This is a genomic window from Ruminococcus hominis (genome assembly GCF_014287355.1).
Taxonomy (GTDB): Bacteria; Bacillota; Clostridia; order Lachnospirales; family Lachnospiraceae; genus Schaedlerella; species Schaedlerella hominis.
Genome location: NZ_JACOPE010000001.1, coordinates 1,038,086 through 1,095,756 on the forward strand (window position 1 = coordinate 1,038,086; position 57,671 = coordinate 1,095,756).

General features: G+C 37.8%; 51 protein-coding genes, 2 tRNA genes and 1 pseudogene (2 of these 54 running past the window's edge). 49 read left to right on the top strand and 5 right to left on the bottom strand.

Annotation, left to right across the window (positions count from 1 at the left end; genetic code table 11):
- Positions 1-447, top strand: partial view of a PD-(D/E)XK nuclease family transposase gene (locus H8S40_RS04520; protein WP_243238182.1) — the 3' portion only. Its footprint begins 261 nt before the window's first position; only the last 447 of its 708 coding nucleotides appear in the window; the start codon falls outside the window, past its left edge; it ends in the stop codon at positions 445-447.
- A gap of 69 nt (positions 448-516) precedes the next feature.
- Positions 517-741, top strand: a complete 225-nt coding sequence (locus H8S40_RS16075) for a hypothetical protein (RefSeq protein ID WP_243238184.1) — start codon at positions 517-519, stop codon at positions 739-741.
- 159 nt (positions 742-900) lie between these two features.
- Here H8S40_RS16075 and H8S40_RS04525 read toward each other — a convergent pair whose 3' ends face one another.
- Both H8S40_RS04525 and H8S40_RS04530 read right to left on the bottom strand, forming a co-directional pair.
- Positions 901-2,007: an NAD-dependent epimerase/dehydratase family protein gene (locus tag H8S40_RS04525; RefSeq protein ID WP_186864677.1), complete on the bottom strand. Its 1,107-nt coding sequence runs from the start codon at positions 2,005-2,007 to the stop codon at positions 901-903.
- A 53-nt stretch (positions 2,008-2,060) separates the two neighbouring features.
- Positions 2,061-3,536 carry a nucleotide sugar dehydrogenase gene (locus tag H8S40_RS04530; RefSeq protein WP_186864678.1) on the bottom strand — a complete coding sequence of 492 codons (1,476 nt, stop codon included), beginning with the start codon at positions 3,534-3,536 and terminating at the stop codon, positions 2,061-2,063.
- 344 nt (positions 3,537-3,880) lie between these two features.
- Between H8S40_RS04530 and H8S40_RS04535 the strand changes: the two genes are divergently transcribed.
- The 7 genes from H8S40_RS04535 to H8S40_RS04565 all read left to right on the top strand — a co-directional run bounded on the left by H8S40_RS04535 (position 3,881) and on the right by H8S40_RS04565 (position 9,131).
- Positions 3,881-4,102 carry a helix-turn-helix domain-containing protein gene (locus H8S40_RS04535; protein ID WP_118738513.1) on the top strand — a complete coding sequence of 74 codons (222 nt, stop codon included), beginning with the start codon at positions 3,881-3,883 and terminating at the stop codon, positions 4,100-4,102.
- On the top strand, positions 4,099-4,599 hold the full coding sequence (locus H8S40_RS04540) for a hypothetical protein (RefSeq protein ID WP_186864679.1): 501 nt from the start codon (positions 4,099-4,101) through the stop codon (positions 4,597-4,599). The genes H8S40_RS04535 and H8S40_RS04540 overlap by 4 nt, the downstream gene beginning before the upstream one ends.
- Positions 4,600-4,659: 60 nt before the next feature.
- Positions 4,660-5,337 carry an RES domain-containing protein gene (locus H8S40_RS04545; RefSeq protein WP_186864680.1) on the top strand — a complete coding sequence of 226 codons (678 nt, stop codon included), beginning with the start codon at positions 4,660-4,662 and terminating at the stop codon, positions 5,335-5,337.
- A 44-nt stretch (positions 5,338-5,381) separates the two neighbouring features.
- A complete protein-coding gene (locus tag H8S40_RS04550; protein ID WP_186864681.1) occupies positions 5,382-6,242 on the top strand; it encodes a hypothetical protein in 861 nt (286 codons plus the stop codon).
- 78 nt (positions 6,243-6,320) lie between these two features.
- Positions 6,321-7,442 (top strand): DUF262 domain-containing protein, encoded by a 1,122-nt coding sequence (locus H8S40_RS04555; RefSeq protein ID WP_118738486.1) that lies wholly within the window; start codon positions 6,321-6,323, stop codon positions 7,440-7,442.
- Positions 7,414-8,346 (top strand): AAA family ATPase, encoded by a 933-nt coding sequence (locus tag H8S40_RS04560; RefSeq protein ID WP_186864682.1) that lies wholly within the window; start codon positions 7,414-7,416, stop codon positions 8,344-8,346. The genes H8S40_RS04555 and H8S40_RS04560 overlap by 29 nt, the downstream gene beginning before the upstream one ends.
- Positions 8,343-9,131, top strand: a complete 789-nt coding sequence (locus H8S40_RS04565; RefSeq protein WP_186864683.1) for a hypothetical protein — start codon at positions 8,343-8,345, stop codon at positions 9,129-9,131. Before H8S40_RS04560 ends, H8S40_RS04565 begins: the two co-directional genes overlap by 4 nt.
- Positions 9,132-9,252: 121 nt before the next feature.
- On the opposite strand, the pseudogene H8S40_RS04570 reads toward H8S40_RS04565, so the two are convergent.
- Positions 9,253-9,423: pseudogene (locus tag H8S40_RS04570) on the bottom strand (GDP-mannose 4,6-dehydratase); the annotation flags it as partial.
- A 70-nt stretch (positions 9,424-9,493) separates the two neighbouring features.
- On the opposite strand from H8S40_RS04570, the gene H8S40_RS04575 reads away from it, so the two are divergent.
- From H8S40_RS04575 to H8S40_RS04595, 7 genes are all read left to right on the top strand, one after another.
- Positions 9,494-9,712: a hypothetical protein gene (locus tag H8S40_RS04575; RefSeq protein WP_147365773.1), complete on the top strand. Its 219-nt coding sequence runs from the start codon at positions 9,494-9,496 to the stop codon at positions 9,710-9,712.
- A gap of 28 nt (positions 9,713-9,740) precedes the next feature.
- Entirely contained in the window at positions 9,741-11,999 is a 2,259-nt protein-coding gene (locus H8S40_RS15945; protein ID WP_207723246.1) for a hypothetical protein, read from the top strand.
- A complete protein-coding gene (locus H8S40_RS15950; RefSeq protein ID WP_207723247.1) occupies positions 11,975-14,260 on the top strand; it encodes a DEAD/DEAH box helicase in 2,286 nt (761 codons plus the stop codon). Before H8S40_RS15945 ends, H8S40_RS15950 begins: the two co-directional genes overlap by 25 nt.
- A 227-nt stretch (positions 14,261-14,487) precedes the next feature.
- A complete protein-coding gene (locus H8S40_RS16310) occupies positions 14,488-14,619 on the top strand; it encodes a hypothetical protein (protein WP_279286786.1) in 132 nt (43 codons plus the stop codon).
- Between the two features lie 8 nt (positions 14,620-14,627).
- Complete coding sequence (locus H8S40_RS04585; RefSeq protein WP_186864684.1) at positions 14,628-14,876, top strand: hypothetical protein; 249 nt, start codon at positions 14,628-14,630, stop codon at positions 14,874-14,876.
- Positions 14,877-15,573: 697 nt separating this feature from the next.
- Positions 15,574-19,377, top strand: coding sequence for an HD domain-containing protein (locus tag H8S40_RS04590; protein ID WP_186864685.1), 3,804 nt, complete (start codon positions 15,574-15,576; stop codon positions 19,375-19,377).
- Between the two features lie 73 nt (positions 19,378-19,450).
- Positions 19,451-20,437 carry a diaminopimelate dehydrogenase gene (locus H8S40_RS04595; protein WP_118688355.1) on the top strand — a complete coding sequence of 329 codons (987 nt, stop codon included), beginning with the start codon at positions 19,451-19,453 and terminating at the stop codon, positions 20,435-20,437.
- Positions 20,438-20,594: 157 nt separating this feature from the next.
- Here the strand turns inward: H8S40_RS04595 and H8S40_RS04600 are convergent, their stop codons facing one another.
- On the bottom strand, positions 20,595-21,185 hold the full coding sequence (locus H8S40_RS04600; RefSeq protein WP_186864686.1) for an HAD family hydrolase: 591 nt from the start codon (positions 21,183-21,185) through the stop codon (positions 20,595-20,597).
- Between the two features lie 200 nt (positions 21,186-21,385).
- Between H8S40_RS04600 and glmS the strand changes: the two genes are divergently transcribed.
- The 6 genes from glmS (at position 21,386) to H8S40_RS04630 (ending at position 28,043) form a co-directional block, all read left to right on the top strand.
- Positions 21,386-23,224 carry a glutamine--fructose-6-phosphate transaminase (isomerizing) gene (gene glmS, locus H8S40_RS04605; protein ID WP_118738174.1) on the top strand — a complete coding sequence of 613 codons (1,839 nt, stop codon included), beginning with the start codon at positions 21,386-21,388 and terminating at the stop codon, positions 23,222-23,224.
- A 119-nt stretch (positions 23,225-23,343) separates the two neighbouring features.
- Positions 23,344-24,240, top strand: a complete 897-nt coding sequence (gene rfbA, locus H8S40_RS04610) for a glucose-1-phosphate thymidylyltransferase RfbA (protein ID WP_022075683.1) — start codon at positions 23,344-23,346, stop codon at positions 24,238-24,240.
- A 15-nt stretch (positions 24,241-24,255) separates the two neighbouring features.
- Positions 24,256-25,284 (top strand): dTDP-glucose 4,6-dehydratase, encoded by a 1,029-nt coding sequence (gene rfbB, locus H8S40_RS04615; RefSeq protein WP_022075682.1) that lies wholly within the window; start codon positions 24,256-24,258, stop codon positions 25,282-25,284.
- Positions 25,285-25,287: 3 nt separating this feature from the next.
- Positions 25,288-26,229: a dTDP-4-dehydrorhamnose reductase gene (rfbD, locus tag H8S40_RS04620; protein ID WP_118724867.1), complete on the top strand. Its 942-nt coding sequence runs from the start codon at positions 25,288-25,290 to the stop codon at positions 26,227-26,229.
- 15 nt (positions 26,230-26,244) lie between these two features.
- Entirely contained in the window at positions 26,245-26,853 is a 609-nt protein-coding gene (gene rfbC, locus H8S40_RS04625) for a dTDP-4-dehydrorhamnose 3,5-epimerase (RefSeq protein WP_022075680.1), read from the top strand.
- 314 nt (positions 26,854-27,167) lie between these two features.
- Positions 27,168-28,043, top strand: a complete 876-nt coding sequence (locus tag H8S40_RS04630) for a hypothetical protein (RefSeq protein ID WP_186864687.1) — start codon at positions 27,168-27,170, stop codon at positions 28,041-28,043.
- A gap of 95 nt (positions 28,044-28,138) precedes the next feature.
- On the opposite strand, the gene H8S40_RS04635 is transcribed toward H8S40_RS04630, so the two are convergent.
- The gene (locus tag H8S40_RS04635) at positions 28,139-29,341 is read right to left on the bottom strand and encodes a MerR family transcriptional regulator (RefSeq protein WP_186864688.1); all 1,203 of its coding nucleotides are present in this window, start codon (positions 29,339-29,341) and stop codon (positions 28,139-28,141) included.
- Positions 29,342-29,587: 246 nt separating this feature from the next.
- On the opposite strand from H8S40_RS04635, the gene H8S40_RS04640 reads away from it, so the two are divergent.
- The 27 genes from H8S40_RS04640 to hslO all read left to right on the top strand — a co-directional run.
- Positions 29,588-29,956 (top strand): RidA family protein, encoded by a 369-nt coding sequence (locus tag H8S40_RS04640; RefSeq protein WP_022075676.1) that lies wholly within the window; start codon positions 29,588-29,590, stop codon positions 29,954-29,956.
- A gap of 244 nt (positions 29,957-30,200) precedes the next feature.
- Positions 30,201-30,746: a stage V sporulation protein T gene (gene spoVT, locus H8S40_RS04645; RefSeq protein ID WP_117991576.1), complete on the top strand. Its 546-nt coding sequence runs from the start codon at positions 30,201-30,203 to the stop codon at positions 30,744-30,746.
- 79 nt (positions 30,747-30,825) lie between these two features.
- Positions 30,826-31,212, top strand: coding sequence for a TIGR04086 family membrane protein (locus H8S40_RS04650; protein WP_117991578.1), 387 nt, complete (start codon positions 30,826-30,828; stop codon positions 31,210-31,212).
- A gap of 124 nt (positions 31,213-31,336) precedes the next feature.
- A complete protein-coding gene (gene scfA, locus H8S40_RS04655; RefSeq protein ID WP_008369659.1) occupies positions 31,337-31,480 on the top strand; it encodes a six-cysteine ranthipeptide SCIFF in 144 nt (47 codons plus the stop codon).
- Positions 31,481-31,611: 131 nt separating this feature from the next.
- On the top strand, positions 31,612-33,033 hold the full coding sequence (gene scfB / locus H8S40_RS04660; RefSeq protein ID WP_117991583.1) for a thioether cross-link-forming SCIFF peptide maturase: 1,422 nt from the start codon (positions 31,612-31,614) through the stop codon (positions 33,031-33,033).
- Positions 33,020-35,284, top strand: a complete 2,265-nt coding sequence (gene secD / locus H8S40_RS04665) for a protein translocase subunit SecD (RefSeq protein ID WP_117991586.1) — start codon at positions 33,020-33,022, stop codon at positions 35,282-35,284. Before scfB ends, secD begins: the two co-directional genes overlap by 14 nt.
- A 68-nt stretch (positions 35,285-35,352) precedes the next feature.
- Positions 35,353-37,074 carry a single-stranded-DNA-specific exonuclease RecJ gene (recJ, locus tag H8S40_RS04670; RefSeq protein ID WP_117991589.1) on the top strand — a complete coding sequence of 574 codons (1,722 nt, stop codon included), beginning with the start codon at positions 35,353-35,355 and terminating at the stop codon, positions 37,072-37,074.
- A gap of 119 nt (positions 37,075-37,193) precedes the next feature.
- Entirely contained in the window at positions 37,194-39,497 is a 2,304-nt protein-coding gene (locus tag H8S40_RS04675; RefSeq protein ID WP_186864689.1) for a RelA/SpoT family protein, read from the top strand.
- Positions 39,498-39,566: 69 nt separating this feature from the next.
- Complete coding sequence (locus H8S40_RS04680) at positions 39,567-40,187, top strand: MBL fold metallo-hydrolase (protein ID WP_117991594.1); 621 nt, start codon at positions 39,567-39,569, stop codon at positions 40,185-40,187.
- A gap of 44 nt (positions 40,188-40,231) precedes the next feature.
- Positions 40,232-41,668: a coproporphyrinogen dehydrogenase HemZ gene (hemZ, locus tag H8S40_RS04685; RefSeq protein ID WP_186864690.1), complete on the top strand. Its 1,437-nt coding sequence runs from the start codon at positions 40,232-40,234 to the stop codon at positions 41,666-41,668.
- A 149-nt stretch (positions 41,669-41,817) separates the two neighbouring features.
- Complete coding sequence (gene hisS / locus H8S40_RS04690) at positions 41,818-43,068, top strand: histidine--tRNA ligase (RefSeq protein ID WP_117991599.1); 1,251 nt, start codon at positions 41,818-41,820, stop codon at positions 43,066-43,068.
- 32 nt (positions 43,069-43,100) lie between these two features.
- A complete protein-coding gene (gene aspS, locus H8S40_RS04695) occupies positions 43,101-44,903 on the top strand; it encodes an aspartate--tRNA ligase (protein ID WP_186864691.1) in 1,803 nt (600 codons plus the stop codon).
- Positions 44,904-45,006: 103 nt separating this feature from the next.
- A tRNA-Gly gene (locus H8S40_RS04700) sits at positions 45,007-45,079 on the top strand.
- A gap of 72 nt (positions 45,080-45,151) precedes the next feature.
- A complete protein-coding gene (locus H8S40_RS04705; RefSeq protein ID WP_186864692.1) occupies positions 45,152-45,820 on the top strand; it encodes an HAD family hydrolase in 669 nt (222 codons plus the stop codon).
- A gap of 96 nt (positions 45,821-45,916) precedes the next feature.
- Positions 45,917-45,989: transfer RNA gene (locus H8S40_RS04710), tRNA-Gly, on the top strand.
- Between the two features lie 252 nt (positions 45,990-46,241).
- Positions 46,242-47,525, top strand: coding sequence for a homoserine dehydrogenase (locus H8S40_RS04715; protein WP_186864693.1), 1,284 nt, complete (start codon positions 46,242-46,244; stop codon positions 47,523-47,525).
- 233 nt (positions 47,526-47,758) lie between these two features.
- On the top strand, positions 47,759-48,607 hold the full coding sequence (gene thyA, locus H8S40_RS04720) for a thymidylate synthase (RefSeq protein WP_022074442.1): 849 nt from the start codon (positions 47,759-47,761) through the stop codon (positions 48,605-48,607).
- 13 nt (positions 48,608-48,620) lie between these two features.
- Positions 48,621-49,109: a dihydrofolate reductase gene (locus H8S40_RS04725; RefSeq protein ID WP_117991610.1), complete on the top strand. Its 489-nt coding sequence runs from the start codon at positions 48,621-48,623 to the stop codon at positions 49,107-49,109.
- Positions 49,069-50,187: a metal ABC transporter substrate-binding protein gene (locus tag H8S40_RS04730; RefSeq protein WP_243238185.1), complete on the top strand. Its 1,119-nt coding sequence runs from the start codon at positions 49,069-49,071 to the stop codon at positions 50,185-50,187. The genes H8S40_RS04725 and H8S40_RS04730 overlap by 41 nt, the downstream gene beginning before the upstream one ends.
- Positions 50,187-50,954, top strand: a complete 768-nt coding sequence (locus tag H8S40_RS04735) for a metal ABC transporter ATP-binding protein (protein ID WP_121056674.1) — start codon at positions 50,187-50,189, stop codon at positions 50,952-50,954. Before H8S40_RS04730 ends, H8S40_RS04735 begins: the two co-directional genes overlap by 1 nt.
- Complete coding sequence (locus H8S40_RS04740) at positions 50,951-51,769, top strand: metal ABC transporter permease (protein WP_117991614.1); 819 nt, start codon at positions 50,951-50,953, stop codon at positions 51,767-51,769. The genes H8S40_RS04735 and H8S40_RS04740 overlap by 4 nt, the downstream gene beginning before the upstream one ends.
- A 40-nt stretch (positions 51,770-51,809) precedes the next feature.
- Complete coding sequence (gene ilvB, locus H8S40_RS04745; protein WP_121056676.1) at positions 51,810-53,528, top strand: biosynthetic-type acetolactate synthase large subunit; 1,719 nt, start codon at positions 51,810-51,812, stop codon at positions 53,526-53,528.
- Between the two features lie 13 nt (positions 53,529-53,541).
- Positions 53,542-54,051 carry an acetolactate synthase small subunit gene (ilvN, locus tag H8S40_RS04750; protein WP_022074448.1) on the top strand — a complete coding sequence of 170 codons (510 nt, stop codon included), beginning with the start codon at positions 53,542-53,544 and terminating at the stop codon, positions 54,049-54,051.
- Between the two features lie 100 nt (positions 54,052-54,151).
- On the top strand, positions 54,152-55,177 hold the full coding sequence (locus H8S40_RS04755; RefSeq protein ID WP_022074449.1) for a branched-chain amino acid aminotransferase: 1,026 nt from the start codon (positions 54,152-54,154) through the stop codon (positions 55,175-55,177).
- 186 nt (positions 55,178-55,363) lie between these two features.
- Positions 55,364-56,611 (top strand): hypothetical protein, encoded by a 1,248-nt coding sequence (locus tag H8S40_RS04760; protein ID WP_186864694.1) that lies wholly within the window; start codon positions 55,364-55,366, stop codon positions 56,609-56,611.
- 15 nt (positions 56,612-56,626) lie between these two features.
- Positions 56,627-57,400: a class I SAM-dependent DNA methyltransferase gene (locus tag H8S40_RS04765; protein WP_118724851.1), complete on the top strand. Its 774-nt coding sequence runs from the start codon at positions 56,627-56,629 to the stop codon at positions 57,398-57,400.
- Positions 57,401-57,415: 15 nt separating this feature from the next.
- A protein-coding gene (gene hslO, locus H8S40_RS04770) for an Hsp33 family molecular chaperone HslO (protein ID WP_186864695.1) crosses the window boundary here: on the top strand, positions 57,416-57,671 show its 5' end (the start). The gene runs 623 nt beyond the window's last position; only the first 256 of its 879 coding nucleotides appear in the window; it begins with the start codon at positions 57,416-57,418; its stop codon lies off the right edge, out of view.

A 57,671-nucleotide genomic window follows, 5' to 3' on the forward strand; every position in this document is an offset into this window, starting at 1 on the left:
AATACAGAGAATTCGGAAGTTTATGCAGGATATGTGCGATTCGATATTATCTTTTACGTACGAACCAAAGATGGAGTTTCGCAGATTATCATAAATATCGAAGCACAAAAGACAGACCCTACAGATTATGATATTTTAAATCGTGCAATCTTTTATATCAGTCGGATGATTTCGTCGCAGAAGAATCGCGAGTTTAAAGGAAGCAATTACAACGACATTAAGAAGGTATATTCAATTTGGATATGTATGAATATGAAAGAAGACAGTATGAATCATATTCATCTGACAAATGATGTAATCATGGGCGATTATAAGTGGAAAGGAAAACTTGAACTGCTGAATATCATCATGGTAGGAGTATCTGGAAAATTATCAGATAAAGATGAAAACAATGAATTACATCGATTGTTAGGAACATTACTGTCAGAGAAATTAAAAGTAGATTAAAAATTGGATATACTTGAAAAGGAATATGATATACCAATGGAAGAATCAATAGAGGAGGAAGTGAAGACAATGTGTAATTTGAGTGAGGGAATTGAAGAAAGAGCAATGGAGGCTGGCAGGAAAGAAGGAATTGAAGAAGGTAGAAAGGCTGGTTTAGAATCAGGAAAAAAAGAGCAGCTTAAACAGCAAATTCAAAAGAAATTGCTGAAGGGGAAGGATATCGATGTGATTGCAGAAGAGTTGGAAGAAGAGGTTGCTGTAATTGAAAAAGTTATTGCGGAGCTGGAGCAGTAGCTTTACAAAAGAGGTATAAGGTACATGACAACAATGGCAGGGAGTCCCTTAACTTAATAGAAACTACCTACCATTGGTGTCAGGCGCCGTCAATTTTCCAGAAAACTACTTAAAAAAACCTTCTCTGTAATCTTACAAAGAAGGTTTTTCAAGAATAGATTAATTTTTATAAAATTCTTTATACCATTCAGCAAATTTTCGAAGGCCATCTCTCAAACTTGTACTAGGTTTGAATCCGAAATCTTCTTCCAATGCAGTAGTATCTGCATAAGTGATCGGAACATCACCTGGCTGCATAGGAACCAGTTTTTTATGTGCTTCGAAATCGTAATCAGCAGGCAGAACTTCGGCACGAGTCAGCTCTTGTTGAAGAATATCTACAAAGTCAAGCAGATTTTCAGGCTGATTGTTACCGATGTTATATACGGCGTATGGCGGAATTGGAAGTCCGTCTTCGCCGTTTTTCTTTTCAGGAGCAGCCTGCATTACACGTTTGACTCCTTCTACAATATCATCGACAAAGGTAAAGTCTCGTTTGCAGTTTCCATAATTAAAGATCTGAATTGTTTCTCCGGCACGTAACTTGTTTGTAAATCCAAAGTATGCCATATCAGGTCTTCCGGCAGGTCCGTATACGGTGAAGAAGCGGAGTCCTGTGGATGGAATATTATAAAGCTTACTGTAAGCATGAGCCATCAATTCGTTTGACTTTTTAGTGGCAGCATACAGTGAAACCGGATTATCTACCTTATCATCTGTAGAGTAAGGGATTTTTTTGTTGCTTCCGTATACAGATGAGGAAGAAGCATATACCAAATGCTCTACTCCATGATAAGAATCGTCACAGGCAGCAGCATCGTAAGAATGGCGACATGCCTCTAAAATGTTGTAAAATCCAATCAGGTTTGATTCGATATAAACATCAGGGTTTGTGATAGAGTAGCGTACACCTGCCTGGGCAGCCAGATTTACAACAACAGTTGGTTTATAATTTGTAAAAATCTGATCAATCAAAGTTTTGTCAGCGATAGATCCTTTTATAAAATTCCAAGATGATGCAGTATGTTTCTGGACTTCTTCTTCAATTTTTCTTAAACGATATTCCTTGATTGAAACATCATAATAATCATTCATATTATCAATGCCGATGATATGAACAGGCTCTGTAGTACGAAGCAATTCAAGAACGAGGTTAGAACCGATAAAACCGGCTGCACCTGTTACAAGAATCGTTGCATTTTTTAAAGTTACATTTTGATTTTTCATAGCACTTTCCTCGTTTTAAAACTTGAATCTTTATTAATTATGGTTGAAAAATATTAGTCACGCTGGAATAAGTCTCTTGTATATACTTTGTCACGGACATCATCCAGACAAGAATCATAACGATTTGCAATGATACTGTGGCTGAGCTTTTTGAACTCAGCAAGATCATTTACAACTTTACTTCCGAAAAATGTTGTTCCATTTTCAAGTGTTGGTTCATAGATTACAACAGTTGCACCTTTCGCTTTGATTCGTTTCATTACGCCCTGGATACTGCTCTGACGGAAATTGTCAGAATTACTCTTCATAGTCAGTCTATAAACACCGACAACCACTTCTTTTTCTTTCGCTGCATCCCATGCACTATTCGCTTCATAAGCACCTGCCAGTTCAAGCACACGGTCAGCAATAAAGTCTTTTCTTGTTCGGTTACTTTCTACGATTGCACTCATCATATTTTGAGGAACATCATTGTAGTTAGCAAGCAGCTGTTTTGTATCCTTCGGTAAGCAATATCCGCCATATCCGAAAGAAGGATTATTGTAATGTGTTCCGATTCGTGGATCTAAACATACACCATTGATAATATCCTGTGTATTCAGTTCTTTCATTTCTGCGTAAGTATCTAACTCATTAAAATAAGAAACACGAAGTGCAAGATATGTATTTGCAAATAATTTTACAGCTTCAGCTTCAGTAAATCCCATAAATAATGTGTCAATATCTTGTTTGAGTGCACCTTCCTGCAGAAGTGCAGCAAAATCTCTTGATGCTTTTACAAGACGTTCATCATTTTTATCAGTAGAAACAATGATACGGCTTGGATAGAGGTTATCATAGAGCGCTTTTGATTCTCTCAAAAATTCCGGGCTGAAAATAATATTGCTAGTGTTATATTTCTTGCGGACAGAGTCAGTATATCCAACAGGGATTGTAGATTTAATCACCATGATTGCATCTGGATTTACCTTCAAAACAAGTTCGATAACAGCTTCTACAGCTGAAGTATCAAAATAGTTCTTCTTGCCGTCATAGTTTGTAGGTGCTGCAATGACAACAAAGTCAGCATTTTTATAAGCTTCCTCACCATCTAAAGTAGCTGTCAGATCAAGCTCCTTCTCAGCGAGATATTTCTCGATATAATCATCTTGGATAGGAGATTTCTTGTTGTTGATCAAATCAACTTTTTCAGGAATGATATCCACTGCAGTAACGTGATTGTGCTGTGCAAGCAAAGTTGCGATAGAAAGTCCTACATAACCGGTACCTGCAACGGCAATATTAAGTGGTGCCGGTGAAGCGAGCTTAGTATTTGTGTTATCTACGAAAACTTCATCTGGTTCAAATCCAAGGGCTTCGCACAATGCTTCCAACTGTGGAATAGATGGAAGAAAATCTTCTTTCTCCAAGCGGGAAATTAATGCACGATTGATTCCTGTTGCATCGGCAAGTGCCTGCTGTGTCATGTTTTGTTCTTTTCTCTTTGTAGCAACCAAGTCAGCTAAAAGAGACTGAGATAATTTTTTCATGGTGAAATCCTTTCTTTAATGTGTGTATTTTAATAGTTATACAATACGATGTTAGTTTAAGTAACAAAACTACATTTGCTGATTATTGATTTTAACGTATTTATAGTAACATAAGATTGGGAAGGGTGCAAGAGGGGGATGAGAAAAGAATGAAAATGTTATGATAAATAACACGATTCGGAAAAGAAGAGAAAAAAGTAAGGTGAAATTTTGTTACTGAGAAATATGCGAAAAATTGAAATATGTTATGGTTGTGAAGTGGGATGGGTTTGGAAAAAGTGTAAAAAAGAAACTTGAGAATGCAATGAAAAAGAAATATAATTAATAAGAAAAGGAGAAGAAATATGAATGAAAAAATAAATATTAAAAAGACTGCAAAAAGAATATCTGAATTAAAGAGAAAGAATGGATTGAAAAATTGTGATATTGCTAAAGCATTATGTATTTCGGAAAGTGCGGTTAAAAATTATATGAGTGGAAGAACGATTCCGCCAATTGAGAGGTTGTATGCAATGGCTGAATTGTTTGGAGTGAAAAGTATCGAAGAAATAATTGTATTTGAATGAAAGGTGATAAAATGATTGGATCTTGTGAATTAAGAGAAAAAATGAAAACATGTTTGAGTAATGACATAGAGGTATTTACTACAAAAGGATTAAAAGAATGGTTGAAAGAGCAAGGATGTACATATAATGTAGACTATGAGGTAAATGCATTTAGTAATGCTATAACATATTTGATAAAAAAACATTATATTCTTCCTACAGGAGAAAAAGGAAAATATAAAGTGGTAAAAAAAGAAAAAGAGAAAGAAAAAGTAAATTGTAATAATATAGATGAACAAAATGAAGAAAAAAAGAGTAAAGATGAATATGTTCCAGAAAAAGCATTGGAGGAAATGCGAAGAAAAATCAAAGAATATATTGCAAATGAATGTAAAGAGCTAGAAGAAATTTTAGATTCCGAAAAACCATCTGTATATGGAAAAAATAAAAAAACATATAATGATATTCTGGAGTTGATAACATATTTACAAAATTTTAAGTTCTCGGTAGAAAAGTAGCTTAACTTTTTTTGTAAAAATTCACCAGAGCGAAAGCTGACGGCAGATCAGATTACAGTTGTGGAAAGTTCGCAAGATTTATTTGCTGATAATTCACTTGATGAGTTGATTTCATTTGAAAGTCAATTATATGATGATATGACATTTGCAATTTGTCATCCGGTAGGAAAAAAGATTTTTGAAATTATTAAAGAATGGAAGAATTTTATAAGTTTTGATGCAGATACATATTATCATGCTAGAAGAATTGAAACAGGTCAGGCACTGCTCTTAGATCAGGAAATGCTGAAAGCTCCACTTAATATATCTTCACATGGTCGATATAATGCAATTGGGAAAAGTTGTTATTATATAGCGGAAACGAGAGCGGGAGCATTAGCTAAAATTACCAAGCACTGTGGGGAAAAGAAAATTAGTCTCCAAGTGGTCGGACTTCAGCCTGTTAAAAAAGAGAGAATTATTGATTTGTCTGGTGAAGTTAAAGGTAATAATCGTTTTATAGAACATTTGCGTTTCATAGTGGAAAATGAAGAGGAGAAAATTGTGAAAAAGTATCTGCTTCCTAATTTTGTGGCGTCATGTTGTAAAAAAATTGGAATTGAAGGTATTAAATACAGAAGCACAGGGTATAATTGCTGTGTTTTGTGGAAAGACGATTACTTTGAATTTGTAGAGGGGAGTAGAAAAATTATAGCAAATGAGAGGGTTTATACAAGGGATATTTTAAAGAAAAATTAAAAAGAAGGAGTATGTGATAAAATATTATCGTCATGTAAGTAAAAATGAGAAGATCTAAAGAGATTATAACACAAGCTATTAGGCTGATAATTTTGATAAGTATAATTTTATTTTTCCTTCAAAGTAATATTTGTAAAACGATTCGAAGTGCTTTTTCTACATATATTTTTAGTTTTCATGGAAAATGCGAAACAATTAGTAACATTTTCATTGGAATTTTAAGTAGTGGAATATTATTGATATTTAGTGAAATTATAAATTATTTTCAGGATAAAAGAAGAATAGAAATTGAAATTCTGAAGTTATATCATAAATGGGAAACGGAATTATCAATAATAGATGGAATTGGTATGGAAATAGATGGATATATTAAATATATTCCGATGGAAGTAATTGATTTTGGAAAATTGGTAGAGAAAGTGTATAATGAGTATTCTCCATATATTAAGAAGGGAAAATATTTTGAATTGATTGGAGCATTATTTCGATATACTGATAGAATTCAAGAATATGTCGGAAAAATCAGATACAAAGAAAATGCCATAAAATACTTGCAAAAATGTAAAGAGCAATTAAAAGTTTTGAAAATGAGAAATACAGATGAAATGTCTTGTAAGCAACTAAAAAGTGATATTAAATGGTGTGAAAAGAAAATCCTAGAATTGGAAGAGGAAGATCTTGATATAGAATATATGGAAAGAAAAATCGATGAAGCAAGAAACGAGGTCGTTAATAATAATGAAGTAGCAAAATCACTTTTTTTTGAGTATAAGTTTAAATGCTTGAATAAGAGGGAAAAAGAGGACGAAGAGGATAAACGAAGACGTCAAGTGAAATTGGCAGAGAACGAAGCAAGAAGAAAAGCAAAACAGATGTATATGGAACATATTAGAGACAAGGATTAGCAAATGGAATATGCGATTGTTGTAGGGGAGTATTCGTGTTACAATACAAGTATATTTTAGGGAAAGGTAAGAAGAAAAATGGCAGAATCACTGTTAGAGATTTATAATCAGATTAGTATTCAACAATATAAAACAGATATGGGATTTAAGTCATTGGTAGAAGGAGTACAAGATAATATTTTTGTGATTCCAGAATATCAAAGAAAATATCGTTGGACAAAAGAACAGGTTGAGGAATTGGCAACTTCTTTGATTCGTGATTTGCCGATTCCTCCAATTTATACATTTCGAAATGAATTGGGACAGTTAGAAATTTTGGATGGTCAACAGAGAGTGATGAGCCTTTTCTTTTATTTTATTGGAAAGTTCTTCAAAAGTCCGAAGGAGTCGGTGTTTGACTACAGTGACTTAAATGTAAGAAATGATTGTAAGTTTGAAGAAGCATTGGAAGAAAAATATGATAATATAGTTCCAACTCAGTTTTTTATGACACTAAACGGAGAAAAATATGATATTAGCTACGAAACGCTTCCAGTGATGCTTAAAAGAAAGATTGATTATAGATCGATATCGGTAATTGAAATTAAAATAGCAGAAATTGAAAAGAGAGATGTGACCTTACATAAAATTTTTACCAATTTAAATAATGGCGGGACAAGACTATCCAATCAAGAATTGAGGAATGGAATTTATCCATGTGAATTCAGCCGAATGATTAATTCTCTGAATAAGCAAAATAAAAATTGGAGAAAATTGTATGGCAGAATTGATGAAGAGTGTAAGGATATAGAATTTTTATATCGTTTTTGTGCTATGAAGAAATATGTAGAATATGATGGAATTAATTTTAGGGTAAATAATTATAAAAATTCCATTAATAAATTGATTGATTGTTTCGCGGAAGCAGCTTATGATTTTGAATATGAGGAAGTTATGGGATATCAGCGGAGTTTGAAAACATTTATTGACCTGCTGGAAATTTCAAAAAAATATTTTTCAAAGACATTTTTATTAGAAGGATTGTTTGTCGTTTGGGCTAAGACTAGCATAGGACAGATAAAATTTACAGATGAGATTTGTAGTAAAATAGAAAAAGATAAGAAGATAAAGGAAACACAACAGGGGGGAACTGTTTCTATAACAAATATGAACAAGAGGTGGAAGCGGATATATGAAATCTTATCAAATGATGCTGAATAGAGTCTGCAATAGTATAATGAATGAGGAGTTGGTATATAAAGATACTATTATAATTGGAGATAATTCTAGTGGTAAATCAGACGTATTAAGATGGTTGATAGAAAATGATAAAAAAGAGCAGTTCTATTTTATAGATGCAGTAAATCGCTATTTTGACATAAGTCAGATTATGCCTTCGGCTATTCCAGAAGTGCATTATTCGAAAGAGATTAATAAACAGCGCTTAGAAGAAGCGGTATTTAATCATAAAGATACTTTTTACTATGGTGGACCTAGGGCAATAGAAGATTTATACAGCAATTATTGTGGGCAAGTAGAAGCGCTGATGAATGAGTTCCTTCAGATATCATTTGCAATACGGCAGGGAGAGGTAGGATGGAATGTATATATCAATAATGAAATTGTTGAATTGTCTAGTGGTTATCAGGCATTGATTCGTATTTTTATGGAAATATTGTATTTCTCTGATACAAAATCAAAAGGAACCATTGTTATTGATGAAATAGACGAGTTCCTATCAGTAAAAAATAGTGGAAAAATATTAGGGTTTTTAAAAAATAAATTTCCTGAATTGAATTTTGTTGTTACAACGCATTCGGCAGATTTGATTGCAAATGCAGAAGAAACGAATTTGATTTTGTTGTATGGAGAAAATTTTGAGATATTAGATGCAGGGGATTTTTCTAGTATATCGCAAGTGTATGACATTTTCAGTGCCTTTTTTGAACAAAAAGAAAAAAATGATAAAGAAAAGCGAGACGAGATATTAAGAAGACTTTTTAACAACAAAATGTCAGGAATTTGGAATTCTGAGGATGAAGCTGAATTAGAAAAAATGAAAGCGGAGAAAATAACAAAAGCACAAAAGTTAATTGTTAAGCAGATAGAGGAGTGGCAAGTGTGATAGAAGAAAACTGGTTATTGGATATTCCTAGTTTTTTACCTGAATATGAGGCTGGAATGAACTATGGCTATAAAAATAAGCCGGGGAAAAATTTAGAAACACTTTTAAGAAAAACTAGCAATAATCATTGTATGTATTGTTATTCGTTGTTAAAGAATGACAGAGTAAATATTGGACATTTGGAACATAGTATAGAAAAAAAACTTGATGAAGAACATTTGACAGAATGTACTCCTAATATTGCAATAGCCTGTCCTAATTGCAATTTGTCTTTAAAGCGTGTGGGAGAACAGGAAAGATTAGAAAAACTGGAAGAGGCAAAAAAAGAATTTGTATTAGAAGTGCAATGTGATGGAAAAGAATGCAAGGTTGAGTGTGAAAGTTATAAGAAGTTAAAAAAGGAATACTGTAAGAAATCAAGAATTATTTTACAGCCGTTTGGAGTAAAAGGAGAAAATTCGAATCAGGAATATAGAATACAATATGATGTATATAATGCCGAATTTGTACCAAGTCAAAAATATTCTTATTCAGATGAGGATATAGATTATATTGAACATCATATCAATCAATTTAAGTTAAACGACGCGGGATTCAAAACGAAGGCGTTAGCAGATTTTGTGGAGGATGTTATAGAAGCAGACGGAAAATACAGAGAAAATAGTGAATATCCTAATTATATTGTTGATTTGTTCAAAGAAAAGATAAAAGGAATGGAGCAAGAAAAAGTATTGAGGTTATGTGAACAAATACATATTAAAAATATTACCTTATTTAGAAGCTAATCTGATAGTGTAGAAGGCATTATGAAACAAATGGGTTGAATTGTTCTGTGAAGAAAGAAAATGAAAGCTTCTCTGCAATTTATATACAGAGAAGCTTTCATAGAAAAAATATCAAATTTTATGCTTCCGGGATGTTATAGAATCCAATCAAATTCGACTCGATATAGACATCAGGATTTGTGATAGAGTAACGAACTCCTGCCTGAGCAGCAAGATTTACAACAACAGTTGGTTTATAATCTGTAAAGATTTGAGCAATCAAAGGCTTGTCAGCAATGGAACCTTTGATAAATTCCTAGGAAGAAGTGGAATGTTTCTGAGCTTCTTCCGTTATTTTTTCTAAACGATATTCTTTAGATGAGATGGCACCGATATATTCAAAAACAATCAAGGATGAATTGTTGTCAGGATATCCGTATATGCCATGTACGTTAGAAAAAGCGAAGGCATTAGAGAGACAACATAATCATAAGGGGGATGTTCAGAATATATCGGAGATGTATTGGGAAGAAGCGTATGATACTATTGTAGAAGAATATTGTAGGGGGAACAATAATCAATTCAATGGAGAAAAGATATAAAGTCTGAAATGAAAGAAGGAAGGCTATTATGGCGAAAAACAATGAGAATGCTGCAAAAATACTAGATTATTGGTTTGCATTAGATTTTTTATCGCAAGACAAATATCCAGATTATGTGGAAATAAGAAATAAAATAAAAAGGCATAAAGAAGATTGGGCTAAAGGAAAATCTAAATACAAAACCATAGAGACATTTATACGGTTAGAGAAAAAGGATATTACAACAAGGCAACTTTATGATGAAATTTATGAAGAAGCCAAATCTTGTGGAATGAAAAAGTGGGGGAATCTTACGGTATATATAGGCAGGGTAAAGAGGGAAAAGTGTATTGAGTGCATATCAAATATATTATCACTTCCTTCAGAAGCTGATAATAGGGTGGAAAAGAGTTCGGAACGTATTGCTTGGGCAAGTCTCCAGCTTTCACCAGAAGGAAAATATATTGAACATTCGTTATCACTTTCAACTATTTTATGGGCATTAGATGAAATAAAAGTTTCGAAGGAAAAGCTTTCAGAAGCCTTAGATAATCAAGAATATACGTTAGCAGTAGAAACATTAGAAAACAGATTTTTTGATAAAGAAAAAAGAGCAGAAGTAGAAAATGAGAAAAAATTAGATACAAATAAAGTTAATATAGCATCAGATGGAAAGATAGAAGAGATTCAGAGATTTGATATTACAGCAGTTACTTTAAAAACGTTACAAGAATTATTCAAAGAAATTGAAAGAAGATATATCAAAGACAATATTGAAAATACTGTTGATGAAAATGATAATTATGAGGAAATATATGGAATAAGCTTTCAATTGTTTAAAGATGAGGAGACAAAATACAAGAGGGAAGCAGATAATTATTTGGGGTTAGAACAAAGCTATTTTTCGAATGACATAAAGATGGTGTTGGATTTAGCTAGGAATGATGAGCTTTCAAAAGATAAGTATTTGGGAGAAGATATACAAGAATACATAACAACATTAGTGAATTCAAAGAAAAATGAAACACGAAGACTAGATATGGTGAGACCTGATAATGGGAATTTGGTAAAATTTAAAAGTAATCTTTCTGAATTATTAAGAATTCAAAATGCACCTTTGGGAAAGTGGCCATCTAGATTTATGCCGGCTTTCATGCAGCAAATGGCAATTAATTTGGCTATTGGAAAGGGAACATCACAGCTTTTTGATGTTAATGGAAAAATTTTTTCTGTTAATGGACCGCCAGGAACAGGAAAAACTACATTGCTTAAGGAAATAGTAGTAAATAATATTATTGAAAGAGCTTGTCTATTAGCAGAGTATGATAATCCAGATGATGCGTTTGTTCAATGTGATTTTATTCATGGCGATAAGGAGGAAAATGCATATTCAAAATATACAAGACACTGGCATCGTCTAAAAAACGATGAAATAAATAATTATAGTATACTCGTAACATCGTGTAATAATGCTGCTGTCGAAAACATTTCAAAAGAATTACCAAAAGGGGTTGTGGGGGATTTAAAAGCCTTAGAGAATGATTCTGTAGAATTGCGAAATGAGTTGGATTCTGTTGCAAAATTATTCGACCCTAAACAATCGGATATGAAAGAAAAAACATATCAAGAAGAGGCATATTCGGATATATATTTTACGAGATATGCTCAAACATTATTAGAAACAGAGGATGTATGGGGGCTGGTAGCTGCACCACTTGGAAAAAAATCAAATCTCAGTGATTTTTATAAAAAAGTTCTATATCCTCTATCCAGAGATTTTTATACAAAGAGAGGGACAGCTGAAGAGAGAGTGACAAAATATAAAAAAGCAAAAGCGGATTTTCTCAACCAATTAGAAGTTGTCAAAGAGCAGCAAAAAAGACTATCAGATTTAGGTGATTTGTTCGATTCCCTAGTTGAGGCAGAGCATGATAAGGAAGAAGCGAAAGAACAGGTTAGAATATGGAAATTACGATGCGAGGAAGTACATGCTTCTTCGGAAAAAGATATATTAAAATTAACGCAACAGCTTTCTTTTGCAACTGAAAAAGTGGAAACATGTGAAGATATATTAGGGGAAATTCGGCAGAATATTGAAGACAAGCAAGAAAAGAAAAAGAAAACACATGATTTAATTAAACAGTTGCTGGAAGAAGAATTTTCTAAAAGAAATTCAGTGGGGATATTTACAAAATTATTTAATAAAGAGAAATATAATGTAGCAATGCAATTGGCAGATGAGTATAAAAAAGATGCTGATAAACAAAGAAAATTGAGCTTGAATTGGAACAAGATCTTGAACAGTTGAAGAAAAATGAACAGCAGAAGGAAGAGATAGTTGCTATAGCTAGAAAAGAAGTAGACGAATTAGAACAAAAAATTGATAATATAAAGGAACCGATGAGAGTTGCTGAAAAAAATAAAAGTGATGCAGAAATAGAAAGTCAAAGGACAGAACAGCAGTATCAGAATCAGAAAATGAAAATAGAAACAAAACGAGCAATTCTTTCGAAAGCATCAGATGTAGATGAAATGGTTATCTTAGATGAGAAATTTATGCGGGATTTATTATCAGATGATATAGATGTAGCAACTAAGGCTCAAGTGGATAATCCGTGGTTCACGCAACGCTATAATCGTGAAAGAGAAAAATTATTTGCATTGGCGATGCGAATGAATAAAGAATTTGTGATTTCATCAAAGAAATGTAGAGATAATTTTAATACGTTATCACAGTATTGGGGATTCAAAGAAGGTGATGAAAAGGAAAAAATAATATTTCATAAAGAAGATAGAGAGAATATGGTTGCATCTTTGTTTCAAACTCTTTTTTTACTTGTTCCAGTCATGTCTTCTACATTTGCTTCTATAGGAACTTTATTAAAGGATGTAAAAAAACCAGGTAAAATTGGTTTACTGATAGTAGATGAAGCAGGACAGGCACAACCACAGATGGCAATAGGAGCATTGTATAGAAGTCGAAAAGCTATTATTGTTGGAGATCCAAAACAAGTAGAGCCGGTAGTAACGGATGATTTGCTGCTATTGAAGCATGCCTATAATAATATGCTCATCAAGCCGTATAAAAGCAAGACAATTTCGGTACAGAGTTTTGCAGATAGGCTTAATTTATTTGGAACATATTTAGATAATGGATCAGATTATCCAGAATGGATTGGGTGTCCATTGCTTGTACATAGAAGATGTATATCACCAATGTATGAGATTTCTAATCAATTGTCGTATAATGGTATAATGAAGCAACAAACACGTCCACCAAAGAAGGAAGTAGCTAAAAAATTTATATATGATAAATCACAATGGATAAACATTGAGGGAAAAGAAAAAGGAAATAAAAATCATTATGTAGAAGAACAAGCAAAGAAAGTATGTGAAATGCTAGAAGTTGCTTTTGAAAAAGATCCAGAACCCAGTCTCTACATAATTAGTCCGTTTACTACAGTGATTTCTGGAATAAAGTCCTACATTAAATCGTACTGTAAGTATAATCTTAATACAAAGATAAATGAGGAGTATATGCTAGACTATGATCAAAAGAGGATAGGAACTGTCCATACCTTCCAGGGAAAGGAAGCAAACGAGGTTATTTTCTTATTAGGCTGTGACAATTCCCGGGAAGCAGAAGGTGCCATAAAATGGGTAAACAAAAATATCGTGAATGTTGCTGCAACGAGAGCTAAGTTCAGGTTATATGTTATAGGAGATGAAGCTGCTTGGAATAAATCTCCATGTGTAAGTGAAGCAAAAAGAATAATGGATATCTATGCAATTAAAGAGATTAAAAATATAATTGAAAAGGGATTGCCGGAAGAGGAAAAAAAGAAAGCCTTATTAAATGCTTCTAATGCTTTACCATCCGTTACTCAGTTTATGACAATCAAAACAGAGGGAAAGGAAAGAATTTTAGATTATAGGTTCGATACGACTAATTTAATCCAAGGATTGACCAAAGAATTTATAAAAAATGATTTATCAAAAGAACAGCTCGAAAAATTTGGATTCAAATCAATGAAAGATTTGGAAATGTTATCTCAGAGAGTAAGAGCTAATGTTGTGTTGGGAATGAAATTATTTTATCTTCTTGAGCCGGTTTATAAAATCAATCATGATATGGATGCTTCTTGTTGTGCGATACTATTCTGTAAAGCAATGGAATTGCAAATGAAAGATTGCTTTATAAAAGGACTAAAAAAGGTATTGCCGGAATTTGAAATAAAAGGATTCGGAAAAGGACGCACAAAAGTGACACTGAAAGATGCAGAAAATAAAGAATTAACCTTAGGTACTTTTGTCACGATTATTCGAAGTAATCGTGAAACTCTTGGTCAACATATGCAGACTATAGGAAATACAGATTATGATCAAGTATGGTGGAGACTATTTGATGAGAGACTTAGTGAGTGTACAATCAGAAGAAATAAATGTTGCCATTCAGGGGTGTTTAATTGGAAGGAATTGTCATATTTACTATATGATATGTTCAAAAAGCATGAAAAGAAGAATATCGGTGGAGTGATATTTGAGAGCAGGGTTGGAACTAAGTTATAGCTGAATAATGTTAGGGGTAAGGGGCGAAGGTAAAAACAAAGGCGTTAGCAGATTTTATAGAAGTTAAGGAAGAAGTCGCAGCGATTGCCAAAATCATTGCGGAGCTGGAGTAGAATTAATAGATAGGTTATAAAAAGAGTAAACGAGAGTATGAAACTTTTTCTGTAAAATAATGTTTAGAAGATTCTTCTATGATAAAATAAATATCATTAGGAGAGCCTTTTATTATGGCAAGACAAAAGAAACCAGTATATCGAGTACAAATGACAGAAGGTAAAAGAAACATTATCCATCAGTTCCTTGAAGACTTAGATGAATTTATAAATGGGTACAGCCATGAATATTCAAGTTTAATATAGTTGTTATTTTGTCACGAAATAATCCAATTGAAATTATTTGTAGCCAGTGCGGTAAGAATAAAGCAAAGTGGGTAAATCCGGAAGCCTATTATGATGAAAAACCATTTTGGCGTGAGGAGTGCTTGAAAGAAGAAGCTGGCATGGAGGATATCTGTGGGATAGAATATATGCTTCCAGTATGTAATTCTCCGAGAATGGGAGTATGTGGTTATGAAGGAAGCACGAGATATCCAGACCAGTTCGAGCCAGATAAATAATTGGATAAAAAGTGCCATCAGTATTAGATTCACGAAAACATTTAATGATGAAACATAGAAGTTTATGTTAGCACATTTGTGTTAAGTACTATTAAAATTCAACATGACAGTCTGAAGATATCTAATGGTAAATGAATGTGATGGAGCAGAGAAATTGGTGGCAGGTTGGCACTGGATTATTTGATTAAAGTAAAAGATTACAGATTTTTGGAGGCGGATTGAATTGCTTGCAGGGCAGGCAAATATTCAACCGCCCCTTTCTGTATCTGAGCAACTTCTAGGGGAAAACATTTGCTGTTAAGAGTTTCGTACAATGATTCAACTGTGGAATAAATGGAAGATATCAGAAGAATGTTCAAGAGTCAAAAAATGTCAAAATTTGTCGAATAATTTATTTTGAACTAATCAATATATAGAATTAATATCTCGAAAAATGTGTTAATATAATATATATTGTACAAATACCAAGTGAATTAAGATGAAAAACGTATAGATGTTAATAAAAATACAATGGAGAAAGAATATGTTGAAAGTAAGAACAATTATTATTTTATATTTAATTTTAGTTATTATTTTTAATTTACCCAGTAAGAAGCTTGATAAACTTAATGAGAGAATGGAACAAGTAATTAATATGAAATAAAAATTCAATGAGGACTTATATACTGGGATTAATGGAGAAAACAGGAGGAAAAGGATGAAAAAGAAATATACATTAGAGGAGCATTTGCATCAAGTAAGTAAACATCATGATACAAATCATAGTCTGCAAAGTGTATATGATTTGCAGAAAAGAAAGTTAATTAGATATTTATCTTCAATAGTTACGACTTATCCGACATACAGTACACACGATACGTGGCATTCTGCAAATATTGTATCAGCAATTGAAAACATACTGGGGAAGGATAGAATAAAGAAACTGACAGGAATAGATACATTCCTTATATTAATGTGTGCGTATATGCATGATGTTGGGATGTTATATACGGAGCAGGAAGTTCGAGAAATATGGGTGTCAAATGAATTCCAGCAGTTTTTAAAGGAATATCAATCGGATACTTCTACAATTGGAAAAGCTGTTAGAATATTATTGGATGTAGAAAAGGAAAAAGTGGAAGCAGCAGTGTGGCCTTTAGATATAAAGCAGGCAATTACGATTGTATTGATGGAATATTTCCGTCCACAGCATGGTCGACGTATTCAAAATTTATCGGATAAAGAAAATCGTATAGGAGAGCTGTTGCGTGTAGAGGATTCATTTCTTCCGGTACGCATCATTAAAATAATTAATAAGATATCTATGGCACATACGGGCAGTTTCGAAAACATGTTGAACGATTTAGTGATTGTAGATACTTTTGCAGGGGAAGAATTTCATCCCAGACTAATTGCATGGTTACTTCGCATGGGAGATTTGTGCGATTTGGATAATGACAGGTTTAATAAAATTGGAATTGCAACATTTGGCACATTACAAGATGATAATCTGGCACATTATTTTAAGCATTTATCAGTAGAAACGTTGCATATTTCTACTGATAAGATACAAGTAGTTGCGAATGTTGATAGAAAGTGTATTGAGCAAGAGTGTGCGATAGACTGGATGAAGGAAGATGCTTGTAATGATAAAGAAAAATTTGAAAGTAGATGTATGAAAGTATATCAGCAGACAATTCGAGAGCATGTCAATTGGAAAAATTGGATGGAGGGAGAGGTTAATTCAGCAAAATTAAATGTGAACAAGATATTCCCAAAGCATTGGAATCGTAAGATTCCGGAGATAGAATATAAAATTCTGTTGAATGGGAAAGAAATATCATCTGGGAATCAGAATCTGAGATTTTCTTTTTCACAGGAAAAAGCGTATTCTTTGATTGAGAATATCAGTATTTATCAGAATGAAGGTTTTATTTTTATACGCGAATTGATACAAAATGCGATTGATGCATCCAAGATTCAGATTTGGAGGCAAATCAAAGGAAAAATACCAAAGTATAAATATGAAATTTCTCCGTTCCAGGTAGAGAGAATGTTTCCGGGAATATTTGAGAGATATGCAATTAATATTTCAGCAAAATATCATGAAGAGACAGATACTGTAGATTTTTCGATTGAAGACTCTGGTATAGGAATCAGTGTGAAAGAATTTCAGGAACATATTCTAAAGACAGGAAGCAGTTGGAAAAATCGTCAAAATTATAAAAAAGAATTTGAAAGTATGCCGGAATGGTTAAAACCGACAGGAGCATTCGGTATAGGTTTACATACTGTGTTTACTGTTACAGATGAGATGAAGATATATACAAAGTCAGATTGTGAAGAGCAAACAAACGAAATGTTGCTGTATTCCGGTAAAAAAAGTGGCTATGCATTTTGTCAGCAAGCAGAAACCCCACGTGCGCAAGGAACAAAAATATCATTTAAATTTCATTTGAATAAGGCTCAGAAGTCACAGTTTTTTGGAGAGATGGAGGGATCTTATTTAAAAGAATATGAAAATGAATATGAGAAATTAATTATCAATCATATAGAAAAATTTTGTAAAACGCCAATTGTACCAGTTTACTTTAATGAGGATGAATATATATTACCGGCATTGACGATGTCAACATGGGTTAATGAATTGACTAGTTGTATCGGTGAATCATGCAAGGGAGATATTGATGGCAATAGTAGATATGAATATTGTTTTGGATATAATTATCAATATTTCATCGTATATGATAAGGAAAAAAGGTATGTAATAAATGCTAAAATTTTATCATATTCAGAATATAACAATATAGGGATACTATATAACATAAATGAGCAGCAGAATGTCTTGGCTTTTATGGGAATGCATGTAGAAGATAATATTAGTATAAGAGATGCTTTATTTGTAATTGATTATATGGATATTTTGGCAGGAGAAGGCAATGATGTAATAGATGCGGCACGAATGAAACTTACTTATGAGGCAAAAAAACAGATACGATTGTCATTAAACGAGATTCTTTCTTTTGCAAAAGAATGTTATATGAACTTGATGATAGAACAACGTCAGGATATGGTTGTAAGTGCATACAGGGAAGAAATAAGAGATCTAGCAACAAAGTATTATGCAAAGGAAATATCGGAGACTGATGTATGGAAAATGATATGCAAGAAGAAAAAATTGATTTTTCCGGCAGAAAGCACAAGAAAAGTAAGAACATTGGAAGTCAGGATTGTGACTTATCTAATGTGTTTAAATTTCGTAGATGCAGTTCTTAAGTTAGATATACAGGCATTGTCAGCTAATGAATACAGGGTGGATGCTGTGGACATGCTTCAGAAAATGGAAATAAAAGCATTTGAATTTCTGGATTATTTGCTGAGAAAATGGAAATCAGACTGGCGAGTGAAAGATTTATATTTTTTGCAACCATATTTTAATAATCAGTTGATTAATATTTTAAAACATTATTGCTATATCTGGGGACATATGATTATTCAGTATGCGATGAAATTGCAGAGGATAGATGGGCAAGAAGAAAAATGGAAGCAGTTAATAAAAACAGAATTTAATAAAAGATTTCCTAATATGCATCGGTGGAAAAAGACGAAATATATTCCAGAAAATATAATGACGATGCTTAGATATTATAGGGGAATAGGAGAGGTAAATCATTTTGAAATTTCGGCTATAAATGACTTGTTATTTCCTGCTTCGGCGATTGCCTTTAGAGAGTGGCGTTTTCGAGGAACATATCGTGATAATCTGTTGATGTCGTTGGAATTAGATCAGCCATATCTGTATTTGCTTTTAGATATTCCAAAAGACCGTGAGGTCAGCAGTCTGGAAAGAGATGTATGGATTTTGTATATGAAAGGCAGTATTTATGGTGGATTTGGATACGATATGATAAGTCCGGCTTCTGTAGAACAGATTATAGATGAGAAATCAGTAGTTGTTGTAAGAGAGAAAAAACAATTAGTTTATGATTGTATTCCCATGTTGCAAAGATTTGAAATAATTGGAATAGAGGAGTTGAAGAAAGGATGGGGGCTTAAACTTGATCCAACACAAAAAGGAAGTCATGGAATCAGTGCTACACAACAAGAAAAGTGGGAGATATATAGAAGATTTTGGGAAAAAATTGATAATTCTAGATTTTATCAACAGACAGATGAAATTGAAGTTATTATACCGGCATTTGATGAATATAGAGAAATAGCAGATTTTAATACAGGCTATAATGAGTTGTTGGAGGTACCATGTCTTTATGCAACTGTTCCGGCATGGGATTATCAAAAAGGCATAAGAGAATTTATGGATGAATGTAACATGAATGCGTGGAATCCCGAAAAATGTGTGGAAACGATTAAAAATAGAGAATTGGACAGAAAAGTAATAAATTATCTATGTAGGACAAAAAGTAATAATAGCGAGGCAGAACGTGAAAAAATAGAAACACTTTATAGAACATTTCTGCTGGAATTATTTACAGCGTGGAATGAAACCATCCCAAAAGGATAGAAAAAAAATATTGCGCACAAACTCTTAATGGGTTTATAATAAGACTCGGTTAAGAAACACAGGAGGAATCAATATGAGCATTAGAATTGGTATTTTAGGATATGGTAACCTTGGAAGAGGTGTAGAGTGTGCAATTAAACAGAATGCAGATATGGAACTGGCGGCAGTATTTACACGTAGAGATCCTGCGACAGTTCAGATTTTAACAGACGATGTTCCTGTATGCCGTATTGCGGATGTGCAGGATTGGAAAGATAAGATTGATGTAATGATTCTTTGTGGAGGAAGTGCAACAGATCTTCCAAAGCAGACACCAGTGTATGCAGAGATGTTCAATGTCATTGACAGCTTTGATACACATGCAAGAATTCCGGAACATTTTGAGGATGTTGATGCGGCAGCTAAAAAAGGTGGTAATGTCGGCATTATTTCTGTAGGCTGGGATCCTGGTATGTTCTCTTTGAACAGACTTTATGCAAATGCAATCTTGCCGGAAGGTAAGGACTATACTTTCTGGGGCAAGGGTGTCAGTCAGGGACATTCGGATGCAATCCGCCGCGTGGAAGGTGTCAAAGATGGAAAGCAGTATACAATTCCGGTAGAGGCTGCACTGGAAGCTGTTCGTAACGGGGAGAATCCGGATCTGACAACAAGACAGAAGCATACAAGAGAGTGCTTTGTAGTGCTTGAAGAGGGTGCAGATGCAGCGAAGGTTGAAGAAGAGATTAAGACAATGCCAAACTATTTCTCAGATTATGATACAACCGTACATTTTATCAGTGAGGAAGAGTTGAAAGCAAATCACAGTGGAATCCCACATGGTGGATTCGTGCTTCGCAGTGGAAAGACAGGATGGGATGGAGAGAATAAGCATCTTATCGAGTATAGCTTGAAGCTGGATTCTAATCCGGAGTTTACAGCGTCTGTGCTCGTTGCATATGCAAGAGCAGCTTACAAACTGGCGCAGGAAGGTCAGTCTGGATGTAAGACAGTGTTTGATATTGCACCTGCATATTTGAGTGCGAAGAGCGGAGCTGAATTGAGAAAGCATTTGCTGTAAGATTAAAGTAAACGCTTTTGTTGTTTGTATTTCAGAAGTTGATAATATATCATATAAAGATAAAAATCGTTAAGGCTTTGATATGTGCCTTAACGATTTTTTTGTTTCCATGTATGCGACATCTTCGGAGTTTTAAAAATTGCAAAAATTTTATGAACTAAAATTCAATCTGTTTTTTTACCTCAGCAATATTTCCGGTAAAGACGATACCATCCATTCCGGCATTTTTGGCACCTTCGATATTTTGTGGAAGGTCATCGATGAAGAAGCATTCTTCTGGATTGAGATTAAAATGCTTAAAGAAGTACTCATAAATATCCAGGTCTGGTTTTGCCATTTTGATAGGACCTGAGAAAATGACGCCGTTGAAGCTTTTTAATAATTCTGAATCTGCCATATAATCAGCAAAGTAAGTAGGAGCGTTGGATAAGAGATAGATCGGGATTTGACGCTCATTTAATTCTTTGATAAATGCAAGGGTGTTTGAAAGGTGTGTGACTTCTTTTGGCCAGTCGTGAAAGAATGTGCGGACGGTATCTTGAAGTCGCGGCGGTGTTAATTCCAGTGTACTTTGCAGGTAATCATCGTACTCGAGTGTGCCCCGGTCGAGGTCCGGCCATTGACGGTAGACGATGTCACGCAGCAGGTCGGCATCTTCTTGGGACTCGCAAAAGGATCTTAAAATGGCAAGACCATCGAATTTTGCAATGACATTTCCGTAGTCGAAAACAATATTTTTATATTTCATATCAGAGCCTATTTTCTGCCCATTTTTGAGCAAATAATGTAAAAAATTAATTTTATTTTACAATAGATTGTTTCGTCTTGCAATTGCATAATTATGAAAAATAAGTTATACTTACAACCGAATATATTTTGCGGCTCATAAAAGAAGATTCGCATATATTTGGTAACAAAAGAGATGTTTTAAAATATGGGAGAAGTTATATGTGTGGAATAGTAGGATTTAACGGACACAAAAATGCAGCTCCGGTTTTGCTGGATGGATTGTCAAAGCTGGAATATCGTGGATATGATTCTTCGGGAATTGCGGTTCGTGACGGTGAGGCACCGGTCAGAGTGGTAAAAGCAAAGGGACGTCTGAGTGTTCTTTGTGAGAAGACAGATGATGGACGTGCGGTAGCCGGAAATTGTGGTATAGGACATACAAGATGGGCAACACATGGAGAACCATCCGAGACAAATGCACATCCACATTGCAGTGATGATGGTAATGTAGTAGGTGTACATAACGGGATTATCGAGAACTATCAGGAATTAAAGGATAAGCTTGTGAAAAAGGGTTATGTCTTTTATTCTGAGACAGATACTGAGGTTGCGATCAAATTGATCGATTATTATTATAAGAAGTATCTTGGTACGCCAATTGATGCAATCAATCATGCAATGGTCCGTATTCGTGGGTCTTACGCATTGGCAGTGATGTTTAAGGAGTATCCGGAAGAGATTTATGTGGCAAGAAAAGACAGCCCGATGATCTTAGGTGTGGAGAATGGTGAGTCTTACATTGCTTCTGATGTTCCGGCTATTTTGAAATATACTAGAAATGTATATTATATCGGTAATATGGAGATTGCCCGTCTGCAGAAGGGGAATATTACATTTTATAACCTGGATGGAGATGAGATCGAGAAAGAGCTTGTTGAGATCAAATGGGATACTGAGGCAGCTGAAAAGGGTGGATTTGAGCATTTTATGATGAAAGAGATCCATGAGCAGCCGAAGGTGGTAGAGGATACTTTGAATTCTGTTTTGAAGGATGGCAAGATTGATCTGACAGAAGTTGGACTGACAGAGGAAGAGATGAAGGAAATCAGCCAGATTTATATTGTGGCATGTGGTTCGGCATATCATGTTGGTGTTGCAGCACAGTATGTGATTGAGGATCTGGCAAGAATTCCGGTACGTGTTGAGCTTGCATCAGAGTTCCGTTATCGTAAACCGATTTTGGATAAAAATGGTCTCGTTATTTTGGTCAGCCAGTCGGGAGAGACCGCAGATACTTTGGCTGCACTTCGTGAGTCAAAGGAGCTTGGTGTTAAGACACTTGCGATTGTGAATGTTGTTGGTTCTTCAATTGCACGTGAGGCTGATAATGTATTTTATACACTTGCAGGACCGGAAATTTCGGTCGCAACGACAAAAGCGTACAGCACACAGCTGATTGCATCGTATGCACTGGCGCTGCAGTTGGCAAAGGTACGTGAAACGATTTCTGAGGAAAAATATTGTGAAATGATTCAGGAACTTACTACAATTCCTCGAAAGATTGGCAAGATTCTGGAAGATAAGGAGCGTATTCAGTGGTTTGCAGCGAAATATGCAAACTCAAAGGATGTATTCTTTATTGGAAGAGGAATCGATTATGCAATCTGTCTGGAAGGCAGCCTTAAGATGAAAGAAATCAGTTATATTCATTCAGAGGCATATGCAGCAGGTGAATTGAAGCATGGAACAATCAGTTTGATTGAGGATGGAACGTTGGTGATCGGTGTTCTGACACAGGATCATTTATATGAAAAAACAGTTTCAAATCTGGTTGAGGTGAAGAGTCGTGGCGCATATCTGATGGGCCTGACACATTATGGCAATTATAATATAGAAGATACAGCAGATTTTGCGGTTTATGTTCCAAAGACAGATGAACATTTTGCTACTTCATTGGCAGTTATCCCTCTTCAGTTGCTTGGATATTATGTATCTGTTGCAAAGGGATTGGATGTAGATAAGCCGAGAAACCTTGCGAAAAGTGTTACAGTAGAATAAAAATTTTATAAAAATTAAAAAAAGTACTTGAAGGTGACCTTAGGTCACCTTTTATAATGGGAACAACTAGTAAACGAGACGTGAAAAATATTGAATATATAACGTATAAGGAGGTTCTCATGAAGGGAATTATTTTAGCAGGAGGTTCAGGCACTCGTCTGTATCCTTTGACAATGGTAACATCAAAACAGTTATTGCCAATTTATGACAAACCGATGATTTATTATCCGATGTCTGTATTAATGAATGCAGGTATCCGTGATATTCTGATCATTTCTACACCACAGGACACACCAAGATTTAAAGAGCTGCTTGGTGACGGACATCAGTTTGGAGTACATTTGTCATATGCAGTGCAGCCAAGCCCGGACGGACTGGCTCAGGCATTTATCATCGGTGAAGAATTTATCGGTGATGATACAGTGGCAATGGTTCTTGGCGATAACATTTTCGCAGGACATGGTCTGAACAAGCGTCTGAAAGCTGCTGTGGAAAATGCAGAGACAGGTAAGGGTGCTACTGTATTTGGATATTATGTAGATGATCCGGAGCGTTTTGGTATCGTTGAATTTGACAAGACAGGAAAAGCAATTTCTATCGAAGAAAAACCGGAGAAACCAAAGAGCAATTACTGTGTAACAGGTTTGTATTTCTATGACAACAAGGTTGTAGAGTATGCGAAGAATCTGAAACCAAGTGCCCGTGGAGAGTTGGAGATTACAGATTTGAACAGAGTATATCTTGAGAAAGGTAACTTGAATGTGGAGCTTCTCGGACAGGGATTTACATGGCTTGATACAGGTACTCATGAGAGTCTTGTTGATGCGACAAATTTTGTGAAAACAGTTGAGACACATCAGCATCGTAAGATTGCTTGCCTGGAAGAAATTGCATATCTCAATGGCTGGATCAGCAAAGAGGAGATTCTGGAAGTTTATGAAATATTGAAGAAGAATCAGTACGGACAGTATCTCAAAGATGTATTAGATGGAAAATATCAGGAAAATTTATACTAAAAGGAGTTTTTAATTATGAATATTATCGTAACAGGTGGAGCAGGATTTATTGGAAGTAACTTTGTATTTCATATGTTAAATAAATACCCGGATTATCGTATCGTATGTCTGGATTGTCTGACATATGCAGGAAATTTATCTACATTGGAGCCAGTGATGGACAACCCGAATTTCCGTTTTGTAAAAGAAAGCATCACAGACCGTGAAGCTGTTTATAAATTGTTTGAAGAAGAGCACCCGGATATGGTTGTAAACTTTGCAGCAGAAAGCCATGTTGACCGTTCTATCGAGAATCCGGAAGTATTTTTGGATACAAATATCAAAGGAACAGCAGTTTTGATGGACGCATGCCGTAAATATGGTATTAAGAGATATCACCAGGTATCTACAGATGAGGTTTACGGAGATCTTCCTCTTGACAGACCTGACTTATTCTTTACAGAGGAAACACCGATCCACACAAGCAGCCCATACAGCTCATCAAAGGCTGGTGCAGACTTGTTAGTTCTTGCTTACCACAGAACTTACGGACTCCCTGTAACAATCAGCAGATGCTCTAACAACTATGGACCATATCATTTCCCAGAGAAATTGATTCCACTTATGATTGCAAATGCTTTGAATGATAAGCCACTTCCAGTATATGGCGAGGGATTGAATGTCCGTGACTGGCTGTATGTTGAGGACCACTGTAAAGCAATCGATCTCATTATCCACAATGGAAGAGTTGGAGAGGTTTACAATGTTGGTGGACATAATGAAAAAACAAATATTGAAATCGTTAAGATTATTTGTAAAGAATTAGGAAAACCAGAAAGCCTGATCACACATGTTGAGGATAGAAAAGGTCATGATATGCGTTATGCAATCGACCCAACTAAGATCCACAATGAACTTGGATGGCTTCCGGAGACAAAATTTGAAGACGGAATCAAGAAGACAATTCAGTGGTATCTGGACAACAAAGAATGGTGGGAGACAATCATTTCAGGTGAGTACCAGAACTACTATGAGAAAATGTATGCAAACCGAGAGGAAATTTAATCTATGAAAGTATTAGTAACAGGTGTAGGCGGACAGCTTGGACATGATGTGATGAATGAGCTTGCAAAACGCGGTTATGAAGGCATTGGTTCTGATATTAAGGAAACTTACAGTGGTGTTTTGGATGGAACACCGGTTGTAAGTATGCCATATGTTCCGATGGATATTACGGATGCGGCTTCTGTAGAGAAGGTTTTGACAGAGGTTGCGCCGGATGCAGTTGTACACTGTGCAGCGTGGACAGCTGTAGATGCTGCTGAGGATGAGGATAAAAAAGATATTGTCTATGCGGTAAATGTAAAAGGAACACAGAATATTGCGGATATGTGCAAGAAGCTTGACTGCAAGATGGTGTATACAAGTACAGATTATGTGTTTGACGGACAGGGTACTAAGCCTTGGCAGCCGGACTGTAAAGACTACAAACCGCTCAGTGTATACGGTGAGACAAAATTAGGCGGAGAGCTGGCAGTTGCCAATACATTGTCTAAATATTTTATCGTCCGTATTGCATGGGTATTTGGAAAAAATGGGAATAACTTTATAAAAACAATGCTTAAGGTGGGAAAAACTCACGATAAGTTGACTGTGGTCAGCGACCAGATCGGAACTCCGACATACACATATGATCTTGCAAGATTGCTGGTTGATATGATAGAGACAGAGAAATATGGTTATTATCATGCAACAAATGAGGGCGGCTTCATCAGCTGGTATGATTTTACAAAAGAGATTTTCCGTCAGGCTGTAGAGTTGGGACATACAGAATACAGTGAAGATAAAGTGGAAGTAAAACCGGTTACAACTGCAGAGTATGGTGTGTCTAAAGCAGCAAGACCATTTAACAGCAGACTGGATAAGAGCAAGCTTGTGGAAAATGGATTCGCGCCATTACCGACATGGCAGGATGCTCTTGGCAGATATTTGAAAGAGATTGAAATATAAGAGGTGTGAAGTAAAATGGGACAGATTAAAGTTGAAAAAAATGCAGGTGGGATTGAAGGTCTTTGCGTAATTGAACCTACTGTTCATGGTGATGCAAGAGGATATTTCATGGAGACTTATAATCAGAAAGATATGGAAGCAGAAGGGCTTACAATGAACTTTGTACAGGATAATCAGTCTAGCTCTACAAAGGGAGTTTTAAGAGGACTTCATTTCCAGAAAGAATTTCCACAGGGTAAACTTGTCCGTGTAGTGAAAGGTTCTGTATTTGATGTAGCTGTAGACTTGAGAAGTGACAGTGAGACTTATGGAAAATGGTTTGGTGTTGAACTGACAGAAGAGAACAAAAAACAGTTCTATATTCCGGAAGGATTTGCACATGGATTCCTGGTACTTAGTGATCTTGCAGAGTTCTGCTACAAATGTACAGACTTTTATCATCCGGGAGATGAGGGCGGTCTTGCATGGAATGATCCTGAGATTGGAATTGAGTGGCCACAGTTGGTTGGAGAGTATCAGGGAAATGCTTCTGCTGAAGGATATCAGCTGGAGGATGGAACAGCTTTGAATTTGAGCGATAAGGACCAGAAGTGGGTTGGACTGAAAGATACATTCCATTTTTAAGGTGAATTTTGCGAGGGTGCTCCCTCGCAAAATTTATATTGACGTAGTGCATTTATCGTGATAGTATACTTGTACAGAAAATGGTCTATCAGAGAGACTATTCATATACTTCAATCAAATTATTCATATTTAAAAATCTAAATTTCATGATAAATCTACCCTGAATCAGGGGAAATTCTCATAACTATTATAATTACAAAAACGGAAACCATTGTCTGTTATAAAACTATTTGTTATTATGAAGTAAAAGAGTATTGTTTTTTACAGTACTTAGCGAGTTTCTCTGTATAGTATTTTCCGAGAAAGGATACTATATGGTGGATAAAAAAGAAAAACAAGAGATTACAGATGTTGAGATTCGAAATTCACAACATGAAGACGCAGCAATGAAAACATTGGCATTATTTTTTGCGGAAGAACTTTTCCCACTATTTCATATTCCGGGAAAGGTGAAGCGGATTGCTCCAACGGAAATTATTCATTTGGAATTGAAAAAATTGTATCAGGATTTTAATTTCGAAATGGAAGATGATTCTTGGATACACTTTGAATTTCAGAGTACTAATGAAGGGGTTAAAGGATTAAAAAGATTTCGTACTTATGAAGCGTTTGCAAGTTATCAACATGGAGTAGCTGTTACAACGTATGTGTTATTTTCAGGAAAAATTAAAAATCCGATTACAGAATATACAGAGGGAATTAACACTTATCGTATATGTCCAATAATTTTACAGAATACAAATGCAGACGAATTATTAAATAATCTGGAATCAAAAATGAAAAATAATGTTGTATTATCGAAAGATGAGATGGTGTCTCTTGCAATGTGTTCTCTGATGAATGGAGAATGTTCACAAAAAGAGCGATTTCACAGAAGTTTTGCTATTTTACAAACTATTCAAGAATCTTCAACATTTGATAAATCCAAGATTGAGGCGGTGATTTATGCAATGGCAGAAAAGTTTTTAAGTGAGATAGATTTGGAAGAGATAAAGGAGGATTTGAAAATGTGGAAAATCGGAAAAATATTAATGAATGAAGGAAAAGAAGAAGGAGAACGACAGACAACACAAAAAATTGTCTGGAATATGAAGGATGATTTTTCAGTTGAACAGATTGCAATGGCTACAAATTTGACTATGAGTGAAGTATCAGAAATACTTAACGATACTAGTAAAAATGTTCAATAGATTTTTTGACTTAGTATAACCGAAGATTCTTTTTTATTGCAAGATTCTTCGGTTATATCAGTTGCTATATGATTCGCAGCAACAATATTTTCGGATTATTTCTGGCAGATAAATAATCCGGCATCTTTAGTAATGTGAAATCCATCTGTCATATTTTTTTCAACAAATCCGCGGAATTCATTATAGTGATCGAGCAACATTTGATTTTGATTTCCGTGACAGGAAAGGATGTATTCAATTAGCGGTTCAGGTCGGTCTAATTCAATAGCATCGATATATTTTTTGCATTCAATCTGGCTGAAATAAGGTTTTAGTATTTCTTCACCATTTTCCAATCCGAATTGTTCGTATAATTTTTCGGCGGAAAGTACAATCCGATTGTCGAATTTTTGCACGAGGTCGCTGATTTCTTTCATGTGATTGATTCCGTATGTGCTGCAGATGAAGCGTCCGCCGGGAGTTAATACACGTACAATTTCTTTGCAGGCAGATGCAATGTCTTCACAATAAAAGAGGACATGGTTTGCAACTACTAGATCAAAGCTTTGATCCGGATATGGAATCTGTTGACAGTCAAATGCCTGAAATTGGAATCTATTGTCGGCAGCAGGCAAATTACGCTTGGCATCGCGAAGCATTCCTTCGGAAATGTCAGAAAGTGTGATTTGGATTTTTGTAGGAATTTTATCCATATTTTCCATCCAAAGAGCACCATTTCCACATCCAATCTCAAGAACTTTTAAATTACAATTTGCAGTATTGTTTATGCTATCAAGTTCATACTGTTCAAAAACCCATGGAAACCATCCTTGTTTGTTGATTGAGTAATCACGATGGAGTCGGATTCTGGCGGAAATGTTGGTCGCATTTTGATATTGGGATTTAAAACTTTTTTCCATATTTGTAAGGTGGATAAGATCCAACATCTGGCTCCAGTCGATCTGATGCTCTTTTTGGATTGCATCCACGGTGTTGTTTAAAGCATTTTCAACTAACTGCATCTGTTCGATTTTATCCTGAATGAATCGTTTTTGCAGTTGGAGTGCATTCAGCATAAAATGATAGTCACTGTCATTGATCGTCATTTCTCGTATGTCTTCCAGCGAAAATCCAAGGTATTTTAAAAGTAGGATTTGTTGGAGACGGGCAAAATCCTGGTCTGTATAAAACCTGGAGCCCGATGGGGTGACATAGGATGGATGAAGAATATTTTGTTTATCATAAAAGCGAATTGTTCGAACCGATACATTTGCCATACGGGCGAATTGACCGGAAGAGTAATAGCCTGGTAAGTTCATTAAAATATCTCCTTTTAACAAAATTGCTGCGTTTTCGCAATCTTGCTATCATTATATAGCAAAAGTCTGTCGATTGCATCTAAAAATTATTTTGATACATCTAAAAAATATTTTGAAAAATTCAAGAAATCGGTTGATTTTTTACAGATATGTGAGATAATTAAGATATGCATAAGAACGTGTATTACAGTTTGCAATGGATTTGCAGGTTGTAATACATTAAGAAAAGTAAAGGAGAGATTAAAAATGAAAGAAATTTTCACAGACAAAGCACCAGCAGCAATCGGACCATATTCACAGGGATTTGAAGTGAATGGTATGGTTTATTTATCAGGACAGATTCCGGTAAATCCAGCAGACGGAAGTGTAGGAGAAGGAATCGAAGCTCAGGCAGAGCAGAGCTGCAAGAACGTAGGAGCATTATTAGAAGCAGCAGGAACAGATTTTTCTCACGTTGTTAAAACAACATGTTTCTTAGCTGATATGGCTGATTTTGCTAAATTCAACGAAGTTTATGCAAAATATTTCGTATCTAAACCAGCTCGTAGCTGCGTTGCAGTAAAAGATCTTCCAAAGGGAGTTCTTTGCGAAATTGAGGCACTTGCTGAGAAATAAAAAGGTATTTTGAACTGAATAGGGTGCCAGTTAGGGAGGAGTGCCAGTTGGGGACGGAGTTTAGTGGCTTTTTTACAAGTAAAAAAGCCACTAAACTCCGTCCCCAACTGGCACTCCTCCCCAACTGTCGCTCTTCTCCAACTGGCACTTTTGACTTGTGTATAAAACCTCCAATATTTCCACATACTATCCATACAACGCAGAATATGGAAATATAGGTATAATACAGGAGGTTTATAGATGTATGAAGGCAACAGGAATTGTACGGAGAATTGATGATCTTGGAAGGATTGTGATTCCGAAGGAGATAAGGAGAACACTTAGAATCAGGGAAGGAGACCCTCTGGAAATATTTACGGATAGAGAGGGAGATGTGATATTGAAGAAATATTCTCCGATTGGGGAGCTTGGGATTGTGGCGAAGCAATATGCGGAAAGTTTGTCGAATGTTTTAAATTGTATAGTATGTATCACAGATCATGACCAGATTGTAGCGGCAGCGGGGAATGGGAAGAAGGAGTTTGAGGAACAATATATTAGTAAGATGTTGGGAGAGCAGCTTCAAAAAAGGGAAGTGCTTCTGGCTGTGCCGGGGGAAAGGAAGTTCGTTATGGTAGTGGACAAAATGAGCGAGTATGAAGGGGAAGCAATCTGTCCGATATTGTGTAACGGAGATGTTATCGGCGGGGTTGTATTTCTAAATCGCGATAAAAAACGTAAATTTGGGGAAATGGAGCAAAAGCTTATAGAATGTGCTGCCAGATTTTTAGGAATGCAGATGGAGCAGTAAAAATGTACTGGATCATTACCGGCCGACATATAATGTATAAGAATGCATAGCATAGAATTACAGGTGTGGAGGTGTGGGAATGGAGAATCGTAAGGATCAAAAACCAGATATACAAAAAGAAGCAGTGTGGATATTAAAGTCACTTTTGGGTGCATATGTAGTGACGGGAATCCTGCTGCTTCTTTTGGCGTTGTTTGTCTATAAATTGAATCTGGAAGAGAAGCAGGTGACTGTTGCGGTGATGGCAATTTATCTGGTATCAACATTTGTAGGTGGATTTATGATTGGAAAATGGAATCGGGTACAAAAGTTTTTGTGGGGAATGATTGTTGGAGCAGGTTATTTTATTTTACTATTGCTTGTCTCTTTCGGTATATATCATTCATTGAAAAACAGTGGGGGAAATGTAATTACTACGATGTTTTTGTGCATTGGAGGGGGATTGCTTGGAGGAATGCTGGCGTAAATGGAAGTTACGAAAACCATAAGAAATTATGAAAAAACTCTTTTAAATCCAACGCCATTGTGGTATAATCCTATGAAGTGAATGTATAACTGCCAAAGAGCAGAAATAGTAGGAGGAGATAACGATGAAACATATCAAAACATTGAATACTCAGACATTGAACAATACAGTGAAAAAAGGTGGATGTGGAGAATGCCAGACATCATGTCAGTCTGCTTGCAAGACTTCTTGTACAGTAGGAAACCAGACATGTGAGCACAGCAAATAATTCGAATCCATTGAGAGAAAGATGTGTGAGATACACATTTGCAGCGTAGGTGATACGCGAGATGGCAAGGCAGCGGCCTTAGGTCGCTGCCTTTAATATGTTAGGATAATAATAGAAAGCGAGGTATCATTGTGATACATCAGTACCAAAATAATGGATATAACATTGTTCTTGATGTGAATAGTGGTTCTGTTCATGTTGTGGATCAGGAAGCGTATGATGTCATTGCCTGTCTGGAGGCGGAGAATACATTTCATACTCCGGATACGCTGAAAAGCGAAGAGACATTTGCACATTTGAAAGAAGAACTTGGAAACAAGTATTCAGAAGACGAGCTGAAGGAGATTCTGGAGGCTGTTATTGAACTGACAGAGGCAGGTCAGTTATTTACAAGAGATATTTACGAAGCTTATATTGGGGAAGTTAAGAAGAGAAAGACCGTTGTAAAAGCATTGTGCCTTCATATAGCACATGACTGTAATCTGGCTTGTAAGTATTGTTTCGCAGAAGAAGGCGAATATCATGGAAGAAGAGCGCTGATGTCTTATGAAGTAGGTAAGAAGGCATTGGATTTCCTGATTGCGAATTCAGGAAGCAGAAGGAATCTGGAAGTCGATTTCTTTGGTGGAGAGCCTCTTATGAACTGGCAAGTTGTAAAAGATCTGGTTGCTTACGGAAGAGAGCTTGAGAAACAGTATGATAAGCATTTCCGCTTTACTCTGACAACAAACGGTGTCCTGCTCAACGATGAAGTTCAGGAATTTGTTAACAAAGAGATGGACAACGTTGTAATGAGCCTAGATGGAAGAAAAGAAATCCATGACCATATGCGTCCATTTAGAAATGGAAAGGGAAGCTATGATCTGGTCGTTCCAAAGTACCAGAAGTTAGCAGACAGCAGAAATCAAGAGAAGTATTACATCAGAGGAACATTTACAAGAAACAATCTGGATTTCTCAGAAGACGTAATGCATTTTGCTGATTTAGGATTCAAACAGATTTCTATCGAGCCTGTAGTTGGTGACGATACAGAAGATTATGCGATCCAGAAAGAGGATCTGCCACAGATTTTTGACGAGTATGATAAGCTGGCGAAGATGATGGTAGAAAGAGAGCGTTCAGGAAAAGGATTTAATTTCTTCCACTTTATGCTTGATCTGGAAGGCGGTCCTTGTGTGGCAAAGCGTTTGTCGGGATGTGGTTCAGGAACAGAATATCTGGCAGTTACTCCTTGGGGAGATCTTTACCCATGTCATCAGTTTGTAGGTCAGGAAGAGTTCCTGATGGGAAATGTTGACGAGGGTATTACAAAACCTGAGATTGCAGATGAGTTCCGCGGATGTAGTGTTTATTCTAAGGAAAGCTGTAAGAATTGTTTTGCAAGATTCTACTGCAGCGGTGGATGCATGGCAAATTCATATAAGTTCCATAACACGATCAATGATACATATGAAGTGAGCTGTGAGATGGAAAGAAAGAGAGTCGAATGTGCAATCATGATTAAGGCTGCGTTAGCAGATGAAGAAAGGATGGAAGGACATGAAGAAGCGTAAAGGGATCCTGAGTCTGATCGCAATCGTAGCATTGATGGCACTTCTCGGTGTGACTACAACGATTGGTCTTGGAAAAGGACATTCCGGAGCGGCTAAGAATATTAATCTTGGTCTTGATCTGGAAGGTGGTGTCAGCATCACTTATCAGGTAAAAGGTGATACTCCGTCAGATAAGGATATGGCGGATACGATTTATAAGCTTCAGAAACGTGTGGAGCAGTATAGTACAGAGGCAAGTGTTTACCAGGAAGGTGATAACCGAATCAGTATCGAGATTCCTGGTGTGACAGATGCCAATAAGATTTTAGATGAACTTGGACAGCCTGGTTCTTTGTATTTTATCGCACAGAAAGGAAGCGATGGTTCAGAAAACTATACTAGAGTTGGCACTACAGGCGATGCAGGAACAGATTTCCAGCTTAATAAGACGATTGAAGAACTGCAGGAAGATGGTTCTATTGTGCTGACAGGATCTGATGTGAAAACAGCTACGGCAGGTGCATATACAGACAGTACAACAGGTTCAAAGGAAAATGTTGTTGACCTTGAGTTTACAAAAGAAGGTACAGAGAAATTTGCAGAAGCTACTAAAGTTGCAAAAGAGGCAGGACAGAGTATCGGTATTTATTATGATGGAGCATTTGTCAGTGTGCCGAATGTAAAAGCAGTTATTTCTGATGGACGTGCCCAGATTTCAGGAAGCATGTCTTATGAAGAAGCTGACCAGCTTGCATCTACAATCCGTATCGGTGGATTAAATCTGGAACTGGAAGAGCTGCGTTCTAACGTTGTAGGAGCACAGCTTGGTGAAGAAGCAATCAGCTCAAGTTTGAAGGCCGGTGCAATCGGTCTGGCAATTGTATTTGTATTTATGTGCTGCGTATACCTGCTTCCGGGTTTTGCTGCAGGTCTTGCACTGTTGATCTATACAGGTCTGGTACTGGTAGCACTGAATGCATTTGACATTACTTTGACATTGCCTGGTATCGCAGGTATCATCCTTGGTATCGGTATGGCGGTAGATGCGAACGTTATTATTTTCGCACGTGTGAAGGAAGAACTTTCATCGGGAAAATCTGTAAAAGCTTCGTTAAATGCCGGATTCCAGAAAGCAATGTCTGCAATTTTGGATGGTAATATTACAACCCTGATCGCTGCTGCTGTATTATGGCTTAGAGGTAGCGGTACTGTAAAAGGATTTGCACAGACATTGGCACTTGGTATCGTGCTGTCTATGTTTACTGCTTTGGTAATTACAAAAGTAATTGTATATTCGTTCTATGCAATCGGAATCCGTAATCCAAAAGTATACGGACGTGTAAAGGAAGAGAGAAAACCAATCAACTTCCTCGGAAAGAAAAAGATTTTCTTTACAATTTCAATTGCACTTATCGTGCTTGGATTTGTTGCAATCGGTGTAAACGAAGGAAAAGGAAATGGCGCGCTCAACTACAGTCTTGAGTTTATGGGTGGTACATCATCTACAGTGACATTTGATAAGGATTATACATTGGAAGAAATCGACCAGAATATCGTTCCATTGATTGAAGATGCTGTCGGAGATAAGAATGTTCAGGTTCAGAAAGTACAGGATTCTAATCAGGTAATCTTTAAGACACAGACATTGAATCTGGAAAAACGTGAGGCATTTAATAAAGTAATGGCTGATAACTTTGGTGTGGATGAGAATGAGATCGCAACAGAGAATATCAGTTCTACAGTAAGCTCAGAGATGAGAAGAGATGCCATTGTAGCAGTTATCATTGCAACAATCTGTATGCTGCTTTATATCTGGTTTAGATTTAAAGATGTGCGTTTCGCAACAAGTGCAGTGTTGGCATTGCTCCATGATGTGCTGATCGTATTAGGCTTCTATGCGATTGCGAGAGTATCGGTAGGTAATACATTTATCGCATGTATGCTGACAATCGTCGGATATTCAATCAATGCGACAATCGTTATTTTCGACCGTATCCGTGAGGAGCTGAAAACAAAGAAACGCGGAACACAGCTGGATGAGCTGGTAAATAAATGTATTACTTTGACATTGACACGAAGTGTTTATACATCACTTACTACATTTGTTATGGTAGCTGTTTTATATATCATGGGTGTAAGCTCTATTCGTGAATTTGCCCTTCCTCTGATGGTTGGTATTATTTGTGGTGCTTATTCTTCTGTATGTATTACAGGTGCACTTTGGTATGTAATGAAAACAAAAATCGGTGTTAAGAAGGCAGAAAGAAAATAGAAAATGATAAAAGGGATAGGCATGAGTTTCGTGTCTGTCCTTTTTTGAAAATGAAAAGGGGACGGAAGATGGAGAAGTGGTTTGTGACGATGAAGAAGGCGGATTTTTATCAGATTGGTGAAATGTTTCAGATTTCTCCCATTCTTGCACGCCTGATCCGAAATCGTGAGATGGTAACAAAGGATGAAATCGAGTTTTATCTAAATGGAACGATAGCCGATCTGTATGATGGAATGTTAATGAAAGATATGGATAAGGCAGTCACAATATTAAAAGAAAAAATCCAGGCAAATGAGCCGATCCGTGTAATAGGAGACTATGATATTGACGGTGTCAATGCGACATACATTTTACAGGAAGGAATCTCGAATCTTGGCGGGGATGTCGATACGGATATCCCGGACAGGATCAAGGATGGATATGGGCTGAATAAAGCGTTGATCGATCGTGCGATCGAAGATGGGATTGACACAATCATAACCTGCGACAATGGCATTGCGGCGATGGATGAAATCGCATATGGCAAACAGCAAGGCTTAACGATCATTGTGACAGATCATCATGAAGTACCTTATATAGATGTCGGGGACGGAAAAGAGTATTTATTACCACATGCAGATGCGGTGATAGACCCGCACAGGGAAGATTGTCCATATCCATTTAAAGGGCTGTGCGGGGCTGCGGTTTCTTATAAACTGATAGAAGCTCTTTATGGTGTGATGCAAAAGGATGCGGAAGATGTTGATTATTTGATGGAAAATGTTGCGATTGCGACGATTGGCGATGTGATGGATTTGACCGGAGAAAATCGCATTTTCGTAAAACAGGGATTAGAAATGCTTAAAAGAACGAGCAATGAAGGCTTGAAAGCATTGATGGAATGTACCGGTGTGCCGGTGGATTCTTTGAATGCGTATCACATCGGATTTGTGATTGGGCCATGCATCAACGCAGGCGGGCGTCTGGATACAGCGAAGAGAGCTTTGAATTTGTTAAATGCAAAGACAAGAAGAGAAGCGGTGATGCTTGCGGAAGATTTGAAAGCGCTCAATGACAGCCGAAAGGAAATGACAGAAAAAGGCGTGGAACAGGCGGTTGCTTTGATTGAAAATACTTCATTAAAAGAAGATAAGGTGCTGGTTGTCTATTTGCCGGACTGTCATGAAAGTATAGCCGGTATCATTGCGGGGCGTATCCGTGAGAAATATTATCGTCCGGTATTTGTGCTGACACAGGGCGAAGAGGATGTAAAGGGGTCCGGTCGCTCAATTGAGGCTTATAATATGTTTGAAGAAATGAATAAATGCAGGGCATTGTTTACAAAATTCGGAGGACATAAGCTGGCAGCCGGATTATCTTTGAAAGAAGAAAATGTGGAACGATTCCGCGAGTCGATCAATGAATGTGCAAATCTGACAGAGGATGATCTGACAGAAAAAATTTCGATTGACATGCAGCTCCCACTTCGATATGTGAACGAAAGTCTGATTCAGGAGCTGGAGCTTTTGGAACCATTTGGCAAGGGAAATCCAAAACCATTATTTGCAGAGAAAAATCTGAAGGTGATCGATCCTCGTATTATCGGAAAGAATAAAAACGTATTGAAATTCAAGGTGCAGGACAAAGACGGATATGAAATGGATGCGATCTGTTTTGGTGATGTAGAAGGATGCCTGGAAACGATTGAGCAAAGTGAAACGATGGCATTTACTTATTATCCATCGATCAATGAATTTCGAGGTGAGAGAACGATTCAAATGGTAGTTCAGAATTATAATCCTTCAAAGTAAGCTTTGACTTAAAAAGCGCTTGATAAGCTGGAAAAAACAGATTATTTACAATTTTGAAAAAAATGCTATACTATTTACATATATGCATATTACAAATGAGAACAAAAGGGGGAATTTTGATGGCAGGGACATTAGAATATCAATTATTGAATAAAAATTTGGAGATCGTTGATGGTCATGCCGTCAAAAATCCGGAAGATTATCAAGACCCGGAAAAGTTATATCAGGCATTGATCGCCAGAGTGACCAAATATCATCCGTCTGCCGATATTTCATTGATTGAAAAGGCCTATAAGATTGCGAGTGAAGCACATAAGGAGCAGTTTAGAAAGTCAGGAGAACCCTACATCATTCATCCTTTGTGGGTAGGGATCATACTGGCAGACCTTGAGATGGATAAAGAGACGATCGTTGCAGGAATGCTTCATGATGTCGTGGAAGATACCGTGATGACACTGGATGATATTACGAGAGAATTCGGCTCAGAGGTGGCTCTTCTTGTAGATGGTGTTACAAAGCTGGGACAATTGTCTTATTCGAAAGATAAACTGGAAGTTCAGGCAGAGAACCTGCGTAAGATGTTTCTGGCTATGGCTAAGGATATCCGTGTCATTATTATCAAACTGGCAGACCGTCTGCATAATATGCGTACATTGGAATTTATGACACCGGAGAAGCAGCAGGAGAAGGCGCGCGAGACGATGGATATTTATGCACCGATCGCACAGCGTCTGGGTATTTCTAAGATTAAGATTGAGTTGGATGACCTTTCATTAAAGTATTCGAATCCACAAGTGTATTATCAGCTTGTAAGAGATCTCAATGAACGTAAGACAAAGCGCGAAGAATTTGTGCAACAGATTGTTGCAGAAGTGTCAAAACATATGGAGAATGCAAACATCAAAGCGAAGGTATACGGAAGAGTAAAGCATTTCTTCAGCATTTATAAGAAGATGGTAAATCAGAACAAGACATTGGATCAGATTTATGATTTGTTTGCGGTTCGTATTATCGTTGACACAGTAAAGGACTGTTATGCAGCTTTGGGTGTGATCCATGAGATGTATACACCGGTTCCGGGAAGATTTAAGGATTATATTGCGATGCCAAAGGCGAATATGTATCAGTCCCTTCATACGACTTTGATCGGACCATCCGGACAGCCGTTTGAGATTCAGATCCGTACAGAAGAGATGCACAAGACAGCTGAGTATGGTATTGCTGCTCATTGGAAATATAAAGAGAGCGGAGATGGAACGAAGGGTGTAGCAAAGAACCAGGAAGAAGAGAAGTTGAGCTGGCTGCGTCAGATTCTGGAGTGGCAGCGTGACATGTCAGATAACAGAGAATTTTTAAGTCTGTTGAAAGGTGATTTGGATCTCTTTACAGAAGACGTGTACTGCTTCACTCCGAACGGAGATGTGAAGAATCTGCCGAATGGCTCTACACCTGTGGATTTTGCGTATGCAATCCATAGTGCAGTGGGCAATAAGATGGTCGGAGCACGAGTGAATGGAAAGCTTGTAAACATTGATTATAAAATTCAGAATGGTGACCGTATTGAGATATTGACGTCACAGAATTCGAAGGGACCAAGCAGAGATTGGCTGAATATTGTAAAGAGTACACAGGCAAAGAGCAAGATCAACCAATGGTTTAAGAAAGAGTTTAAGGAAGAGAATATTGTTCGAGGACGAGAACTGATTGCAGCATATTGTAAGGCAAAAGCAATCAACCTGGCAGATGTCAGTAAGCCAAAATATTTACAGATCGTGCAGCAGAAATATGGATTCCGTGACTGGGAATCTGTATTGGCGGCAATTGGTCATGGAGGACTCAAAGAGGGACAGGTTGTGAACCGTTTGCTGGAAGAATATCAGAAGGATCACAAAAAAGAAATTACAGACGAGACGATTTTGGAGACATTATCAGGAGTGCCATCTCAGAAGGTTCATATTGCAAAATCGAAGAGTGGGATTATTGTCAAAGGAATCGATGATATGGCAGTGCGTTTTTCGAAATGCTGTAATCCGGTTCCGGGAGATGAGATTGTTGGTTTTGTAACCCGTGGTCGTGGTATGTCTATCCATCGTACAGATTGTGTGAATATGCTTCATTTGTCTGCGGCAGAGCGTGAACGTCTGATCGATGCTGAGTGGGAAGGCGCAGGTGATAATGGCGGTCAGTATCTTGCGGAGCTGAAGATGTATGCACATGACAGACAGGGGCTTTTGATGGATATTTCAAAGATATTTACAGAAGCAAAGCTGGATGTAAAATCTATGAATGTGCGTACAAGTAAAAAAGGAACAGCTACATTAGACATGGGATTTATCGTACATGGAAGAGATGAGCTGAACAGGGTTATCGACAAGCTCCGTCAGGTGGAAGGAGTACTGGATATCGAGAGAACTGCCAGCTAATAGAAAGGTGTAAACGCATGAATGCGAATCATTCAGAAAAATGAGGAGTAGTTTGTGCAGGAGGATAACATGAGAATTAAGAAATTTGTGATAGGCATGATTGGGACGAACTGCTATGTGGTAAGCAATGAGAATACAAAAGAGTGTTTTATTGTAGACCCGGCAGTTTGTGACAAGAATGTTATATCTTATATAGAAACAGAAGGATTGAGCTTGAAAGCAATCCTTCTGACACATGGACATTTTGACCATATTATGGGAATTGACGGTATGCGTGAGAAGTTTCAGGTGCCGGTGTATGCGTCTGAGAAGGAACAGGAGATATTACAGGATGCAAGGTTGAATTTGTCCGCGGCATATGGCGGAGGATATACATTTTCTGATGCAACATGTGTGCGTGATGGAGAGGAACTGGAGATTGCCGGCATGAAGATAAAAGTAATCGAGACGCCGGGACATACAGCTGGCGGATGCTGTTATTATATTGCAGAAGAAGAGGCGCTTTTTAGCGGTGACAGTTTGTTCTGCGCATCAATCGGGAGAACCGATTTTCCAACCGGAAGCAGTTCACAGCTTGTAAGAGCGGTGAGAGATAAACTGCTCGTGTTACCGGAAGAGACGATGGTTTATCCGGGACATATGGAAGAAACGACAATTGGATATGAGCGGAAACATAATCCGTTTATTTAAATGCTAAGATACGAATTGTTTAACAGGGGGCATTGATTAACAGAATGATTCAAATTCAATGTAAAGAAACATTATATACTTATAACTTATATCATATAACGAAAGCGTTTTTCCCAAATGCGGAAATCAAACAATGTGTCGATGCAGAGCAAGAACCGTTGGTCCGGATTGAGCTGGATGACGGCTCTTGTTTTTTGCTGGATGCGAAGGAGTTTGAGGAGAATCAAAAGAAGGAAGATGCACAGGAGAAGAAAAAAATAGTAACTAAAATGGTGTACCGGTTTTTATCTGAAAAGACAGGGCAGGAGATGGCGTGGGGAATGCTTACCGGAGTTCGCCCGACAAAGCTTGCGATGCATCAGATGGAAAATGGAATGAACGAAGCACAGGCAAAAGCATTTTTACAGGAAGTGTATTGTGTGTCAGAGAAGAAAGCAGGGCTGGCTGTTGATATTGCATGCAGAGAGAAGACATTGCTTAGCAAACTGGATTATCTAAATGGGTTTAGTTTATATGTTGGAATTCCATTTTGCCCAAGCATCTGCTCTTATTGTTCATTTAGTTCTTCACCGATTGATGTGTGGAGTCCACGTATGGATGATTATCTGAATGCACTTTGCATCGAGCTTCGCCATATCGCAAAAGAGACAGAAGGAAAGACGCTCAATACGATTTATATCGGAGGAGGAACGCCGACAACTCTTACAGCCAAGCAGTTGGAAAAATTGTTAAATGTAGTTGATGAGTTATTCTTAAATGAAGAACGTGGCGCAGAGCTTTTGGAATATACGGTGGAAGCGGGAAGACCTGATAGTATTACGAAAGAAAAACTGGAAGTGATATGCAGGCATCCGGTGACACGTATTTCGGTTAATCCGCAGACAATGCAGCAGAAAACGTTGGATCTTGTTGGAAGAAAACATACCGTTCAGGCTGTGAAGGATATTTTCCACCTCGCAAGAGAGCTGGGATTTGACAACATTAATATGGACCTTATTGCAGGACTTCCGGGAGAAAATGCAGAAGATATGAGAGATACACTTCGCCAGATTGAAGAATTATCTCCGGATAGTCTGACAGTACATTCTCTGGCAATCAAACGTGCTGCCAGAATGGCACAGGAACAGCCGGTGAGAGATTTGCACACAGAAATCACAGAGATGGTAGAGGACGCGGCAAAAACGGCAGAAAAGCTTGGATTAGTTCCGTATTATTTATATAGACAGAAAAATATTGCGGGTAATTTCGAAAATGTCGGTTATGCAAAAGCCGATAAAGCAGGAATTTACAATATACTGATCATGGAAGAAAAACAAACTATTTATGCAGCCGGGGCAGGCGCAACAACAAAGATTGTGTTACCTGAAAAAATTAAGACAGAAAATGGGAAAGAAACAAATCTGATCCGTATAGAAAATGTAAAGAATATTGAAGAGTATATTGCTCGTATTGATGAGATGATCAAACGGAAAAGCAATTGACATACTATAACACAAAAACTATAATAGTGAGAGGTGAAAGTAGGGGAATACCGGCAGTAAAGGCGAGATGAAGAGAAAAGTTGAAAGTCTTGTCCTTCTGCGGACAGACTCTTCATGATATAGATTTTGATAAAAAGGAGAATAAATACATGGCATTAAAGAAGAAACCAGTTACAGGTATGAAGGACATGATGCCGGAAGAGATGGAAATCCGGGATTATGTGATTGGATTGATCCAGGAGACTTACAAGTCATTTGGATTTTCCAGAATTGAGACACCATGTGTAGAACATATTGAGAACCTTTGCAGTAAGCAGGGAGGAGACAATGAAAAATTGATCTTCAAGATTTTAAAACGTGGTGAGAAACTGAAGATCGATCAGGCAAAAGAGGAAATCGACTTGGTAGATGGCGGGCTTCGTTATGACTTAACTGTTCCGCTTTCAAGATATTATTCCAATAATGCAAATGAATTGCCGGCACCATTTAAGGCACTTCAGATGGGGAATGTATGGAGAGCTGACCGTCCGCAGAGAGGACGTTTCCGTCAGTTTATGCAGTGCGATATTGATATTTTGGGCGAGCCATCTAATCTGGCTGAGATTGAGCTGATCCTGGCAACATCTACATTGCTTGGAAAACTTGATTTCCATAACTTTACAATCCGTATCAATGACCGCCGATTCTTAAAAGCAATGGCTGCATACAGCGGATTTGAAGAGAAAGATTATGATAGCGTATTCATTACTCTGGATAAGATGGACAAGATTGGTCTGGATGGAGTTCAGAAGGAGTTAGAGGAAAATGGCTATGCGAAAGAATCAGTCGAAAAATATCTTCAGATTTTTAAAGAGATTACGAACGATGTCGAGGGCGTACGCTGGTGTAAAGAGAAACTGGCTGGGTATCTCCCGGAAGAAGCGGCACAGTCGCTGGAGATGATCATTACAAGTGTAGAAAGTGCGAAAGAGGCTGAGTTTAAGATGAGCTTTGATCCAACACTTGTAAGAGGTATGTCTTATTATACAGGAACAATTTTTGAGATTTCAATGGACGAGTTCGGCGGTTCTGTCGGAGGCGGCGGACGCTATGATGAGATGATCGGTAAGTTTACCGGTCAGGATACACCGGCGGTTGGATTTTCAATTGGATTTGAGCGTATTGTTATGCTGCTTTTGGAACGTGGATACAAGATCCCGACAACGAAGGTGAAAAAAGCATATTTGCTTGAGAAGAAGCTTCCACAGGAAAAAATCCTGGAAGTATTAGAGGCTGCAAAAACTGAGCGTGCTGCAGGAAAACAGATCATGCTTTTGAATATGAAGAAGAATAAGAAATTCCAGAAAGAGCAGCTTCAGCAGCAGGGATATGAAGAAATCGTAGAAGTTTTCAACAGATAATATAAAAACGAAAAGAAAAGAGGAACAAAGTAATGGCAGAATCAATGCAGGGATTACATCGTACACATCGTTGTGGTGAGCTTTCTGCGGCTAATGTCGGAGAGACAGTTACAATTATGGGATGGGTTCAGAAGAATCGTAATAAAGGAGGTCTTGTATTCGTTGATGTACGTGACCGTTCAGGAATTATTCAGGTGGTATTTGAAGATGGTTCATGTGATGCGGATTTGATTGCAAGAGCAGCAAGTCTTCGTTCTGAATATGTAGTAGCAATTGTAGGTAAGGTTGAAAAACGTTCAGGTGCAGTGAATGAGAATCTTGCAACAGGGGAGATTGAAGTGATTCCGGAACAGATGAGAATTTTATCTGAGTCCGAGACACCTCCGTTCCCAATTGAGGAGAACTCTAAAACAAAAGAGGACTTACGTTTGAAATATCGTTATCTGGACTTAAGAAGACCGGATCTTCAGCGCAATTTAATGATGAGAAGTAAGATTGCAACACTGACTCGTCAGTTCCTTGCAGATGAGGGATTTCTTGAGATTGAAACACCAATCCTTGGTAAGACTACACCGGAAGGAGCAAGAGATTATCTTGTACCTAGCCGTATTCATCCAGGAAGCTTCTACGGACTTCCACAGTCACCACAGCTGTACAAACAGCTTTTGATGTGTTCTGGATATGATCGTTATTTCCAGATTGCAAAATGTTTCCGTGACGAGGATTTACGTGCAGACAGACAGCCTGAATTTACACAGATCGATATGGAGCTTTCTTTTGTAGATGAAGAAGATGTTATGAGTATCAATGAAAGACTTCTTGCTAAATTATTTAAAGAGGTTCTTGATATTGATGTAGAGCTTCCAATTCAGAGAATGACATGGCAGGAAGCAATGGATCGTTTCGGTTCTGATAAACCGGATATCCGTTTTGGTATGGAACTTGTAAATGTGACAGAGACAGTAAAAGACAGTGAATTTGTTGTATTTAAAGGCGCTATTGAGAATGGCGGAACTGTTCGTGGTATCAACGCCAAAGGTCAGGGCTCAATGCCTCGTAAGAAGATTGATAAGCTTGTAAGTTTTGCAAAAGATTATGGCGCAAAAGGACTTGCTTACATTGCAATCCAGGAAGACGGAACTGTAAAATCTTCATTTGCTAAATTTATGAGCGAAGAAGAGATGCAGAATCTGATCAAAGCAATGGACGGAGAAAACGGAGACCTTCTTCTTTTCGCAGCAGACAAGAATAAGGTTGTATGGGATGTTTTAGGTGCATTACGTCTGGAACTTGCCCGTCAGTTAGAACTTTTGGATAAGAATGAATACAAATTCCTGTGGATCACAGAATTTCCACTTCTTGAGTGGAGCGAGGAACAGAATCGTTATACAGCGATGCATCATCCATTTACAATGCCGATGGAAGAAGACTGGCAGTATATCGACACAGATCCGGGACGTGTTCGTGCGAAAGCGTATGATATTACATTGAATGGTAATGAGATTGGTGGAGGAAGTATCCGAATCCATCAGAACGATATTCAGGAGAAGATGTTTGAAGTACTTGGATTTACAAAAGAAGAGGCTTATCGTCAGTTCTCATTTTTGTTAGATGCATTTAAATACGGAGTACCGCCTCACGCCGGACTTGCTTATGGTCTGGACCGTCTGGTTATGCTGATGGCAAAAGTAGACAGCATTCGTGACGTAATGGCATTCCCGAAAGTAAAAGATGCTTCATGCCTTATGACAAATGCACCGAGTCAGGCTGATGATAAACAGCTTGCTGAACTTGGGCTGGAGTTGAGACCGGAAGAAGAAAGTTCTGAAGAATAAATAATAGAAAAATTTCGAAAAATATAAAAAAATAGAAAAATAGTGTTGACAGACGGAGGAAAGTCGTGTATAGTATATTTTGTTCTGACAAAGAACTATATATGCGACAGTGGCTCAGCTGGTAGAGTACGACCTTGCCAAGGTCGGGGTCGCGGGTTCGAACCCCGTCTGTCGCTCTCTTTTGAGGAGGAGTGATGCAACATGTTGCATTGCTTCTTTTTTTATAATGTTTAGCGAGGGATTATAGGATGATAAAAGCAGTATTATTTGATATGGATGGCGTGATTTTTGATACAGAGCGTATCAACGCAAAAGGATGGAAGAAGGTAGCAGCGAGAAATAAAATCGCTTTGACAGATGAACGAATCGGAATGCTTCGAGGAAGAACTGCGGATGTGGCGAGAAATTTATTTCACGAATGGTTTGGAGACGAGGTGGATTATGATGAAGCAAGAGGTGCGAGATTAGAAATGCTGATGCAGCATTTGGACGAGCATGGAACACCGTTAAAGCCTGGTGTCAGAGAAATTTTTAGCTACTTAAAAGAAAATCATATAAAAACAGCACTTGCAACATCAACACAGAGGGAGCGAGTGGAAATGTATTTTGAAAAAGGAAATCTGCCACTGCAATTTGATGCGACAGTATGTGGACGCGAGGTTAAGAATGGTAAGCCTGCTCCGGATGTATTTTTGAAGGCGGCAGAATTGCTTGGCCTTGAGCCGGGAGAATGTCTTGTGATTGAAGACAGCTATAATGGGATACGTGCTGCAAATGCAGCGGGATGTCAGGTTGTTATGGTTCCGGATATGGACGAGCCGACCGAAGAAACAAAGGCAGTTTGTACACAAACATTGGAGTCTTTGTATGATGTAATCCGGTATTTAGATGAATTAAAGGAATTGTCAGAAAAATAAAGAAAAATTCAGATATACAAAATGAAAAAAAGAGTTGACAATAGAGTCTGTATCGTGTATAGTAGTTATTGTTCTGATGCAGAACAGCTAACATATGCGACAGTGGCTCAGCTGGTAGAGTACGACCTTGCCAAGGTCGGGGTCGCGGGTTCGAACCCCGTCTGTCGCTCTCTTATTAAGGGCAATGCGAAAGCATTGCTCTTTTGTTTTGTGTGGAAGCATTGTAGCTGGTCACAGTTACTGTAAAAGAGCCAGAAAACCCCGTCCCGAACTGGCTCTCGATAACAACTTTTTAAAAATTGTACTAGTATTTTTAAAATACCTGTGTTACAATACACAAAATGCATTAGGGTAAAGTATTAAAGCATTAACGATTTTACAAGACCTTGCAAAGTATTTATAGTAGTCAGGAGAGGAAAACATGAATACAAAAAAGATAAAAGTAGCACTATTAGGAGTTGGTACAGTTGGTACTGGTGTATATAAATTAATTCAGCGTCGTGCTGATGTGATGGTTCGGACAATTGGAGCACAGATGGAAGTAAGCAAGATCCTTGTCCATAATCTGAACAAGCAACGTGAAGGTATCGATGCTTCGCTTTTGACAGACAATTGGCAGGAGATTGTAAATGATCCGGAAATTCAGATTGTCGTAGAAGTGATGGGTGGAATCGAGCCGGCGAGAACGATGATACTTGAAGCATTGCATGCAGGAAAGCATGTTGTGACGGCAAACAAGGATCTCTTAGCTGCACATGGAAAAGAGTTGTTGGATGCTGCGGAAGAAAAGCATTGTGATTTGTTGTTTGAGGCGGCAGTGGCAGGCGGAATTCCAATTATCCGACCATTGAAGCAGTGTCTTGCGGGAAATGAGATCGATGAAGTAATCGGTATTGTAAATGGTACAACAAATTACATTTTAACAAAGATGTTTGAAGAGAACATGAGCTTTGAAGAAGCCCTGGCTAAGGCTACGGAGCTTGGATATGCGGAGGCTGATCCGACAGCGGATGTAGAAGGTCTAGATGCAGGACGTAAGGTTGCAATCATGGCATCAATCGCATTTCATTCAAGGGTTGTATTTGACGATGTCCATACAGAAGGAATCACAAAGATTACTTCAGATGATATTGCATATGCAAAAGAATTTGACAGCGTGATTAAATTACTTGGTGTTGCACATAATACTGAGGGCGGAATTGAAGTCGGGGTCTATCCGATGCTGTTGAATAAAGAACATCCTCTGGCATCCGTAAGAGATTCTTTTAATGCAGTATTTGTACATGGAGATGCAGTAGATGATGCAATGTTCTACGGACGTGGGGCAGGAGAACTTCCTACAGCAAGTGCAGTTATGGGAGATATCATTGATGTTGCCAGAAATATTGAGTATGGATGCAATGGCCGAATCAGTTGTACATGTTATAGAGAAACACCAATCAAAAAGTTTGATGAGATAGAAAATAAGTTTTTCCTTCGTATGCAGGTGAAGAACCAGCCGGGGGTGCTGGCAAGTATTGCAACGGTATTTGGAAATCATGGCGTAAGTATTGCAAGAGTTGTTCAGAAGCATATAAAAGGCGATCAGGCCGAGCTTGTTATCGTAACAGATAAGGTGAGAGAAGATTATTTGAAAAATGCACTGGAACAGTTGAGAGATAGTGAAAATATTTTTGAAATCAGCAGTGTGATCCGAGAATATTAGGAGATTATAAAACTTAAGATAAATAAAGAATTTGCTTTGGATAAAAAAGGTTAGTTACAACAAACTTCTTCGTGAGATTTATTTACAAAAAGAAAAAACTGTGTTATAACTTAATATAGCAAGCTAGCGAATGTATAGCAACAAAAAGCTGCGCTCACAGAAAAACACCATAGCAAGTAGATGTTTTTCTGTGAGCCTTATTCATGTGAAGAGGCCAAAGGAGGAAGTTTATAATGAGTTATGCAGATAAAGTATTTATCGATATGTGTAAAGATATTATAGAGAACGGGACAAGTACAGAAGGTGAGAAAGTGCGTCCGGTGTGGGAGGACGGCACATCTGCTTATACGATTAAAAAGTTTGGTGTGGTGAATCGATATGATTTATCGAAAGAATTTCCGGCGCTGACGCTGAGAAGAACAGGAATTAAGAGTTGTACAGATGAGCTTCTCTGGATCTGGCAGAAGAAGTCGAATAATATCCATGATTTGAACAGTCATATCTGGGACAGTTGGGCGGATGAGGACGGCTCAATCGGAAAAGCATACGGATATCAGATGCAGGTGAAACACCAGTATAAAGAAGGAATGATGGATCAGGTGGACCGCGTGATCTATGATTTGAAGAACAATCCGTACAGTCGTCGTATTATGACTAATATTTATGTACATCAAGATCTGCATGAGATGAATCTTTATCCATGTGCATACAGTATGACATTTAATGTGACAAAGGAAGCGGGAAGTGATAAGCTTACTTTGAATGGAATCCTCAACCAGCGTTCTCAGGATGTTCTGGCAGCAAATAACTGGAACGTTTGTCAGTATGCAGTTCTTTTACACATGCTGGCACAGGTTTGTGATATGAAGGTAGGAGAATTTGTACATGTCATTGCAGATGCACATATTTATGACAGACACGTGCCGCTTATCAAGGAATTGATATCAAGAGAGCCGCTTCCGGCACCGACATTCTGGTTAAATCCGGAAGTAAAAGATTTTTACGATTTCACACCGGATGATGTAAGACTGGATAATTATGAAACACATCCACAGATTAAAAATATTCCGATAGCAGTGTAGGAGGTTTTAGATAATGAATGCAATAGCAGCAGTAGATGCAAACTGGGCAATAGGAAATAAAAACAGACTTTTAACAAGTATTCCGGCGGATATGAAGTTCTTCAGAGAGAAGACAATGGGACATGTTGTTGTAATGGGAAGAAAAACTTTGGAAAGCTTCCCAAACGGGCTGCCTCTTAAGAACAGAGTTAATATCGTGTTGACAGCGAACCGTTCTTATAAAGTGAAAGATGCGGTTATCGTGCATACAAAAGAAGAATTGTTGGAAGAATTAAAAAAATATGATTCAAATGAGCTGTATGTAATCGGAGGAGGAAGCATTTACGAGATGCTGATCCCATATTGTGATACAGCGTATATCACAAAGATCGATCATGCATATGCAGCAGATACGTATTTCCCAAATCTGGATCAGATGGATGATTGGGAGATGACGGAGGTCAGTGAGGAGCAGACTTGTTTTGATTTGGAATATGTATTCGCAAAATATGAACGCAAATAATCAAAAAATAAATAAAAAGAAGAAAAGAAATTTTATATTCAGAGGTGTGAGTATACTCTGTACAATAGCATTTCTGGTCAGTGGATTATGCGGCTGTACAGCAGATGACAATGGAGAAGAAAATCATCCAAAAGACCAGAAGAAGCTTCGGGTCGTGACAACTATTTTCCCGCAGTACGATTTTGTACGGCAGATAGCGGGAGATAATGTGTCACTAACCATGCTTTTGAAACCAGGAGAGGAAACACATTCTTACGAACCAACACCACAGGATATCATTGCAATCCAGAATGCAGACTTGTTTATTTATGTCGGCGGAGAGAATGACGAGTGGGTGGAAGATATTTTGGAATCACCGGAGATGGAAGATGTGAAGAGACTTCGTCTGGTAGATTGTGTTGGAAATATTCTTGCAGAAGAGCATGTGGAAGGAATGAAGGAAGAGCGCGGGCATTCTCATGAAGATGAGGAAGAGGAGAGCCACGATGAAGAGGAACATTTTCTTCATTCTGCAGAAGAAACGGAAGAAGAGCATAATGAGCATGTACACACGATGGATGAGCATGTCTGGACATCACCGTGCAATGCGATTGACATTGTAGAGCATATCACAGAGGAATTATGTTCTTTGGATCCAGAGCATGGACAGACATATAAAGATAATGCAGAAGCGTATGAGACACAGTTGAAGGAACTGGATACATCGTTTCGCAATGTAGTGAAAAATGCGAAGAATCATACACTCTTGTTTGGAGACCGTTTCCCATTTCGATATTTTGCGGCAGAGTATGGACTGGATTATTATGCAGCATTTTCGGGTTGTGCATCAGATACAGAACCAAGTGCGGCAACGATGGCATTTCTGATTAATAAGGTGAAAGAAGAACATATCCCGGTCGTGCTGAAGATGGAGCTTAGTAATGATAATATTGCAAATGCGATTGCGGAGGCGTGTGATGTTCCGGTGAAAGTATTTTACAGCAGTCATAATATTAGTGCTAAGCAGTTTGAAGCGGGAGTAACTTATTTGGATTTAATGAAAGAAAATGTAGAAACGTTAAAGGAGGCTTTGAGATAATGGCTTTGATTCAATGTGAAAATATATCAATTGCATACGAAGGTCAGACAGTCATTGAGGATTTATCATTTCAGATGGATCAAGGGGATTATCTTTGTATTGTCGGGGAGAATGGTTCCGGAAAGAGTACTTTAGTCAAGAGTCTTTTGGGGTTAAAGAGTCCGTCGAAGGGGAAAATTATTTTCGGAGATGGATTGCTTCAAAGAGAGATTGGGTACCTTCCACAGCAAAATGATGTGCAGAAGGATTTTCCGGCAAGTGTGTATGAAGTAGTATTGTCAGGACGGTTAAATGGACGTGGTTTTCATCCATTTTACAAAGCAGAGGATAAGAGGCGGGCAAAAGAAAATATGCAGCTTTTAGGAATCGATGACCTTGCAAGAAGTTGTTTTCGAGATTTGTCCGGCGGACAGAAGCAGAGAGTTCTGCTCGCAAGAGCTTTGTGTGCGACAAAGAAGCTTCTTCTTCTGGATGAGCCGGTGACAGGACTTGATCCAATCGTGACAGCAGAGTTTTATCAACTGATCAAAGAGATAAATCAGAAGTCAGGGATTGCTGTTGTGATGGTCTCTCATGATATTGAAAGTGCACTTCGAGATGCAACACACATTTTACATTTGCAGGAAAATGCAAGGTTTTTCGGGACGACAGAGGATTATAAGAAGAGTGCTGTCGGCAGACAATATATTAAAAGTGGACAGATTGATGTTCAGGAAGCGGTAGTAGAGGAACGTCTGAAACAGATGAAAGGGGGAGATAAGTCATGAATACAATGATTGAGATGCTCTCCTATCCATTTATGGTGAGGGCGTTTACAGTAGGAATTCTGGTCTCTTTATGTTCCGCACTTTTGGGCGTGAGCCTGGTATTAAAGAGGTATTCGATGATAGGCGATGGCTTGTCGCATGTGGGATTTGGCGCACTGGCAGTTGCAGCAGCGTTAAATGTAGCACCGCTGGCGGTCGCAATTCCGGTCGTGATCATTGCGGCGATACTTCTTCTTAGGGTGAACAGTAGCAGTGTGCTCAAAGGTGATTCGGCGATTGCACTGATTTCCACCAGTGCACTTGCAATCGGTGTTATGGTAATATCCATGACAACAGGAATGAATACAGATGTTTACAATTACATGTTTGGAAGTATTCTGGCAATGAGTGCAGAGGATGTCCGCATGAGTGTGATTTTATCGGTAGTCGTATTATTGTTGTATATATTTTTCTATAATAAAATATTTGCGATTACATTTGATGAAATATTTGCAAAAGCAACAGGTGTGAAAGCTGATTTATATAATACATTGATTGCAGTTCTGACAGCTGTGACAATCGTGCTCGGAATGAGAATGATGGGAACATTGCTGATTTCCAGTCTGATCATATTTCCGGCACTTACATCTATGCGAGTCTGCAAGACGTTTCGAGGAGTGATTGTAAATTCAGCGATTATTTCTGTTGTGTGCTTCTGCATTGGCATTTCGGTGTCATACTTTTTTGCAACTCCGGCAGGAGCCAGTGTGGTTGTTGTAAATCTGGCATTTCTTGGTATTTATACAATAATAGGATTTATCAGACAGCGAAAATAACGTTTGCAAACAGGACGTTTTTATAAAGGGAGGTTTTTCTATGAAACAGATTTCAGGTAATAAGTTGTTAGTAAAAGCATTGAAAGAAGAAGGGGTAGACACATTATTTGGTTATCCGGGGGCTTGTACGATCGATATCAGTGATGAGCTTTATAAACAGGATGATATACGTGTGATTCTGCCTCGACATGAGCAGGCTTTGGTTCATGCTGCCGATGCATATGCCCGTACGACAGGTAAAGTCGGAGTCTGTCTCGTAACAAGCGGACCGGGAGCGACGAACCTTGTAACAGGTCTTGCAACAGCAAACTATGACAGTGTGCCATTGGTTTGTTTTACTGGTCAGGTTTCAAGACATTTGATCGGAAACGATGCTTTTCAGGAAGTAGATATCGTAGGTATTACAAGAAGTATTACGAAGTACGGTGTTACTGTCCATAAACGTGAGGACCTGGGTCGTATTATCAAAGAAGCCTTTTATATAGCAAGAACAGGGAAACCGGGTCCGGTACTGATTGACCTTCCGAAAGATGTTATGGCAGAGCTTGGAAGTGCAGAGTACCCGAAATCTGTAAATATCCGTGGATACAAACCGACTACGGCTGTTCATATCGGACAGTTGAAACGAGCTTTGAAAATGCTTGGAAAAGCAGAACGTCCGTTATTTCTTGCAGGTGGCGGAGTAATCATTGCAGATGCAAAAGAGGCATTTAAAGAAGTTGTAGAGAAGACAAATGTACCGGTTGTTACAACTGTTATGGGACGTGGTGCGATTCCAACGAACCACCCATTGTTTATAGGAAACCTTGGTATGCACGGTGCGTATGCGGCCAATATGGCAGTTAGTGAGTGTGATCTGTTGTTCTCTATCGGAACGAGATTTAACGACCGTATTACAGGGAAATTACATGAGTTTGCCCCACATGCACAAATTATCCACATAGATATTGATACAGCGTCCATTTCGCGAAATATCCATGTTGATGTTCCGATTGTTGCAGATGCGAAAGATGCAATTACAAAAATGAATGAATATGTTGTTCCATGTAAGACGAAGAAATGGCTAGATGAGATCAATGAGTGGCAGCATGTACACCCGTTGACGATGAAAAAGCATGCAGAAATGGGACCGATGGATATTATCGGGGAGATTAACAGACAGTTTGATGAGGCAATCATTGTAACGGATGTAGGTCAGCATCAGATGTTTGCGGCACAGTTTACAGAGATTACAGAGAAGAAGCAGATTATTATGTCAGGCGGACTTGGAACGATGGGGTATGGATTCCCGGGAGCAATCGGAGCAAAACTGGGCAATCCGGATAAGCCGGTCATTATGATCTCAGGAGATGGCGGTATGCAGATGAACATTCAGGAATTTGCAACTGCAGTATTGGAAGAACTTCCTGTTATCTTATGTGTATTTAACAATACATATCTTGGAATGGTACGTCAGTGGCAGAAATTATTCTATGGAAAACGTTATGGAATGACAGATTTGCGCGCGGGTGCTTTGACAAGAAGAACAAATGGAGAAGAAAAGCCGGAGTATACACCGGACTTCATTAAGCTGGCAGAGAGTTATGGAGCAAAGGGTATACGTGTTACAAAAACAGATGAGATTGCAGCAGCATTTGAAGAGGCTAAGAAAAATACAAAAGTTCCGACATTGATTGAATTTATCATTGATCCGGAAGAAATGGTATTCCCAATGATTAAGCCGGGCGGAACATTGGAAGAAATGATCATAGAGTGTTAGGAGGACTGAAAAAATGGAGAATAGTATAAAGAAAAGATGGATTTCATTGTATGTAGAAAATCAGGTAGGTGTTCTTTCAAAAATTTCAGGACTCTTTTCCGGAAAAGCATATAACCTGGATAGTCTGACAGTAGGAACAACAGAAGATCCTACAGTATCACGAATGACGATCGCAACAGTCAGTGATGATGAAACATTTGAACAGATAAAAAAACAATTGAATCGAATGGTAGAAGTGATTAAAGTAATCGACTTTACAGATTTATTTGTCCGTATGAAAGAAATTTTATATGTAAAGGTTAAAAAATGCAGCAGAGAAGATAAGGCAGAGCTGTTTCGAATTGCAGAGACATATAAAGCAAAACCGATGGATATCGGAAGAGACAGTCTTCTGATTGAATTCGTTCAGACTGCAACAAAGAATGATGCGGTTATCAAACTGATGAAGGAAGAGTTCCAGAATATTGAAGTTGTACGTGGCGGAAGCGTTGGAATTGAGTCGATTAGCATGATGGAAAGATAAAAAAATATAAAAAAACAGAGTGCACTCTTGAATTTTCTTTTTAATCGTATTATAATCGACTAAAGATAGAAAGCTTGATATTGGAATGGAGGAACTACAGATGGATAAGAAAAATATTGATTGGGAGAATCTTGGATTTGGATATGTTCAGACAGAGAAGCGTTATGTTTCAAACTTCAAAGATGGAAAATGGGATGATGGAGTCCTGACAGAGGATGCGAACATCGTTCTGAATGAATGTGCAGGAGTACTTCAGTATGCACAGACAGTATTTGAAGGCATGAAAGCATATACAACAGAAGATGGACGAATTGTTGTATTTCGCCCTGATTTGAATGCAAAACGTATGGTTGATTCTGCGAAGAGACTCGAGATGCCTCCGTTCCCAGAAGAGAGATTTGTAGATGCGATTGAAAAGGTTGTTAAGGCAAATGCTGAATATGTACCACCATACGGTTCAGGAGCAACTCTGTATTTAAGACCTTATATGTTTGGAAGTAATCCGGTTATCGGAGTAAAACCTGCAAATGAGTATCAGTTCCGTATTTTTGCGACACCGGTAGGACCATACTTCAAAGGTGGAGCAAAACCTGTAACAATCTGTATTTCAGATTTTGACCGTGCTGCACCGCATGGAACAGGACATATCAAGGCTGGATTGAACTATGCTATGAGCCTGCATGCAATTGTAACAGCTCATGCAAATGGATTTGATGAGAACATGTATCTTGATTCTGCTACAAGAACAAAAGTAGAAGAGACAGGTGGAGCAAACTTCATTTTTGTAACAAAAGATAATAAAGTTGTAACTCCTCATTCAAATACAATTCTTCCATCTATTACAAGACGTTCTCTGATGTATATTGCAGAGCATTATCTTGGACTTGAAGTAGAAGAAAGAGATGTATATGTAGAAGAACTGAAAGATTTTGCAGAGTGTGGTCTGTGTGGAACAGCAGCCGTTATCTCACCGGTAGGTAAAGTTGTTGATCACGGAAAAGAAATCTGTTTCCCAAGCGGAATGGAGAAGATGGGACCAATCACTCAGAAATTGTATGATACATTGACAGGTATCCAGATGGGACGTATCGAAGCTCCGGAAGGATGGCTGAAAGTAATCGAATAATTTGGATAATATTTCAGATATAATTTGAAAAAAATAGCCTGTAAAGTATTTGTAAGGTGGATAAAAGAGGGTGCATTCACAAAAAATGTGAATTGCATCTTCTTTTTTTGACAAGGCTGTTTACAAGCATTTTACAGAATGATATGATAAAATGAAATGGAATTTTAGAATGGAAGTAAAGCAGTAATGAAAAGGTGTATATATACCCTTGCTTTTTTCTGTATGCTTTGTTTTGGATGGATGTTGAATCCCTTGACGGTGCATGCGGAGATTGCATCAGACCGGGCGTTTGATGGAGCAGTGTGGGAGAAGATTATAGAGGATGATACAGAGGCGGCAGAGGGCGTCGTACAATCTATGTGTGTGACAGATTATTACATCATTATGATGGAGAATGTTGCAGAGGATGGAACGACACCGGATATTATAAAAGCATATTACCGGTATGACCATGACGAGAATGGACAGCCTGTTGAACGGTATTCCCTTGCAAAACGTGTGCAGGATATGTGTTATGAACATTGTAACGGAATGGCATTTAACCCAAATACGCGGGAAATCGTGGTTGCGTTGTACACAAGCTATAATGCGGAAAACCGAGGCTGTGTTTTTTTGCTGGATGCGGATACATTGGAATTCAAAGGCCGGATGAAGATTTCAGATGATTATAATATACTCGGAATCGGTTATGATCAAACGGAGGATTGTTATTATATTCAGACAAATGCAGATGGTGGATATACATTTAAAAAGCTGGACAGTCAGTTTCAGATTGTAGATGATTACGGAACGATGGAAGGCTATTCTAAGGGAACAAATTTTCAGGATCTTTGTGTAAGCGGAGATTATATCATTAATTTACCCTTGACCTTAAATATGGGAATCGGTGATTATATTAACATGTATTCTATCTCCAGAAGAGTGATGGTGTCGGATACACAGATGAATTTCAATTTTGAAGGAGTAAGTGCAGATGAACCGGAAAGTATCTGTGAATTAGAACCTGGATTATTTGCGGTAACAGTGACGCAGTCATATGCAGACGGAAGAAGAACTGTGGCGGTCTATAAGACGATGGTTCCTTATAATTTTCCGGCAGCAGATATACAAAAGAGTACAGAGCCGATAAGTGAAGATGTGAGTACACCGGAAATAGTGGCAAGTGAAAAACAAGAAGATCAGCATGTTATCTCAACACCTGTAAAGCAAAAGATATCAAGCCTTGCGAAGTTAAAAAGCAAGATCAAGCTGCCATCAGTAAAACAGGTTTTGAAGGTTGTATTATTGCTTGTGGTTGCAATTGTTATATTCCTTGCATTTTATATGCGGCTTATTGCCATCAGACGGGAACGTCAGCGCAAGCTGGAAAAGGCAAGAAGAGAGCGAAAAGCAATCAGAGAGAAATACGAGGACGAAGAAAGAAGAATATATTGATAAACGAGGTAGAAGATGGAAGCATATACAAGTTTTGCAGTAGTGTATGATACGTTCATGGATAATGTGCCTTATGAAGAATGGGGAGAATATTTACATGGATTGTTATTGGAATATGGGGTGGAAGACGGGCTGGTTTTGGACCTTGGATGCGGAACCGGAACAATGACTGAAATTTTAGCTTCAAAGGGCTATGATATGACCGGAGTAGATTTTTCGGAAGAAATGTTAGATATTGCAATGCAGAAACGCACGAAGAGTGGACATGATATATTATATCTGATGCAGGATATGCGGGAATTTGAATTATATGGAACAGTCAGAGCCATTGTAAGCGTTTGTGATTCTATGAATTATCTTACAGAAGATGGTGATTTGGAGCAGGTGTTCAGACTTGCCAATAATTATCTGGATCCGGGCGGATTATTTATTTTTGATATGAATACAGAATATAAATATCGCGAAATGCTGGGGGACCAGACAATCGCAGAAGAACGTGAGAATTGTAGTTTTATTTGGGACAACTATTATTACGAGGAAGAAAAGATCAATGAATATCAGTTATCTTTGTTTGTGGAAGACCCGGTTTTAAGTGAAAAGACGGGACAGGATATTTGCAGAAAATTTCAAGAGATGCACTATCAGAGAGCATACAGTCTCGCAGAAGTAAAGGCAGCATTGGAAGTGGCAGGGATGGAGTTTATTGCGGCTTACGATGCATTTACAAGGAATCCGGTGCATCAGGAAAGTGAGCGTATGTATATCATTGCGAGAGAACAGGGAAAGTAAGAGAGGAGAATAGATATGTCAGATTATATAGTAAGAGCAACAGCGGCAAATACACAGATTCGTGCATTTGCTGCATCAACAACAGAATTGGTAGAGGAGGCACGCAAGCGTCATCAGACAAGTCCGGTTGCGACAGCAGCGCTGGGACGTCTGCTTACAGCCGGTGTTATGATGGGAAGTATGATGAAGAATGACAGTGATGTATTGACATTACAGATTCAGTGTGGCGGTGAGATTGGAGGAATGACGGTGACTGCAGACAGTCACGGAG

Coding starts and splice junctions, on each gene's coding strand:
- rfbB (WP_022075682.1), top strand. CDS start 24,256: ATGAATATTATCGTAACAGGTGGAGCAGGATTTATTGGAAGTAACTTT.
- aspS (WP_186864691.1), top strand. CDS start 43,101: ATGGCAGAATCAATGCAGGGATTACATCGTACACATCGTTGTGGTGAG.
- H8S40_RS04760 (WP_186864694.1), top strand. CDS start 55,364: ATGAAAAGGTGTATATATACCCTTGCTTTTTTCTGTATGCTTTGTTTT.
- H8S40_RS04535 (WP_118738513.1), top strand. CDS start 3,881: ATGAATGAAAAAATAAATATTAAAAAGACTGCAAAAAGAATATCTGAA.
- H8S40_RS04765 (WP_118724851.1), top strand. CDS start 56,627: ATGGAAGCATATACAAGTTTTGCAGTAGTGTATGATACGTTCATGGAT.
- H8S40_RS04575 (WP_147365773.1), top strand. CDS start 9,494: ATGGCACCGATATATTCAAAAACAATCAAGGATGAATTGTTGTCAGGA.
- hemZ (WP_186864690.1), top strand. CDS start 40,232: ATGATTCAAATTCAATGTAAAGAAACATTATATACTTATAACTTATAT.
- H8S40_RS04640 (WP_022075676.1), top strand. CDS start 29,588: ATGAAAGAAATTTTCACAGACAAAGCACCAGCAGCAATCGGACCATAT.
- rfbD (WP_118724867.1), top strand. CDS start 25,288: ATGAAAGTATTAGTAACAGGTGTAGGCGGACAGCTTGGACATGATGTG.
- H8S40_RS16075 (WP_243238184.1), top strand. CDS start 517: ATGTGTAATTTGAGTGAGGGAATTGAAGAAAGAGCAATGGAGGCTGGC.
- H8S40_RS04530 (WP_186864678.1), bottom strand. CDS start 3,536: ATGAAAAAATTATCTCAGTCTCTTTTAGCTGACTTGGTTGCTACAAAG.
- ilvB (WP_121056676.1), top strand. CDS start 51,810: ATGAAACAGATTTCAGGTAATAAGTTGTTAGTAAAAGCATTGAAAGAA.
- H8S40_RS04675 (WP_186864689.1), top strand. CDS start 37,194: ATGGCAGGGACATTAGAATATCAATTATTGAATAAAAATTTGGAGATC.
- H8S40_RS04560 (WP_186864682.1), top strand. CDS start 7,414: ATGAAATCTTATCAAATGATGCTGAATAGAGTCTGCAATAGTATAATG.
- H8S40_RS04525 (WP_186864677.1), bottom strand. CDS start 2,007: ATGAAAAATCAAAATGTAACTTTAAAAAATGCAACGATTCTTGTAACA.
- recJ (WP_117991589.1), top strand. CDS start 35,353: ATGGAGAAGTGGTTTGTGACGATGAAGAAGGCGGATTTTTATCAGATT.
- H8S40_RS04595 (WP_118688355.1), top strand. CDS start 19,451: ATGAGCATTAGAATTGGTATTTTAGGATATGGTAACCTTGGAAGAGGT.
- spoVT (WP_117991576.1), top strand. CDS start 30,201: ATGAAGGCAACAGGAATTGTACGGAGAATTGATGATCTTGGAAGGATT.
- H8S40_RS16310 (WP_279286786.1), top strand. CDS start 14,488: ATGGCAAGACAAAAGAAACCAGTATATCGAGTACAAATGACAGAAGGT.
- thyA (WP_022074442.1), top strand. CDS start 47,759: ATGAGTTATGCAGATAAAGTATTTATCGATATGTGTAAAGATATTATA.
- H8S40_RS04540 (WP_186864679.1), top strand. CDS start 4,099: ATGAAAGGTGATAAAATGATTGGATCTTGTGAATTAAGAGAAAAAATG.
- ilvN (WP_022074448.1), top strand. CDS start 53,542: ATGGAGAATAGTATAAAGAAAAGATGGATTTCATTGTATGTAGAAAAT.
- H8S40_RS04635 (WP_186864688.1), bottom strand. CDS start 29,341: ATGAACTTACCAGGCTATTACTCTTCCGGTCAATTCGCCCGTATGGCA.
- scfA (WP_008369659.1), top strand. CDS start 31,337: ATGAAACATATCAAAACATTGAATACTCAGACATTGAACAATACAGTG.
- H8S40_RS04630 (WP_186864687.1), top strand. CDS start 27,168: ATGGTGGATAAAAAAGAAAAACAAGAGATTACAGATGTTGAGATTCGA.
- H8S40_RS04550 (WP_186864681.1), top strand. CDS start 5,382: ATGAGAAGATCTAAAGAGATTATAACACAAGCTATTAGGCTGATAATT.
- glmS (WP_118738174.1), top strand. CDS start 21,386: ATGTGTGGAATAGTAGGATTTAACGGACACAAAAATGCAGCTCCGGTT.
- hisS (WP_117991599.1), top strand. CDS start 41,818: ATGGCATTAAAGAAGAAACCAGTTACAGGTATGAAGGACATGATGCCG.
- H8S40_RS04680 (WP_117991594.1), top strand. CDS start 39,567: ATGAGAATTAAGAAATTTGTGATAGGCATGATTGGGACGAACTGCTAT.
- H8S40_RS04590 (WP_186864685.1), top strand. CDS start 15,574: ATGAAAAAGAAATATACATTAGAGGAGCATTTGCATCAAGTAAGTAAA.
- H8S40_RS04735 (WP_121056674.1), top strand. CDS start 50,187: ATGGCTTTGATTCAATGTGAAAATATATCAATTGCATACGAAGGTCAG.
- H8S40_RS04715 (WP_186864693.1), top strand. CDS start 46,242: ATGAATACAAAAAAGATAAAAGTAGCACTATTAGGAGTTGGTACAGTT.
- H8S40_RS04725 (WP_117991610.1), top strand. CDS start 48,621: ATGAATGCAATAGCAGCAGTAGATGCAAACTGGGCAATAGGAAATAAA.
- H8S40_RS04600 (WP_186864686.1), bottom strand. CDS start 21,185: ATGAAATATAAAAATATTGTTTTCGACTACGGAAATGTCATTGCAAAA.
- secD (WP_117991586.1), top strand. CDS start 33,020: ATGAAGAAGCGTAAAGGGATCCTGAGTCTGATCGCAATCGTAGCATTG.
- rfbA (WP_022075683.1), top strand. CDS start 23,344: ATGAAGGGAATTATTTTAGCAGGAGGTTCAGGCACTCGTCTGTATCCT.
- H8S40_RS04555 (WP_118738486.1), top strand. CDS start 6,321: ATGGCAGAATCACTGTTAGAGATTTATAATCAGATTAGTATTCAACAA.
- rfbC (WP_022075680.1), top strand. CDS start 26,245: ATGGGACAGATTAAAGTTGAAAAAAATGCAGGTGGGATTGAAGGTCTT.
- H8S40_RS15945 (WP_207723246.1), top strand. CDS start 9,741: ATGGCGAAAAACAATGAGAATGCTGCAAAAATACTAGATTATTGGTTT.
- H8S40_RS04755 (WP_022074449.1), top strand. CDS start 54,152: ATGGATAAGAAAAATATTGATTGGGAGAATCTTGGATTTGGATATGTT.
- H8S40_RS04650 (WP_117991578.1), top strand. CDS start 30,826: ATGGAGAATCGTAAGGATCAAAAACCAGATATACAAAAAGAAGCAGTG.
- H8S40_RS04705 (WP_186864692.1), top strand. CDS start 45,152: ATGATAAAAGCAGTATTATTTGATATGGATGGCGTGATTTTTGATACA.
- H8S40_RS04740 (WP_117991614.1), top strand. CDS start 50,951: ATGAATACAATGATTGAGATGCTCTCCTATCCATTTATGGTGAGGGCG.